Raw genomic sequence first — 57,671 nt, forward strand, 5'->3', positions numbered from 1 at the left:
AACCACCGCCTGATCGATAGACCATCAACTTTCCAGTATCCGGCATGAAATCATTCAATGGATCTTCAGTTGTCACCCGTGACTGGATGGCATAGCCGAATAGCGGAATGTTATCTTGTGCCGGAATGGCGGAAGGCCCTTCATGAAGATTTTGTCCATCCGCAATATGGATTTGAGCGTGGACTATATCAATCCCTGTCACCATTTCAGTAATCGTATGTTCCACTTGGATCCGCGGATTGACTTCAATGAAGTAGAACTTGCCGTCCGCGACGAGGAACTCGACAGTTCCCGCATTTATATAATCGACGTTCTTCATTAGTTTTACAGCAGCATCACAAATTTGATGGCGCAATTCATCTTTCAATGAAATCGAAGGTGCAATTTCAACCACTTTCTGATGACGGCGCTGGATGGAGCAATCACGTTCATACAGATGGATGACATTGCCGAACGCATCCCCCAAAATCTGGACTTCAATATGCTTCGGTTTGTTGATGAACTTCTCTACATACACCTCATCGGAACCGAATGCGGATTTAGCTTCTGATCTGGCTCGTTCGTAAGCTTCAAGCACTTCGTCCGCGGACTGAACAATCCGCATTCCCCGTCCCCCGCCGCCGAGCGAAGCTTTGATGATAATTGGATAACCATGTTCCGCTCCGAACGTCGAAACGTCTTCGACTGAAGTAACCGGACCGTCACTTCCTGGTATGACCGGGATTCCTGCTCTTATCGCCTGTTCCCGCGCCTTGACCTTATCCCCGAACATGTCCAGATGTTTAGAAGTCGGGCCAATAAAAATGATACCTTCCTCTTCCAAGCGACGGGCGAACTCCTCATTCTCCGCGAGGAAGCCGTACCCCGGATGCACTGCATTCGCTCCAGAATCCTTTGCAATCGCAATGATCCCCTCAATGTCGAGGTAAGCATCGATAGGTTTTTTCCCTTCTCCCACAAGGTAAGACTCGTCTGCCTTGTATCGATGGAATGAACCACTATCTTCCGTCGAATAGATGCCGACCGTTGGAATGTTCAATTCCGTACAAGCCCGGAATATCCGGATTGCAATTTCTCCCCGGTTGGCTACAAGAATCTTTTCAATCTTTTCCATCACAAGGCACTCCCTCTTCTCTTCATTTTTTCATATTTAGTGAATATTGAAACATTCATCAATATTCCTAAAGATAAAGATAACAGAATAATAGAAGTTCCGCCATAACTTATAAATGGCAGTGGAACCCCCGTGAGAGGAATTAGTCCTGTCAACCCTCCGAGGTTGACGAATGTCTGGATGCCAATCACACTGCCGACACCGGCAGCCAGCATGCGCGCATGTGGGTCTTTCGTCTGTAATGCAATATAGAGGGCTCTCAATACGATGAAGCCAAGGCCACCAATGACAATAAGCGTCCCGAACACACCGAGCTCTTCCGAAATAACGGCCATGATGACGTCCGTCTGCGGCTCAGGCAAATAACCAAGTTTTTGGACAGAATTCCCTAGACCTAGTCCTTTTACCCCACCCGTCCCAATTGCAATATATCCGTTTGCAATTTGATAACCCGAGCCTTGTAAATAATCAAAAGGATTTAAGAAAGACAGTAAACGACCTTTTCTGGAAGCGGTCATAACGAAATCCCATGCAAAATAGATGATCATGCCCACCGGAATCATTGCCATTACTACAATTCCGCTCAGTTTCATAAAGGTCTTTTTCTGTATTCCGCTTGCGGCTAATACGGAGAGTGCTCCGATAATGATGATAAAAGCCGTCCCGATATCCGTTTCGAACATGATCGAAACGATGGCCAGCACGAGTATCAAAATAGGTGGGCCAATCGATTTATTTATATTGTCAATCGTCCCTGCTTCATATTTTTTTGCGAAGACACTCGCAAAATAGACTATGATTATCAGCTTTGCCACCTCGGACGGTTGGATATTGCCTATAGGGGTCTTTATCCAGCTATTAGCTCCGACGTGATCTCCCGAACCGATAAAATGGACGGAGAATAGAAGGCAAAGGGTTCCGATCACAGAGAAGATCATCAATTTCTTTCGTTTATAATTTTTATAAGGAAAAAATGATGCCATGAAGAAAGCGGGTATCGCGATGGAAAGGTTCGTGAGCTGCTTTCGGTAATAGTGATCTGCAGCATAGTCATACCGATTTACGGCTGCCCCCATACTCGAGCTGTAAATCATGATCAACCCGAACATGCAGAGGATCAGATAGGTAAAAAACAGAGGAAAGTCAAAATGCTTCATTAAACGTTTTATATAGAGTTTCATAGCAAAACCTCTTCTTCAATCAATTAGGAAAAGCTCTTGTCCAGCGGTCGTACTTTAATTGTGTAGAAGTAGTGGAATCCCCCTAACATTAACGAGGTCCACTTCACCAAAGTTCCTCCACGCCGTTATAAAGACGGCTCACTACATTGCTTGCCATTGGATGAACGAAGTTAAACAAAAAACTCAAACTTTGGATGAGTTTGAGTCTTCAGCTTATTTTTTTGTATATAATTCATGGAGGACGTTCATTTCTTTTTCGAGCAGGGATAGGATTTCGTTCCCCTTATGTCGTTCAATAAGCCCAAGCTTCACCGCAAAATCGATTTCACGGGATAGTCCGTACATTTGAGTATCCAGGACTTCTTCGTATAAAGGGCACTGGGGCATTGTTAAATGGTCCATTTGCACCTTAATCAGTTGAGCTATCTTATCGGCATCGGCTTGAAGTTGCTTCAGAGCCTTTTCTTGGTATGTTTCTTGCAAATCAGTATCCATGAGGGTGCCCTCACCAACCTTTTTCTAATCGGTTATTATGAATAAATTGTATCTTTTGATACGTTAAAATGCAAGTGTTTCCCTTCCATATGAAGTTCATACTTTTACAAATGATTGTCCATTCTTCAAAAAAAGCTGTATACTGAAAAGGATTGGATATTGCGAAGTAGGAGGAAATGAATTTGGAATCTATCATTCCGATTAAAGGAAAGGTCCGGCATGTCATCACATTGGATCCGACAGTTTGGATATTTGATGATCGACGGATCGACCTGACAACGTATTTTACACAAGAACAGATTGAAATTGATGAAATGGAAGAATATAAAAAAGATATGGGCAAACACTGGTCCCGTGAAATTATGGAAGGAGCCACCTTCCCCCCTACCTTAAAAACCGAAAAAAAATACGAGAAGACAAAAATGCTGACGGGTACATTCGGGATTTTGCTATATCAATTTATCAAAATCGCCGAACCGACCGACGATGCCGAAACAATCGTGTTTGAACTCGCTAACGGGGAAGAGTATTCCATTCCTTTGGAAAAAGGGGATCAGCTCATCTTCCAATTCAGCGATGAAGGTAAACCGATCCGAGAGGAAGGACCAGTCCATCTTCTCTTCAAGGACGGCTCAAATCAAAACAATCCGATTCGAGGCATCCAGGCCATCCGAATCGATTGAAGGAGGGATCGCCATGCGCGTCAAATGTGTCATTTGCGATGAAATCGGTCAGCTTCCCGACGACCTTCCATTGGCCAAAAAACTGAGAAATCGTCCCATTCATACGTATATGTGTGAACGCTGCAACGAGCGGATCGCGGAAAAGACAATTGCCCGCATTGCCACAGGAAACTTTCATTTCCGACGCAGCACCCACCCGATTGAAAAGGATTTTTAATTGCTTAATCGCTGAACTGCCGTCATCCCGATCGGGTGGCGGCAGTTTTGTTTTATAGTTTATGGTGAAAGCGTGAGCGTGGCGTGGATATGAGCGGTTCTCACAAGTTATGAGCGCTGACACGGAAATATAAGCGGTTCCTACGAGTTATGGGCGCTGGAGCGGAGATATGAGCGGTTCCCACGAGTTATAGGCGCCGGAGCGGAGATATGAGCGATTCCCACGAGTTATAGGCGCCGGAGAGGAGATATGAGCGGTTTCCACGAGTTATGGGCGCCGGAGCGGAGATATGAGCAGTTCCCAAGAGGTATGAGCGCAGGCAAGGAAGTATGAGCAGTTCCCAAGAGGTATGAGCGGCAGCGCGGAAGTATGAGCAGTTCCCAAAGGTAGAAGGAAAAAGACTCCGTCACATTACGCGACGGAGTCTTCTTTATGTTCATTCAGCCTGCGGACTCGGTAAATAATTAAGATGAGCGCCGCGACGATCAATCCTTCGACAATCGGAAGGAAAAATGCAAGAAATGTTAAAACTAAACATCCGATGAACAAGAAAGTATAAATAATCAAATTCTGAAGTAATTTCAGCTTTTTGGCAAACCCAAGATGATAAACGATAGCCGACATGAGGAAGACAACGGCAAACAGAATATAGCCTGCAACCGTGTAGGAAGGCGCCATTTCATAAATAAAATGCGAAATTCCTGACATTCGGTTGAAGACGAACTCTGTTTCCTTGACCGAAGCACTCATTCAACACATCCCTTTCCAATTGCTGCTTATTCTCGAGCTTAGGCAGAGGCCATCCATAAAGATCCATGGAAGGCAACGCCTAAGACATATTAAGATTCAGCGTATTTTTTCTTTTTCTGGATCCGCTCGCGTTCATTTTTATCCAAGATTTTTTTACGTAGCCGGATGGAAGTCGGCGTAACCTCGCAATATTCATCATCATCCAAGTATTGCAACGCCTCTTCCAACGTCATGATTCGTGGTTTCTTCGTCGTGACGGTCTGATCTTTCGTAGCGGAGCGCACATTTGTTGCTTGCTTCGCTTTTGTCAAGTTGATTGTCAAATCATTGTCTCTTGTGTTTTCTCCGACAATCATCCCCGCGTAGATCTCAGTTCCCGCTTCCACAAACATCGTGCCGCGATCCTCTAACTGCATTATACCATAAGGTGTCGCGGTTCCGTTCTCCATAGATACGAGAACACCATGTCGGCGGCCGCCCACTTTTCCGGACGCCATCGGTTTATAAGAATCAAACGTATGATTCAATATACCGTAACCTCTAGTTAACGTAAGGAATTCCGTTGTATAGCCGATCAATCCCCGGGCCGGAACAAGGAAGATAAGTCGGACTTGTCCATTGCCGTTATTGATCATATCGAGCATTTCACCTTTTCGTTCCCCGATTGATTCGATAATAGATCCGGTATGTTCTTCCGGAATATCGATCTGCACCCGCTCGACTGGTTCACATTTTACCCCGTCGATTTCCCTGACGATAACAGTCGGCTTGGAAACTTGTAATTCATATCCTTCACGTCGCATGTTTTCAATCAAGATGGATAAATGTAGTTCTCCACGACCCGATACCGTCCACGCATCCGGGGAGTCTGTCGGTTCTACACGAAGTGAAACGTCGGTCTGTAATTGCTGCTCCAATCGCTCCTCGATTTTACGCGCCGTGACCCATTTTCCTTCTTTCCCTGCAAACGGGCTATTATTGACGAGAAACGTCATTTGCAGCGTCGGTTCGTCAATATGGAGGGAAGGTAAGGCTTCCAGATGATCGACTGGACAAATTGTTTCCCCAACGTCGATATCTTCCATTCCAGAGACTGCAACCAAATCACCTGCATAGGCTTCTTGGATTTCAATCCGCTTCAATCCTAGGAATCCAGACATTTTCGTAACACGGAAATTTTTCGTTGAACCATCCCGTTTTAAAACGGTAACTTGTTGCCCAACTTTCATCGTCCCTCGGAATATACGACCGATTCCGATACGACCGACATAATCGCTATAATCGAGAAGAGATACTTGGAATTGCAATGGTTCCTCCCGATTGTCGATCGGTGCCGGGATATGCTCAATAATGGCGTCATACAACACGCGGAGCGTATCTTCTTGTGAAGCTGGGTCCGGAGACAGGCTTGCCGTTCCGTTGAATCCAGAAGCATAGACGACCGGGAACTCCAGTTGCTCGTCATTTGCATCCAATTCAATGAACAATTCCAGAACCTCATCAACCACTTCTTCAGGTCGAGCAAATTCACGGTCGATCTTATTGACGACGACGATCGGTTTCAAGTTTTCTTCCAGGGCCTTCTTTAAGACGAAGCGAGTTTGCGGCATGCACCCTTCATACGAATCGACGACCAAAATGACGCCGTCCACCATTTTCAGAATCCGCTCCACCTCACCGCCAAAGTCTGCGTGGCCAGGCGTATCCAAAATATTGATTTTTTTATCTTTATATTCAATGGCTGTTGTTTTCGCCAAAATGGTTATTCCACGTTCGCGTTCAATATCATCCGAGTCCATTGCCCGGTCTTCCACATGCTCATTGGAGCGGAAAATACCGGATTGTTTCAAAAGTTGGTCAACCAGTGTTGTTTTTCCATGGTCAACGTGTGCGATAATTGCTATATTACGTAAATCAAACCGTTCGTTCGACATATTTTCACTCCATTATTCTTTTTTCAGTCGTATAACTGTGCTATTATAGCACATAGCAGATAGATACAAAACCATTTTATATCATATGGAGGGATTTTTTTGAAAGACATTAAATGGGTTTTTGTCTTTTACTCGCTTGCAGCCGTTGCATCGATGTGCGGCATCGGGGTAGCGGTCGCCATGCGAAGCCCACTCGTAGGCATCGCGGCCATCTTGGCATTGGTTTTTATTATGGGCAGCGGGTTTAAAACAAAGAAGCGCATGCGCGATCAAGGTTTATTATAATCAAAAGCGTAGGGCGGCCCGGAGTCTGGACGTAAACATCCCAGCTAAGCATGGGTAAATTTCGATAATTTCTTCACCTTAAATAAAACGGTTCACTGATCCCTAGCGACCAGTGAACCTTTTTTATTAGTATGCGCGTCTTACTTCAAATGTATGTAGTTTTTCATGATTTCTTCATGCAGGCCCGGTCTTGCGACGATGAAGGTATCCTGTGACAGCAAGTTCGGTGGTTCGCCTTTCATAGTTGTCGCGATTGCGCCCACTTCTTGCGCAATGACAATTCCTCCTGCGACGTCCCAAGGCGCCAATCGCATCGATAGATAAGCGTCAATCCTTTGGGTAGAGACATAAGCCAGTTCAATGGCAGCCGATCCGTAAGACCTTGTGCCTCGGCATTGTCGGATCATCCGGATGATTGGTTCATTGTCCATATATCGATTGGGCGCGACCCAGCTGGCATTGATGCCAATCACCGCTTCATGCAAAGGTGTGATTTCCAATTGCGGTAGCCTCTCATCATTAAAATAGGCACCTTCCCCTTTGGCTGCGTTATAAAAGTCATCCCGCATCACATCATAGATATAACCAAGCATCCCGACTCCATCAGCGTAAATCCCTAATGAAATGGCAAAATTACGTCGTTGGTGAATGAAATTCATCGTCCCGTCGATCGGGTCCAATATCCAGATGACTCCATCCAACGAAGTGACTTGATCCCCTGCTCCTTCTTCACCTAAAATACGGTGATCGGGAAAGTCCCGCTTAATGCGGTCAATGAAAAACTTCTCTACTTCCCGGTCAATATTGGTCACCAGGTCATTAGCATCCGATTTCGTATCAATGTCAATATGACTGAAAAATGAATTCCGGATTTTATGCCCCGCCTCTTTAATGATGGATTTCGCGTACCGGTCGATACTTCCCCAACTCATAACTCCGCCCCTCTCAACTAACTAACCTTTTCTTCATTATACCATAAGAACAAATGCGCAGGGTGCGTGCCTAGCCCGTAGTCTGGATAACAAAAAAGGCATCCCAGCACACTTTCTCCGTTTCCGAAGTTCGTGCACGGATGCCTTTTCGGGTCAGCCAACTTACATTAAGCGAAACCATTCAACATCTCCAGCTCCCGATGAATATCCGAAAGGCGCTGCTTACTCTTTCTTTTCTGCTTTTCATCATTCTGCTCGATCGCATCAAAAAGTGTGGCTAGCTCATAGTCAAGTTCCAAATTGAGCATTGATACATATTCCTTTTCGAATTCGGCTTTCCTGATTACATGAACGACTTGTTTCATAATGAACACCCTTTCTTTGCATTTATAAGAATTTCATTTGTTATCATTATGATATGCAGCGTTTTCGGTTTCGCTTAGTAGTAAGCCTTGTTATTCAAATTGTTCCCCAAATTCTGTTACGATAAACGTGAATATTGATTTGGAGGAATTGAAATGCCAAACTCCTTTTGGAATGAAAATGATTTCGATGTTTTTGTAATTGACGGGCTTGAAAAAAGGATGAAAGCTCTGCAAACCCGGATTCAGCCTAAATTCGAATTACTAGGAAGACAATTTGCAGACCACCTTTCTTCACACGGAACGGATGAATTTTTCCCTCACGTCGCAAGGCATGCGCGCCGGACCGTGAATCCCCCTACCGATAGCTGGGTTGCATTCGCTCCAGCCAAAAGGGGTTATAAAGCGTTACCTCATTTCCAGATTGGCCTTTGGAATACGCATCTATTCATCATTTTGGCGGTTATCTATGAAAATCCGGATAAAAAGGGCATCGGAGAACGTCTCATGCGGCAACTCGATGTCTTGACCACCCTGCCTTCGGATTATCTTGTTTCGGGAGATCATACAAAACCGGAAGCCTTGAAAATACATGAAGTCGGAAAAGAAGGGCTCGAAGCATTGTTGGAGCGTCTACAAATGGTGAAAAAAGCGGAATTCCTGGTCGGTCGGCATTTAGACCGGGACGCAGCAGTGAACATGACGGAATCCGAATTCCTGTCGTTTGCGGAAGAAACGATCGACCATCTCCTGCCTGTATATGATGTCATCATCGGCAGAATTTAAATTCAGCAAGGGTCGTCCGCAAGAGCGAACGACCTTTTTTATTAGGATGATACGGTATACAACTTGCAACGTTTTCGTCAAACTTCAAAACATTCATGCCCAACTTCTCAACGTCCCAAGACAACCTCGAAACGTTTCGACACCCTCTCCCTACCAATAAAAAAAGCGCAGCTTAGCGCTGCGCTCCCCTGATTACCTTGCCCGCTTCTGCATCTCTAGCCTCTTTGATCACCGGATAGCCAACATAACCGCTCGCCTCTTCGAATTGCTTCAGCAAGGTCTTCTCTTCCGCTTTAGAAGGGACAATCTCCTTGAAACGGCGATAGGCTTCTAAAAGCGCTTCCTTCTGCACACCGGATTCGTAAGCTTTTTCGATCGTTTCGTAAAATCCGATTACGGTGACGATTTCATCGGTTGTCCAATCTGTGCTAATCGGGTAATTGTAGTTCATTTCCCACCATCCTCCTCTTTTCCGCGCTGCTCCACGCCTTTAATTGTCAATGGGTCTACCAAAGTGTAGCCCTTTTCCCGCAACCCTAGGACAATTTCCTCCAAAGCATCAGCCGTCCATTCCCGGTCATGCATGAGAAGATTCGATCCATTTCGCAGCAGTTCCGTATTGACCATAATATGAGCAATTTTCTCCCGTGTCATATACTCTTTTTCAAAATCATATCCATACGACCAATTCATGACTAACATGCCGTCTTCTTCCGCAATCTTTTTGCTGAATTCGGTATTCGCCCCAAACGGAGCCCTGAAAAATTTCGGTCTTTCACCAACAATCTCTTCGACTGTATCGCTGACCGAAAGGATTTCTTGTCGCTGTTCTTCTTCCGATAATTTTTTCAAATTGGCGTGAGTCTGCGTATGATTGCCGATGACAAACCCCAGATCATGAATTTCTTTCAACACGGCTCTCTTTTCTTCTGTGTCAATGAAATGCCCATTGACAAAAAAGATAGCGGGCGCATTTAAACCCTTCAACGTCTTTGCCATATCCAAAGCCCGTTTATCGGGCGCGTCGTCAATAGTCAGCAGGACGACTTGCGGATCAGCGTCGACGATTGGTTCTAGTGAAAAGGTGTTAGGATTCATTCCATAAAGCGGTTCACCAATCGTTTCCTCTGCTATGTCTTCTTCTGCCTCCTCGGCGGGCTCGTCAGACGAAGTTTCCACCATTTTCACTTCTTCCGTCTTGACCGGCTCAGGTTCCGCTGGATTCCCTGCCGTCTCTTCATCCGAGCAGGCAGCGACCGCCAGTAGGAAAAAGGACAACATGGCAGTGAGTCCTTTCTTCAATCGATTCACCCCTTGTTCTTTTTTTCATAGTAACATGTTTTGCAAATCTACGGTGGATTCCCGTCGTAGAGGATCAACGATAAAAACCGCTTATCGGACAATGTAACATGTCCAATAAGCGGTTTTACAAAGCATTCTCTCTTATTTAGCAACCATATGAATCGGTCTACCAAGTGCGACTTCTGCCGCTTCCATGGAGATTTCACCTAATGTCGGGTGAGCATGGATCGTCATGGCAACGTCTTCTAGTGTCATGCCCGCTTCGATGGCGAGTCCAAGTTCAGCGATCATATCAGAAGCATTTTCTCCGACGATTTGTGCGCCGAGCAGTAGGCCGTCTTCTTTACGTGCAACCAGCTTGACAAAACCTTCCGTCGCGTCAAGAGCAAGCGCACGACCATTTGCCGCAAACGGGAATTTTCCAGCAATGACATCATAGCCTTCTTCTTTCGCTTGCGCTTCATTCAACCCGACTGTTGCCAACTCAGGATCAGTGAAGCAAACCGCTGGAATTGCCAAGTAATCAACTTCGGATTTTTCACCCGAGATCGCCTCTGCTGCAACTTTCGCTTCATATGAAGCTTTATGTGCAAGTTGAGGACCGGATACGATATCTCCGATTGCATAAATGTTCGAAACGCTTGTCCGGCATTGTTTATCCACTTCGACTAAGCCTCGCTCAGAAAGTTTGATGCCGACTCCTTCCAAGCCGATTTCGTCCGTGTTCGGACGGCGACCTACTGTCATTAGTACGTAATCAGCTTCAATTTTCTTCTCTTCGCCTTTTTCTTCGTATGTGACAGTTACGCCGTTGTCTGTTTCTTCTACGCCTTTGGCAGACGCTTTCACGACAACTTCGACACCTTTTTTCTTTAAGCCCTTTTTCACAATTTGCGTCATTTGTTTTTCGAAGCCTGCAAGGATATCATCTGCGCCTTCGATGATCGTCACTTCAGATCCCATATTCGCGTAAGCTGAACCGAGTTCAGTTCCGATATAGCCTCCGCCGATCACGACAAGCTTTTTAGGAAGCTCTGTCAAATTCAATGCACCAGTTGAATTGATAACACGTTTCGAGAATTTGAAATTAGGAATTTCCACCGGACGTGAACCTGTTGCAATGATTGCATTTTTGAATTTGTAAGTTTGCGCCGAATTGTCATCCATAACACGCGCCGTATTGCCATCGACAAAATATGCCTCACCTTTGACAATTTCGACTTTGTTTCCTTTTAGAAGCCCTTCGACTCCACCAGTCAACTTTTTCACAACACCGTCTTTGAATGCTTGAGCTTTCGAAAAGTCCAATTTTACATCTGTCGCCATGACTCCCATTGCATCGGAATCTATTGCATTTGCATAGCGATGGCCGACAGCGATCAAAGCTTTGGATGGAATACATCCTACGTTCAGACATACGCCTCCAAGGCTATCTTTCTCAACAATTGTCACTTTTTGTCCAAGTTGCGCTGCACGGATCGCCGCTACATATCCTCCTGGGCCGGATCCTACGACGAGCGTGTCTACTTCGATTGGAAAATCCCCTACTACCATGTTCTTACGCCTCCATTAATAAAAGTTCTGGATTACCGAGTAATTTCTTTAGGTGATTAAGCGCATTTTGCCCTGTTGCACCATCGATAACCCGATGATCGAACACTAAAGATAATGCTAACATAGGTGCTGCTACAATTTCACCATTTTTCACTATCGGTTTCTCAGAAATTCGTCCAATTCCTAAAATCGCTACTTCTGGATGATTGATGATCGGTGTAAACCATTGACCACCCGCCGATCCGATATTCGTAATCGAGCAAGATGCACCTTTCATTTCATTCGGAGCCAATTTGCCTTCACGTGCTTTTCCTGCAAGATGATTGATTTCATTCGAAATGGCAAATACCGATTTGCGGTCAGCATGTTTGATGACTGGAACGAGCAATCCACGCTCTGTGTCAGCCGCAATTCCTATATTGTAATAATGCTTTTGGATGATTTCCTGTGTCGCGTCATCCAATGATGTGTTCAATTCCGGGAATTCACGCAATGTAGAAACTAGCGCTTTGACGACATATGGCAAGTACGTCAATTTGATGCCCTTCTCCGCTGCAATTTCTTTGAACTTTTTGCGGTGCGCCACGAGTTCTGACACGTCCACTTCATCCAATAAAGTGACATGTGGAGCAGTATGTTTGGAATTAACCATCGCCTTCGCGATCGCTTTCCGGATGCCCGACATTTTCTCTCGAGTTTCCGGGAAATCCCCTTCCAGTTGAACAGGTGCAGCTTGTTTTTCAGCTGCCGGCGTTTCCGCCTGACCACTTTCTTCCGAAGCGGCAGGAGCAGTTTCTTGTACTTGGTCGCCACTTAGGAAGGCTTCGATGTCTTCTTTCAAGACACGACCATTTTTTCCAGAACCTGCGACTTGTCGAATATCGACGTCTTGCTCTCTAGCAAATTTCCGGACAGATGGCATCGCAATGATCCGGCGATCCGGGTCGACATCAGCTTGTGCAATGGCGCCTGCACCAGTAGCTGCCGCCGGTTTATCATCCTGAGGTGCCTCTTCTTTTTCGATCGGTTGGCCAGACTCGGCAGTGGACTGGACCTGCGCCTCGGTCTTCTTGTCCGCTTCAGGTTCCGCCTCACTTGGGGTACTTTCGTGTCCCGGTGCGTCAATACGGATCAATACATCTCCTACGACAGCGACTTGACCTTCTTTTACTACGATTTCTTCAACTGTCCCTGTCACTGGAGACGGAATCTCAACTACAGCTTTGTCATTCTGCACTTCAAGAAGCGTATCATCTTCATTGACCGTATCACCTTTTGCAACGAACCATTTTACGATTTCACCTTCGTGGATTCCTTCCCCGATATCTGGTAAGCGAAATTCAAATGCCACGTAATTCACCCTTTCCTTTTGACGTTCATTTCAATTAGAACGTCAATACTTTTTTAGCTGTTTCGGCAATATCTTTAGCGTTTGGAAGCCAAGTGTTTTCACCTTGGGCAAATGGATAGATCGTATCAGGAGCCGTGACGCGAAGGACTGGCGCCTCCAAGCTCAAAATTGCCCGTTCTGTAATTTCAGAAACGACGTTAGCCGCAATACCCGCCTGTTTTTGTGCCTCTTGCACGACAATCGCACGATTCGTTTTTTCAACCGATCCGATAATCGTTTCTATATCGAGTGGCTGCACAGTCCGCAGGTCGACCACTTCAACGGAATAGCCTTCTTTCTCCAACTCTTCCGCCGCTTTTAAGCTCTCATGAACCATTGCGCCGTACGTAATAATAGAAAGGTCGGAACCTTCCCGTTTCACATCAGCTTTGCCTAGCGGAATCGTGTACTCTTCTTCCGGCACTTCCTGTCTGAATGAGCGGTACAATTTCATATGCTCCAAGAAGACGACTGGGTCTTCATCCCGGATCGCTGAAATCAAAAGCCCTTTTGCATCATAAGGAGTCGATGGGATGACCACTTTCAATCCTGGCTGGGAAGCGACAAGGCCTTCCAAGCTGTCCGCGTGCATCTCAGGTGTTGCAACGCCTCCGCCAAATGGCGAGCGGATTGTTACTGGCGCATTAAATGTACCCGCGCTCCGGAAACTCATCCGCGCTAGTTGTCCGCTGACAGAATCCATTACTTCATATAAAAAGCCAAAGAACTGGATTTCCATAACCGGGCGAAAACCTGTAAGTGATAGGCCTATTGCCAGACCGCCGATTCCGGACTCCGCGAGCGGTGTATCGAAGACCCGCTCCTCTCCAAACTCTTTTTGCAACCCTTCCGTCGCGCGGAAGACTCCCCCATTGACGCCGACGTCTTCACCGAAGACGAGGACGTTTTCATCATTTTTCAGCTCCGTGCGCATTGCATCGGTAATCGCTTGAATCATCGTCATTTGTGCCATCGGTCAATTCGACTCCTTCTCTGTATAAATATCGAGCTGCTCCTGCAAGTTACTTGGAAGCTCGCCTCTGTACATAATTTTAATAAAATCGCTCGCTTTTTGTTTTGGAGCGGCATCGGCAGCTTTGATCGCTTCTTTAATCTCTTCCTTCGCACGCTCGATCACTTCGTTTTCTTGCTCTTCATTCCAAATACCTTTTCCTTCGAGGTACTTGCGGAAGCGGATCAACGGATCGCGTTTTGCCCATTCGTTATCCGTATCAGATGTACGGTAACGTGTCGGATCATCTCCAGCCATCGTATGTGGACCATATCGGTAACAAAGTGTCTCGATCAACGTCGGTCCTTCTCCGTTAATTGCACGCTCACGCGCATCACGCGTAACCGCATACACTGCAAGCGGGTCCATGCCGTCTACCAAGACACTTGGAATACCTGCCGCAATCCCTTTTTGGGCGAGCGTTTTCGCCGCAGTTTGCAGCTCCCGAGGAGTCGAAATTGCATACTGGTTGTTTTGGATAATGAAAATAGCCGGTGAACGGTACGCACCTGCGAAGTTAATGCCTTCGTAGAAATCGCCTTGGGACGTTCCGCCATCCCCTGTATAAGTCATTGCGACCGCTTTAGTGCCACGTTTCTGGAAGCCTAGTGCCACACCAGCCGCCTGAATATACTGAGCACCAATAATGATTTGTGGCGGGAATACATTGAGACCCTCCGGCAGAATACTACCTTGGAAGTGACCACGTGACCACAAGAAAGCCATATGTAACGGCAGGCCATGGAAAATCATTTGAGGCACATCTCGATAACCAGGCAAGATGAAGTCTTCTTTTTCAAGAGCAAAATGCGAAGCTAACTGGGATGCTTCCTGACCTGCTGTTGGTGCATAGAAACCGAGACGCCCCTGTCTATTCAATGAAATGGAGCGTTGGTCCAAAATACGGGTATAAACCATTCGAGTCATCAATTCAACTAACTCTTCATCGGATAAATTCGGATTGGCGCCCTCATTGACGATTTCGCCTTCTTCGTTCAAAATCTGTAGCATTTCAAACTTGTCTTCAATCGCGTGAAGTGTTTCCACCGGATCGAACTGCTTATTTTTTTTTGCAGCCATTTCGGCAACTCTCCTTTATAACTGTATTATGTTTTTCATCCAAAGATATTGATACAACTTATTCTTTTTCAGTATACTTAAAGTTAATCGATTGGTCAATCATTGTAATTACGGCACTTTAGCCAAATTGAAAGTTCTGAAAAGAGCATATATATAAAACTGTATTAATACAACTTGGCGTCTGTAGTATAATAGAATTGTTTTAAAAATATCATTATTCAACAAAAAAAGAGCAGGAAACATGTCCTTGCCCTTCTTTACCTTTATTGATCTTGTTGCAAACTTTTCTCCACTTTTTCCCTTAATTCATTGACATCGCGGGTTTTGTTATTAAAGGCTTCCACTTTTAATTGTACTTTTTCATTCAGTTCGTTAATGGATTGGACTTGCTCTTTTAATTTCCTGTAGTCTGTTTCCTCTTCAGTTAACATTTGATAAAGTTCCTTTTGAAGTGTGGCAAGTTCGGTGTATGATGGTAGAAATTCACCATGTTGCTCATAGCGTTCCTTCATCGCTTGCTGCAATTGTTTCAACTCTTCTTGCACAGAACCTTCCGCATTTTCGATGATAGCATTGAATTCTTCCATATAGGAACTCGCCTGACCCATGGCCTTTTTCTCGGTTTCTACTAATTCCATTCTCTCGGCTTGTTGCTCTTCGAGTTGCGTTGTTTTCGCTTCTAATTCTTCCCTTTGTTCACGTGACAATTTCATCGTTTCAATGAATAGTTGCTGTTCCGCCATTTCGATCTCGGTCAATTCAGCCTGTGCATTTCGATACTCCTGCTCGGCATCATTCATTTTCGAAAGGGTTTCAGATAGCATCTTCTCGACAGAGGAATCAAAACTGCATCCTGTTAACAAAATCATGCTGCCTATCAACAATCCCAGAACCGATTTCTTCATCTTCATCACCCCGATTTCTAACACTATAGTACGCACTTTTCAGAAAATCAAGCACACGCTTATTCCTTTCACCGTTTTTCCAATTCGATTATACTATGAGTACGAAACGAACTGAAAGGAAGAGTAGCAATGATAGGAATGAAAGATATTATACGGGAGGGGCATCCCTCCCTTCGGAAACGGGCAGAGGAAGTGGAATTCCCGCTTTCTGAGGCCGATCGGAAATTAAGCGAGGAATTGATGGAATATGTCATGAATAGCCAAAATCCAGAGAAAAGTGAAAAATACGGCCTACGCCCCGGCATCGGATTAGCTGCGCCACAGGTCGATCAATTAAAAAGAATGTTCGCCCTTCATATTATGGAGGAAGAACAGGACCCAATAAGCTTTGTTGCCATCAATCCGAGAATTATCAGCCATTCAGTTGAAAAAACGTATTTGGTGACAGGAGAAGGTTGCTTATCGGTGGACCGGGATGTCGAAGGATTCGTTCCTAGATACGCAAGAATTACGGTAAAGGCATTCGACCCGGAGGGCAAGGAATATAAATTGCGGCTAAAAGGGCTTCCCGCTATTGCCTTCCAACATGAATTGGATCATTTAAATGGCATCATGTTCTATGATCATATTGATCCAAAAAATCCCTACCGGGAAATCCCAGGAGCGATTCCATTGGATCGAGCTTAAATTCCTTCATAACCTTGACAAAAAATTAAAAAAATGATATAATTCCGCCAAGGAGTGATGAGGCCATGTACAAGCGCCTGAAACGTAAACTGTTGAAGCGGCTAAATGGCATCCTCGGCAAAAAAACAATTGCATAACTAAATTTGAGCCCACCCCGCGTACGGGTGGGCTTTTCTTTATTTTAGGGAATTGACATGGTAAGATAAAGAGAATGATTTGGAAACGAACGTGAAAAGGAGAGCAAATGATGATTTACAAAGTGTTTTATCAAGAAAACATGCTCCAAGTACCAGTCCGTGAAAATACGAAGAGCCTTTACATCGAAGCGGAATCGGAACGACAAGTCCGCGAAAATTTAAAAGATCGGGGATATAATATCGAATATATACAAGCCCTCGAAGGATCACACCTCGAGTACGAACAAAAATCCCCCGAATTTCAGATTGAGCAGGTCTAATGTATGAAATTTATCAAGAATAATGAAACGGCTGTTTTCGCATTGGGCGGACTGGGCGAAATCGGCAAAAACACCTATGCAGTTCAGTTCCAAGATGAAATTATTTTGATCGATGCGGGGATCAAATTCCCGGAGGACGATCTACTTGGAATTGATTACGTCATTCCGGATTATACGTATTTGGAACGCAATGTAGATAAAATTAAAGGGTTGTTTATCACCCATGGCCATGAGGATCATATCGGAGGGATCCCATACCTCCTACGGAAGGTGAATGTCCCGGTCTACGGCGGGAAGCTTGCCCTTGGGCTGCTTCGCAACAAACTCGAAGAACATGGACTGATGAGAACGACGAAGATGATTCCGATCGATGAGGAGGATATCATCAAATTCCGGAAGACTTCAGTGTCATTTTTCCGGACAACCCATAGTATTCCGGATGCCTTCGGGGTCGTAGTCAAGACACCTTCCGGCAATATCGTCCACACCGGGGACTTCAAATTCGACTTCACACCAGTCGGCGAACCGGCCAACTTATCAAAAATGGCGAAAATCGGCAGCGAAGGTGTGCTTTGTCTGTTGTCAGATAGTACAAACGCTGAGATTCCGAATTTCACCATGTCGGAACGGAAAGTCGGAGATAGTCTTAATGACATTTTCCGAAATGTCGAAGGACGGATCATTTTCGCTACCTTCGCATCTAACATTCATCGACTGCAACAAGTCATTGAGGCAGCGGAGAAATTCGGCCGTAAAATTGCGGTGTTCGGAAGAAGTATGGATAATGCCATTACGATTGGCCGTGAATTGGGCTATATTAATGCACCAAAGGAGCTCTTTGTGGATACCCAGTCATTAAACCGGCTGCCCGCAAATGAAGTGATGATCCTTTGTACGGGAAGCCAAGGGGAACCGATGGCGGCTCTGTCCCGTATCGCCAACGGCACGCATCGCCAAGTGCAGATCCACCCTGGAGATACGGTGATCTTCTCCTCTTCCCCAATTCCCGGAAATACCCTAAGCGTCAACAAGACGATCAATGCCCTGTTCCGTGCAGGAGCCGAAGTGTTACATGGTTCTTTGAACAATATCCACACATCCGGCCACGGCTCACAGGAAGAGCAGAAATTGATGCTCCGATTGATCAAACCGAAATTCTTCATGCCGATTCACGGAGAGTATCGGATGTTGAAGATGCACACGGAACTTGCGGTATCTTGTGATGTACAACGAGAAAATACATTTATCATGAGCAATGGTGACGTCCTTGCCCTCACGGCGGACGAAGCGCGCGTTGCCGGCCGGATTCCTTCCGGTGATGTCTATATTGACGGCAGTGGTATCGGTGATATTGGAAATGTTGTATTGAGGGACCGTAAAATCTTGTCAGAAGATGGGCTCGTTATCGTTGTGGCAACGGTGGATAAAAAGCGAAATCGGGTCGTATCAGGGCCGGATATCATTTCCCGAGGATTTGTCTATATGCGTGAATCCGGTACAATGATCAACGAAGCGCAACAAGTCCTCTCCAAACAACTGCAGAAAAAACTGTCAGATTCACCTGCAGATATCGCAGCACTCAAGGGCGAAATCAATGATGTGATCGGCCCGTATCTTTATGAAAAAACGAAGCGGAGACCTATGGTGCTTCCGGTCATTATGGAAGTGTAAGCTTCCTTATAAATAGTTGAAAACCCGTTACGCGAAATGGCGCAACGGGTTTTTTATTTAATATAAAGCTTTCCGCTCAAATCGGTGAATGTCAGCATCTGATCCAATGACAATTAAAATATCATCCAGTTGTATTTTTTCAATGGCTTGCGGAGATACGAGAATATGATTGCCTCGTTTGATGGCGACAATGTTGACGCCGAATTTGGCACGAATATCGAGCTCGATGAGAGAGTATCCCGTAATCTTTTCATTTGCCCTAATTTCCGCGATCGAGTATTCATCGGATAACTCCAAGTAATCAATGATGTTATTCGATACCATATTATTCGCAATCCGGATTCCCATATCACGTTCGGGATGGACGACATGGTCGGCTCCGATTTTCCGGAGCACTTTCTCATGGTAATCATTTTGAGCTTTCACTGTTATTTTAGGAACCCCGATTTCCTTTAGCATCAACGTCGTCAAAATACTCGACTGGATATTCTCCCCGATAGCGACAATGACATGTTCAAAATTGCGGATGCCCAATGATTTGAGAACAGACTCATCAGTCGTATCCGCCGCTACAGCCTGCGTTGCAATCGACGCAAATTCATCCACCCGTTCAGGAGACTTATCAATCGCCATCACATCGGCCCCTAAATTGATCAATTCCCGCACGATACTGCCACCGAAGCGCCCCAAGCCGATGACGACAAATTCTTTTTTCATGACATGATTCCTCCCGTACGAATTTACGATGCGAACAGTGTAGCACATCCATTTCAAGCACTCAAGGGTAAGTTGATGATAGTACTTCTAGGCTTGGACAATGGAACGGCGCAAAGTTGAATAAGAGCAAAAAAGCCCTGTCGTGTAAAACGTTCTACACAACAGGCGCGGATTCAGTCTAGTCAGGTTTCACCCAATATGCGGTTTACACGTTTCTTCAACATTCTTATACTGCTTCCACCTGCTTGGAAATGGCGAAGTAGGCCTTCTTTGTCGAATACATAATACGCCGGCACATATTGATTATCAAAAACGTCTGTCAGTTTCTCTTTATTGTCGACGAAAATCGGTTGTGTGATATCCTGTTCGGCTGCCGCTTCCTTGATTTTTTCAAGATCCAAATCATCTGTGGATCGTGGCATATGAACAGCCACTACATTCAATTCGTCTTTGTACCGATCCCTGAAGTTATTGACGTCAGGCATTGCTTCCTTGCAGAGACGACAGCTAACAGACCAAAAATGGATCAATGTCGGCTTTTCACCGATCAGATCCGCTTTTGTCCTTTTACCATTCAACCAAGCAGTGGCACCTTCCAACTCCGGCATCTGTTCGTGTAATTTCATAATCCGCATCCTCCTGTTAAAAAATCCCCACTGCTTAAAATATGCGTGGGGATTTGAGTTGGTTTCCTTACCTCAACCTATGTATATGCAGATTAAAGGGTTTTTTGACCAAGTCTCCAGTTTGCGGGGCATTACAAAAGACACCCTACTTACACTGAGAAGGTTTATTGGGCCTCGCCAAGCAGTATTCGCAGTTCGGATCGGCACATGACGGTTCACGCCACTCATCGCATGTCGGGCAAAACACGGAATCATGCTCATCATTGTAATCTAGCGTTTCCAAACAAACCATGCAAAGATTGGGTAATTCTGACCATTTATGGATCTTGCCTTTATAGGCGAGGAAAATTCCTTCTATTTCTTTTTTGTCAGCCACTGATTGTTCAATCAAATCCCAGCTAAGACCTAGATCTTCCATTGTCCATTTACGCTCGTCAGGATCAAGGAAAAACACTCTTTTCTTTCCCAATCTCAGTCCCCCTTTTTCGAATCATTGTACCATGTATCGATAAAATATCCTATATGGAAAGGTTGATTCAAGTGGAAATAAAAGCTGACCTTTCTTCAAGATGGCCAGAAGAAAGTGGCGATTATTATAATAACCGTACCACATGCCTTACAAACGGTTTCCAAGAGGGGATCGGTTTTTAATATCAATGGCAAGTTACCCCCACTTGGTTTTTATTCCCATAAAATTTTTATTCAAAATGAGTTGATTTCCGAATGATAATTGTATAGGTTATAGTAAACTTGAAGTTCATTATAACTAAACTTCATTGAATCAGGGAGGTATGTGTATGGAAATTGGAAGGAAAATTAAATGTCTCCGATTGAGAAAAGGGCTGACCCAGGAAGAGCTAGGAGAACGGACCGATTTAACGAAGGGTTTCATCTCGCAATTGGAACGGGACTTGAATTCACCTTCCATCGAAACTCTATTCTCCTTGCTAGAGGTGTTAGGAACGACACCGAAAGAGTTCTTTGATGAGCCGAAAAAGAATATGAAAATTGTCTATACAAAAGATGATCAAACCGTCTACCGCGATGAACATATGCACTATAGCATCCGGTGGCTCATCCCTCGCTCGAACGAACAGGAGATGGAGCCGATCCATCTTACGTTTGATGAACAAGGGCAATTTAAAAAGTTTGAACCATCACTCGCTGAAACATTTATTTACGTACTGAAGGGCAAAGTGAAACTTGTGCTCGGCGAGACGGAGTATACAGCTGTACAAGGGGATGCGCTCTATTTTGACGCTTCACAGCCCCACCAACTTTCTAACGCAGCGAATGGATCTAGCGAATTGATCCTCGTTGCGACCGAATCCTATCTATAAAGGAGGAACCTCCCCCATGACGACTGAACCGATCATTCGCTTTGACAATGTAAAAAAACAATATAGCCAAGACACTACGGTATTAAATGGCGTTTCGTTTGAAATGGAGCGTGGGAAATTTTATACGCTGCTTGGCCCTTCCGGCTGTGGAAAAACAACCATATTGCGACTTATTGCAGGCTTCATCGAACCGACGGAAGGAACGATCTATTTCAATGGAAGGAAGATCAACGGCATTCCGGCGAATGAACGGCAAGTGAATACCGTGTTCCAGGACTATGCCCTGTTTCCCCATCTGAACGTCTACGAGAACGTGGCATTCGGCCTGCGGATCAAAAAAGTGAAAAAAGACGAGATTGACCGTCGCGTCAAGGAAGCTTTAAAGTTTGTTAACCTGGAAGGCTATGAAAGCCGGGACATCTCGGAAATGTCCGGCGGGCAACGGCAGCGTGTAGCCATCGCCCGAGCAATCATCAATGATCCCGAAGTGATTTTGCTGGATGAACCGCTATCCGCACTTGATTTAAAATTGCGCTCCGAAATGCAGTATGAGCTTCGGGAACTCCAGCAGCGCCTCGGTAAGACATTCGTGTTCGTGACTCATGACCAAGAAGAAGCTCTCGCAATGTCCGATGAAATTTTCGTCTTGAATGCGGGAGAAATTGTCCAATCCGGCACACCGCTCGATATTTACGACGAACCGATCAACCGATTCGTAGCAGACTTCATCGGCGAATCCAATATTGTTCCGGGCATCATGATCGAAGACTATTCCGTGCAATTCACCGGGAAAGTGTTCGAATGTGTCGACCAAGGGCTGAACCCGAATGAGAAAGTTGATATTGTCATCCGTCCGGAAGACTTGGAAATGACCGATGTAGAGAGAGGAAAGTTGGTTGTAACGGTAGACACTCAATTATTCCGTGGTGTCCACTACGAGTTGTCGACATATGATGAGGATGGCAATGAATGGCTTGTCCATTCAACAAAGAAGGCGGAAGTCGGTGGCAAAATCGGACTGGATTTTGCCCCGGAAGATATTCACGTCATGCGTTTGAATGAAACAGAAGAGGATTTTGATGCGCGATTGGAATCCTATGGAGTGGCAGCAAATGAAGAATAGAGCGTTCCACCCATTGTACTCGATTCCTTATGCAGCATGGATTCTTTTGTTTGTGATCGCTCCGATCGCCTTAATCGTCTATTATTCCTTTTTCGACTTGTCGGGCGATTTTACATTGGTCAATTATAAAAACTTTTTCTCTGCGGTTTATTTGAAATTAACGATCAGCTCGTTTTGGTATGCGTTCCTTATTACCTTCTTTTCTTTGCTGTTTGCCTATCCTACGGCTTATTTTCTGACGAAGACGAAGCATAAGCATCTTTGGTTGTTGCTGATCATCATTCCGTCGTGGATCAACTTATTATTAAAAACGTACGCTTTCATCGGGTTGTTCGGTCTTTATGGGCCGCTGAATGCACTGATGGAAGTGACAGGGGTCGGAAGACAGCAGCTGCTTTTCACCGACTTCAGTTTTGTCTTCGTATCCGTCTATATTTTCATCCCGTTCATGATTTTGCCGATCTTCAATGCGTTGGATAAATTGAATCCCGCCTTGATTGACGCATCCCGGGATTTGGGGGCGGACGCGTGGACGACATTCCGACGGGTCATTTGGCCGCTGACGATCAACGGCGTAAAATCAGGCGTTCAAATCGTTTTTATCCCGGCTCTGTCACTGTTCATGATCACCCGGCTCATTGCGGGAAATAAAGTCATTACATTAGGAACAGCCATCGAGCAGCAATTCCTCGTCACTCAGAACTGGGGTATGGGTTCTACCATCGCAGTATTTTTGATACTATTCATGTTCATCGTCATGTTATTTACAAGCGGCAGCGAAAGGGGGACGACAGTCAATGGGAAAATTAAGTAATCTTCCAAAACTCTATTTGGCAGCCGTCTTCCTTATCTTATACGCGCCCATTTTCTATTTGATCTTTTACTCGTTCAATTCCGGGGGCGGCATGTCCCATTTCGAGTCGTTCACATGGGAACATTACGGAGCGGTCTTTGAAGACACCCGGCTCATTGTTATTTTGCTGAACACGATTATTGTTGCCCTGCTTTCCGCCCTCGTCTCCACGGCAATCGGTGTGCTCGGTGCATTGGCAATCGTCTTCATGCGCAATCAAGCGATGCGGAATGCTGTGCTGTCGTTGAACAATATTTTAATTGTCAGCCCGGATGTCATTATTGGAGCATCTTTCCTGATATTATTTACCATTGTGGGGGTCAAGCTCGGGTTTGCATCAGTTCTCATCTCCCATATCGCATTCAGCATTCCGATTGTCGTCATCATGGTGTTGCCGAAGCTACAGGAAATGAGTACTTCCCTAATCGATGCGGCCCGGGACTTGGGTGCGTCACGGAGGGATATTCTGATGAGAGTCATCATTCCTTACATCAAGCCGGGCATCTTCGCCGGGTTCTTTCTGGCCCTGACCTATTCGCTCGATGATTTTGCCGTCACGTTTTTCGTCACCGGCAATGGGTTCTCGACCTTATCGGTAGAAATCTATTCCATGGCACGAGCCGGAATCACATTGACCATCAATGCGCTATCCGGGCTGATTTTCATTATCACAGTCGCGTTAGTGCTTGGCTACTACGCGCTTAGCAACAAAGCGAAAACGGATTTGACGGGGGTGAGGAGATGAAAGACATCATGCGGGCGGCGCTCACGATTTTGATCATTTCCGCCCTCCTGCTGTTCATCAACTCAAAATTAAATGACAGCGGCGGCCGATCGGGCAAAGATGTCATCACGGTCTATAACTGGGGCGAATATATCGATCCGGATCTTTTGAAACAGTTCGAGGACGAGACGGGCATCAAAGTCATCTACGAAACGTTCGATTCGAATGAAGCGATGATGGGAAAAATCGAGCAGGGCGGGACTTCTTATGATATTTCCATGCCTTCCGAATATATGGTCGAAATGATGACGGAAAAAGATTTACTCCTCCCTCTCGACCATCAGTTGCTGCCGAATATCCAGCATATCGACCCTTACTTCCTGAACTTGCCATTCGATCCGGACAATCGGTACTCCCTCCCCTACTTTTGGGGGACGGTCGGTATCGCCTTCAATCCAACATTGCTCCAGGGGCAAACATTTGAGAGCTGGGATGATTTATGGGATCCTTCCCTCAAGCAGGAAGTCGTTCTTGTGGATAGTGCGCGGGAAACGATTGGAATGGCTTTGAATTCGTTCGGTTATTCCTTAAACTCCACCGACCTTGGGGAATTGCGGAAAGCGACCGACAAACTGAAGCGGCTCAGCCCCAATGTGAAAGCGGTCATCGGGGACGAAGTGACCCAATTGATGGTGAACGGAGAAGCTGCCGTGGCACTCACTTGGTCCGGCCAAGCGGCGGACATGATGTATGAAAATGAAGAGATCGATTACAGCGTTCCTGAAGAAGGATCGAATCTGTGGTTCGACAATATCGTCATCCCGCGGACGGCTAAAAACATCGAAGGAGCCCATGCGTTCATCAACTTCATATTAGATCCGGAAGTGGCTGCCCAGAATGCCGATTATGTCGGCTATTCCACTCCGAATTTATCAGCATTGGACCTGATGGATCCCGAAGTGACGGGTGATGAACGGTTTTATCCGGATGAAGAAACGCGGGAGCACCTGGAAGTGTATAAAAACTTGGGATTGGAAATGCTCGGTGTGTATAATGAGCTCTTCCTGGAATTCAAGATGGATATGAGATGACGAAATGACCTCCGTGTGAAGATCGGAGGTCATTTTTAAGCACAAATTCTTTATGTAGACGAAGCCTTTGAGAGGAAAGTGTTGGAAGTCCAAAAAGGAATTCGGTTGATAGATGTGGTAGTATATTTGAATGATAGATAACTGAATGAGAAAGTTGGGGTATTCATGGCAGCACGTTCCAATCAATTCGCTTTATATGTTCTCATGTTCAATATGTTCATTGCCATGTCAGGCATCGGCCTCATCATTCCCATCATGCCCCAATACTTGGGGACATTTGGCGTCGCAGGGGGAGCTCTCGGCTTTCTGATTGCCCTCTTTTCTCTAGCACAATTTGTATTTTCTCCGTATGCAGGAGAATTATCGGATCGTCATGGTAGAAAGACGATTATTTTGATTGGCTTGGTGATCTTCGGACTGTCCCAACTTACTTTCGGGCTGTCCACACAATTATGGATGTTATATGTTTCCCGCTTCTTCACCGGTTTAGGGGCCGCTTTCCTCATCCCACCGACAATGGCATTCGTTGCAGATATTACTTCATTGGAGAATAGAGGAAAAGGGATGGGTCTTCTCGGCGCCTCGATGTCGTTAGGATTCATGGTCGGGCCGGGAATTGGTGGATTCCTTTCAAAGGTCAGCCTCGTCTTCCCGTTCTATTTTGCAACCGCTTCGGCTTTAATTGTAGCTCTGCTCTCATTGTTCATCCTGCCTAATCCGAAGCCTGCCATTACAGGGGAAAACGCATTGAAGAAAAAGGAGAATATATTCCAACAACTGAAACGGTCGACGACGACTCCTTACTTTGTCATCCTGATTGTCATGTTCGTCTTTTCGTTTGGTCTCGCCAATTTCCAAGCGACCATTTCACTATTTGTAGATCATAAATTTGGCTATACTCCCGTTCAGATTGCTATCTTAATTACAGTTGGCGGATTTGTCGGCGTCATTGTCCAGACATTCGTCATCAACAGGCTGTTTAAACGGTTCGGGGAAATGCCCGTCATCCTGGTCAACTTGGTCATCGCGGCATTTTCTCTAGTAGGTATCATATTCGTCAATCTATTCTGGACCGTTTTACTCGTCTCGACCATTTTCTCGACAGCGACCTCACTACTCCGTCCTGCGGTCAACACGCTCATTTCCAAACTGGCCGGGGAGGAACAAGGATATGCGGCCGGAATGATGAACGCTTATATGAGCCTCGGAAATATGATCGGGCCCGCCCTTGCCGGAATCATCTTCGACGTGAATATCAGCTATCCCTACATACTCGGGATGGTCATTCTGCTCTTCTGCTTCGCGCTTGCTTCGTTGTGGGCCAAACGGAATGGCGGACTGCTCGCCGAAGTCAGAACCAGATAAAATGAACCTGCCCTTGCGCAATTTAATGCAAGGGCAGGTTTTTGTATTAGGTGAGGGGGTTATGAGCGTTCATAAAGAATTGTGAGCGTACCTCACGACTTATAAGCGATAGACGGGAAATATGAGCGGAACGCGCGACCTATAAGCGCTTGGAAGGAATTATGAGCGGCCAGCACGATTTATGAGCGCTTGATCGAATAATTGAGCGCACAGCGAAAATCTGGCGCTCTCCAGCAAAGCAGTAATTTGAAAACCGGCATCAGAAATGAGGCCACCTTTCCGATGCCGGCTTTATTTAGGTTGTTCTAGAAAAGCGCCAGAAACGGTGAGGCGCCTGCCAGTACAGTCCTTATTTTTGACCTTTATTCAACGCTTCTTCTTAGCCTTCAACAATTCGGCAATGCTATCTTGTTCCGTCGGCAACTCTTCCACGATCGGTTTCAACACGCGTTTTGACGAGAACCCTTTCAACAATCCGAACCGCCGCACGGTGATGTCGATGAAAAACAACAACAAGGCGGAAAGGATCAGCCATTCCATTATTGGGGTCCGTTCCCCGCTTTTATATGGATGATTCCGGAATGCCCTAGCCGGGTCTTCCAGCAGTTCTCCATCCGTCCGATCGGCAATCTTCTCCAACAACCTTTCATTCGGCTTCGAAAATGTATATTCCTCGGAATACGGGACGGATACGCCCGCTTCGAATAAACCGCCTTGATCATCTGAGACGCCAAAGAAGACAAGTCCCGGATCGGCGTCCACTGTCACTCTCATTTTCCCAGGTGCTAACGGCTCAGCAGTGAATGGAATTTCACGACCACTTTCATCGACAACAGCGATATCCAAGAAGGCCGCCTTGCGGGAACTATCCGTCACCGTATACGTCCCGCCCCCTTCATGTGCAATGATATAGGGGACTTCTCTGTAAGACGGCAACAGCCGAGCCACAGCCGTATTCCAAAACTCCGGATAGTTCGCCCATCTCGCCATATCTCCCGACCATTTCCCAGTGGCATCCGAGGTGAAGGCAATCGTCCGGCCCAAACCGTACATCCACTCCGCGAGGATCGGATCTTGTTTATGGCTCTCCCCCACAATCGTAGCCGTTTGTTTCGGGGTCGTTGCAATATACGCATTCATTTGCGGTATGCCTTCTGCAAAAAGCGAGGACCATAGAGGGATGCCAGCTACGGTCATGTAGAACGGTTCATCTTCGATATAGGTCCGGGTCATCATGGAAGTTTCCCTTGTCAAAATGGCCGGGACCGTCGATTCGTCAATGACATCGTAGAAGCGTCCGCCGCCACCTTCCGCGAGCTCTTCCAGCAAGGTCTGATCCGCATCCGCCCCGATGGCGACCGTCGACAGGGTGATCTGCTGATTTCTGCCTTCCTCAATGACTTCCTCGTAATCCGGTGGCATCGGGGACTGGCCATCAGTGAGCAATATAATATGCTTTCGTTGCAGGGTGCTTCCCGCCAGGTCTTCATATGCTTTCAGCAATCCCGGGAAAATATTCGTCCCTCCATTGGCAGGAACCGATAAGATTTTTTCGATTGCCTCGTCTTTATTTCCAACTGGACCAATAGGGATGACTTCCCATACTTGATCATCAAAGGCGATGAAGCCGAACGTGTCGTCATCACGCAGCAGTTCAACGGAACGAGCAGCTGCTTCCCTAGCCAAAATGATTTTCCCACCCGACATGCTTCCGGAACGGTCCATCACGATGACGAGACCAAGGGATGGGATCTGTTCCTTTCCTTTCAATTCCATTTCGACGGGCAATAGCCGTTCAATCGGCGATTTAAAGTAACCGCCCAAACCGAAGCTCTCATCCCCGCCGACCATCATGAAGCCGATACCAAAATTTTTGACGGCCTGTTCAATGACGTTCATCTTGTTTTCGCCGACCTGGTGTCCCGGGACGTTATCGAAAATGATTGCCCCATATCCAATGTAGCCCGATAACGATTCTGGCAGTTCTGCAGCATCGATCACATTCACATCAATTGAGCGGGAATCGAGAAGTTTGGGGATGGCAGATGGGTTGCGCCCCGTTTGGACAATAAGCACTCTTGGCGATCGTTCCAGCATTGTGATGGCGAGCATCCGATTGTTCTCCAAAATGGCATCTTCCGGCACGACCAATTTTGCTTCGTATTTCAACAGACCGTCTCCTGTGGCTGCATGGCGGAATGAAAAGCGGTTGTTCCCCGGCTCCAACTTCACCGGTTCCCGGATAATTTCCGCATCGTTTTGTGTAATGATCAATTCCCCCATTGTCCGGGTGGACGATTCCACTTCGACATGCAGTAATTGCTGTTCCCCTTCATAAGCCGTTGCAGGCGTATCAAAAACAGCAATCGAGGCGTCCGCCGTTTCTTCCCGTTCAAGAAGAACTGTATCAATTTGCACCCGTCCTCCTGTATACTTCGGCAAAAGCTGTTCGACCGAACCAGCCGTTTCCAATCCATCCGTCAATAAAACGATCCGGGTTGCGACTTTATCCTTGGCGATGGCTGCCGCAAGGTCAATCGCTTTCGCAATGTCGGTTGAATCCCCATCCGGTAATTCCTGCATTTCTGGAAGGGCAATATCAGAATTCGTCAGTTTCACATCCGTTCGGAACGAGCCGGCAAATGAATACAAACCAATGAATTGGTTAGCTTTCCGCTCCTTTAGACTTTCTGCAATCCAGTCATCCGCTTTTTCTGCTGCTCCTCCAACCGAAACGGAGCGGTCTACGACGAATAAAATCTGCTCCTCATTGGCACGAGATGTTATATACGGTGATGTGAGCGCAAAGATCAGAGCTATGACGGCAAGGGAACGGAGCACGAAAAGGATCGTTCCCTTGCCCATCATGCGCTGTCCCGACACCCTCCAAGTGAACACCATATACATCGCTGCCGGAATAAGCAGTAGCAGCCAATACGGCTCTTCAATTCGGATATCCACGGCGTCTCTGCACCTCCCATTCCGCAAGCAACAGGACGAGAATGGGCAAGATCAAGAACCAGCCGATTCCACTGTGCCCCTCTTCTTCTGTTTCATTCTCCGCCTTCCTGCCTACACGAAAGGACGACCCGGAGCGAACCTCTTTTTCAGATTGCTCCAATTGGACCGAGAACAACCTCTCGCTTCTGCCATCAATCGCCTTGTAAAGATCGGGCACGGAAGGCGCGACAAACTGGGCTCCCTCCGCCACACTCGTTATATATTCATCCTGCAAAGTGAATAGCTCCATCTCATCTCCACCGGACAGCACCGCTTTCCGTTCTTTCGGGGTAAAGACCCCTAGCGAATCGACATCGGCGCCAAGCATTTCGGTCGTACTCCAGATAAATAAAGGAAACGATGGATGCAAGGGCCAATCCGTCATTTCGATGTCAGACAAGATGACAATATCCCCTCGTTTGGACTGCTGGATGAACGGCTTGTCCCCTACGGTTGCAAGGGTAGTAAAATTTCGGAAAGGTGGATACAATTCCGCAACATAGACTTCGCTGAGTTCAGATAGTGCAAAAAGAGGATGATCTTCCGTCTTGATGGTTCCCGATGCCGGTACCGGCGATGCGTCATTGCGCCCAATGAGCAGGAATGGCTTTGAACCCTTTTTGAGGAATGAAGCATCGTTCGTCACCACAATGGCACTATCCTGTGCGGCTGCCATTTCCTGTGCTCCCCCCGATGTGACTGCCAAATTCACCGCCTCAAATGCCTTCTTCACCAACTCATGCAATTGGACATCGACTACGGCTTCTGAAAGTTCATTCCCTAGAAGAATGGTTGCGGCATTATCCGCCGCGTATTCATCATCCATGTCCAATTCAGCTAGCAATGCCTGGCGTGGAGGTAATTCTTTAAAGGACACAAGCTGTTCCTTATTACCTTCGATTGAAATTTTCTGCTCCGCCAACACGTCATCTGTCAGTGGATCCTTGATTTTCACCATTCCTTCAACAATGACCCCGGATTGGTTGCCGATTTTCACGATAGCTTCATTGCCATCCGATGTGCGGACCGCTCCGAAATTAAGGATGGAAAGATTCTTGATCGGCTCGTTCGAACTGTGGATATTCCAGGAAATCGCTTCATCCGCCTCTGTGAATTGATTGCGATCCAATGCATCCGTGAAGATATGGACGTCAGCTGGTTCCGACAGGAGAAACGACTTCACAAACTCAATGGCGTGGTCCATATGCTCATGTTCATAAGCCACTTCCAGTTTATCGATTGCAGACCGGACAAGTTCTCCATCCGTTTCCTCCCTTAACAGAAGGGACGGTTCCTTGCCGGTCGTGATGATCGAGATGGGCTGGCCTGTCCGCTCTACGGCAAGCTCCTCCATAAGCGTTTTATGGCGATTCCAGAGCGATTGTCCATCCGGTTCGGCAAGCATTGTTGCGGAGGTGTCTACGACAAAGACCGTATGGCCATCGAGTGATCCTTCTTTTTTTACAAAAGGATCCAGAAGGACCACTACCAATAAAACTAGGGCAGCCATCTGTAAATAGAAAAGGGCGTTCCGCTGCAAATTCTTCAGGTAAGGCGAGACCTTCATTTCCCGCATCGATTCTTCCCAGAACAATGTCGACGAAATGGTTTTCGTTTCGTATCGCTTTCGGAAAAAGTAATAGAGAAGGACGGCAAGAGGAAAGATTGCCGCCCAACTATTGATTAACTTATCAAACCCCATCTGGCCGCCCCCTTTCTACCGTACCCAGCCGGCATGCCTCATTTTCTTCGTGACGGTTTCCATGACGCCATCCGTAACATTCGCTCGCAATAGTCGGATCCCGAATTTTCCGGCAAGCGACGCCAGCTTCGCCTCATGGGATGTCTTTTCATTCAAATAGCCGTCCACTGCCCGCTTCGTCATCGTCACTTCTACGCCACCCCCGCTCTCCACATCAACCAAGCGGACATCCCCTTCGTAATTTGGGCTTTGCTCTACAGCGGACTGGATCGTGATCAGGCGGACATCGCCGCAAATACCGGGCAGTCGCCGGAAAAGATGCTCCCACTTGTCCGTCTGTTCCAACCCATCCGTAATGATGAATAAAACCGTCACCGCTTTCGGAATGGAAGCGAGAGCCTTATCTGTGAAATCACCTGTTGAAACTGTCGCTTCCATCGACGAGATGAATTTTGTCATGGCAGCTCGATGGACAGACCCTTTTCTACGGAAGAAGATTCTCTTGTCTTCCGAATAAGTCGAAAATGAAACGGTGTCCCCGCTCTTCAACGCAATATGACTGAGCGCAATTGCCAATTGCCGGGCAAGGCCCCATTTCCCGTCCACTCCCATCGACTTCGTCGGGTCGAGCAGAATATGTACCCGCATCTCCTGTTCGTCCAGGAACTGCTTGATGAACGGCTTCTCCATTCGCGCGTAGACATTCCAATCAATATGGCGCAGATCATCTCCGGGGTGGTATTCCCGAAAATCGGAGAAATCAAGGGAAGATCCCGTCTTCCGGGAACGATGAGTGCCTTTGTGATGCCCGAGCCGTCTAGAGCGCGAAACGATGGCCAACGAACTAAGCCGCTTGGCAAGTTGATCAGGAAACAGATCTTGCGCCATTACACGGCACTTCCTTGCTTTACTTCATCTAAGAGCTGATCAATGAGTAGATCGACGTCGATTCCTTCTGCTTCCCCTTCATAATTGATGAGAATGCGGTGGCGAAGCGCAGGTTTGGCGACCGTTTTAATATCGGCAATGGAAACGTGGTAGCGGCCAGCCATGAGAGCACGCGCTTTTGACAACCGAATAATCGATTGCAAACCCCGCGGACCGCTTCCGTACTGGACATACCGCGTCCATTCGTCCGCTATGCCGCTGTCGCCTTGAGTAGCTGTCACCAAATCGACGGCATAGTCGATCATCTCATCGGCAATGACAACCTCTTTCACCATCGCTTGCGCTTGGACAATAGTTCCAGTGTCCATCACTTTCGAAATAGCCACTTTGTTGGAGCCGGTCGTGCGTTTCATGATCTCCTTCAATTCCACCTTGGAAGGATAGGGGAGAAGAACCTTACAGATGAATCGGTCCATCTGCGCTTCCGGCAATGGGTACGTCCCTTCCATTTCAATCGGATTTTGTGTCGCTAGCACGAAGAAGGGCTTCGCCATCTTGCGTGTGACTCCGAGAACGGTGACCGTTTTTTCACCCATCGCCTCCAGCAAGGCACTTTGCGTTTTTGGCGTGGCCCGGTTAATTTCATCGGCGAGGACCATTTGACTGAAAATCGGACCTTCCTTGAAAACGAACCGCTGTCCGCCTTGTTCATCCCGTTCCAGAATACTTGTCCCGGTAATATCGGCCGGCATCAAATCCGGCGTGAATTGGATTCGGGAAAAGGAAAGGTCCAGCACTTCGGATATTGTCCGGATCAACATCGTCTTACCGAGCCCCGGCAAGCCTTCCAACAGCGCATGTCCGTCAGATAGGATGGCATAGAGGGAAAACTCGACCGCTTCCTCTTGCCCGACGATGAACTTCCCGATTTCTTCTTTCACTCTTCCTAAATTACCACTCATTTCTTCAAACTGTTCCGGTGTAAACGGCATATGAACCACACCTTTCGCTATTTCTATTCAATGGAGGAAAAATAATCGGATAACATATGTTGCAGATCGGAGGGGAGCTGCAATTTATCCGCGCTTTGCAAATAGGATTCCTTATACTCTCCGACTACTTCCTGATAAGGTCGAATTGATCCTTTCTCTACCGGGCCTTCCGTAGTCCGTTCTTCAATGAAATCACCTTTTCCGTGTTCGCCTTTGACAATTGAGGGCTCAGTTTTCTCCCCGACCCGTCCGAATGGAATCGATAGCAGCGTCCGTCCGCCAGAACCTACTCCTGCCCCCGGACCTTGCCCGCTTCCCATGCCCGAACCACCGGAACCTGTTCCTTGCCCAGCTCCCTGGCCTTGCCCTTGATTAGAACCGGAACCTTGTCCCTGGCCCGAACCTTGACCTTGGCTATTGCCTTGCCCCTGACCGGAACCTTGGTTGGTGCCCTGCCCAGAACCCGCATTCTGCCCGGATTGACCTGTGCCCTCGCCTTGGTCAGTTCCGTTACCCTCACTGGAACTCTCCTCGCCAGATTGTCCTTCAGTAGATCCCGATTCACCTGTTGGACTTTGGTCTCCCGCACTTCCCGTTGAAGAATTGCCAGAAGTTGATTTTCCACTGGCCAGCGAAGGCAGACTCGGTGCTTTTCCGATTTTATTCAACGCGGACTGAGCCCTCCCAACATTCCTGGCGAGTTCATCGGCTAATTTGGAGAGGGATTCCAGTTGTTTCAACTCTTTCTCAGACAGCGAATCGTCGGAGTTACCCGTAGATTCAGCCGCCGTCTTTTTCTCCGCCAATCCTTGTTCCTTCAACTTCAATTCTTTCTGCTTTTTCACCACTTCCCGGAGCGCTTCTTCGGACGTTTTCAACTCCTGCAGCTTGTCTACAAGGGAGTCCAACTCCTTTTTCGCTTCGGGGACCGGTTCCTTTGTTGCCAGCTCTTTCACTTCTCTTTTTAGCTCTTCAATGATTTCCTTTTCTTTGACGCCGGATTGCGCTTCGCGTTGTGCCTCTGATGGAAATAAAATCAGGGCGATCAGGAGAATGGATGCAATCCCGAAACTGGAGAGCATTCTTACATTCCAGTACTGCTTCTTCCTCTTTTTGAACAGCTCGAAAGCGCTCGCCACTTTTGTTTCGGCGGAACGGACGAGTGCAGATGCCAAATGAGTATCCGCTTCGTTCACCGTAAGAGCAGTCAGCAACAGATTATCCGGCAAATGGGCGTCCAACTCCCGGATGGCGTCCATTCTTTTGACGCGCTTATAAAACATCAGAAGGAATGAGCCGATTAGCACAGACCCGGCGGCAATGGCTGCAATCCGCACATAATGAGGCAGAACGAACAAGCGGCTCACTGCCATGATGAGCAAGGCCGTCGCGGAGGCTGCGAATAAGCCGGCCTGCAACTGATGGACGGATTTCTCGAGCCGCAAACGCCGCAATGCCGAATTTACATATTGGATCAATGTCTCCATCCGTCCAACACCCCCTTACTTGGAACGTTTCATATTGACACGTAAATTTGTGATTGCAATGATCAAAGAAAGGACAGTCAGTGTAACGTAGAAAGCCAAATAACCGACCCATACCGGAAGCTTCACTTGCGTCATTTCTGAAAGGCTCTCCGAAATTCCCGGTGATAAGAGGGAAGCGACAAGAACTCCCGGGTTAATGGAAGCTAGCATATGACCGACATAGGATGGTGGTGGCAGCCCTGTTCCCGTGTAATTCATGCGGGTCACCTGCATAACGAGCAGAAACAGGAATCCCGTGACAATCGCCAAGAACAGCATGACGCCATACGTTGCAATCATCGACACGATCGTCCGTCTGATTAAAGTCGAAAACATGACACCCACACTACCGATCGCGAGCAAAGTGACGAACAGAAACAGGAAGACCAAGGCGAAACGTCCGGGCGAGATGCCGCCGAACAAGAATACCAAACTGTAAATCGGCAATCCTGCTACAATCAGCAAAAGAAGGAATGCGATAGACGACAGCAGTTTTCCAGAAATGATCTGGAATGAACTTTGGGAAGTTGTCAATAAAATTGGCAGCGTCTGTTTTTCTCTTTCCGAGCTGACCGTTCCCGCAGTCAATCCCGGGGTGATGAACAGAACAAGTGCCAATTGAATGAAGGACAACAACGCAAATAATATGAAACTTTCATCCGGCCGGAAATACGATGTTTTCGACACGCTCATCGTCGTGAAAATAAAGCCGAAGACAAAAATGCACATCGCGATCAAATAAAACAGGACACCAGTAAAGCTTTTGGGTGATCTGAACCGGAGCTTCAACTCTTTGAAGAGAACCGGGTTTGAAAAACTCGCTTTCATGTTCAGTCAGCCCCTTTCGTAATTTCCATAAACACGTCTTCCAAATTGGTTACATGCTCCGTAAATGAAAGAATAGGAATTTGCCGGCCAACCGCCCGAGTCAGCAAGGCGACCTGCTCTTCCTCATTTCCTTTAAATGCAAATACGATATGATCCTTGTCGTTTTCCCATTCGATATTGGAGACGAAAGGCTCTTCTTCCAAAAAGGAAACCAAGCGCTCACGCGGGCCAAGGTAACGGACCGTGATCACCTTTTCCCCTTGCAGTTTCGCCTGGATTTCAGCGACGGAGCCATGTGCAATCAGGCGTCCATTATCAATCACGCCAATTTCATCGCACATTTCAGCCAACTCAGGCAAGATATGGGACGATATCAAAATCGTCTTCCCCATCCTTTTCAACGTCTTCAAAATATCGCGCATCTCGACACGGGCACGCGGATCAAGACCTGATGCCGGCTCATCCAAGATGAGTACTTTCGGATCGTGTATTAAACTGCGGGCTAGACAAAGCCGCTGCTTCATCCCACGGGACAATTCATCTACATACGAATGGCGTTTATGGGACAGGTCCACTAATTCCAGAAGCTGCGGGATCAGCTTTTCCCTTTCAGGCATTGGAATACCATAGCTCGCACCGTAAAAATCGAGGTACTCCTCCGCCTTCAATTGATCATAGACGCCAAAGAAGTCAGGCATATAGCCAATCATCTTCCGAACCTCAGCCGGATTCTCCCGGACACTCACCCCATTGATGAGAGCATCTCCGGACGTCGCTTGCAGGAGAGTCGCGAGAATAAGGAATGTCGTTGATTTCCCTGCGCCATTCGCTCCGACAAAACCGAAAACCGTTCCTTCCTTGAGCGATAATTCCAGATTGTCGAGCGCTTTGAACTGCCCGTATTTTTTCGTTAAACCATGGATTTCGATCATTTCGCCACCTCGCCATTCAACGTTAGCACTGGAGCTTTTCCTTCGTTTCCATGCCGGCTGTCTTTAAAGGTCATCCGGACAGTGATTTTCCCATCAGGTGATATATAATCTTGGACATTTTGATGTACCGTTATGGAAGATACGAAACCGGCATCCTCAAATTCGCCCGTTTTGGTATTGAGTAAGTTAGCATCGTATAGAGATTTCTGGATTTTGGATAGTGTCAACCCAGTCCATTCGATTTCATCTGTCCGCAATTGTTCCGGCAGTTGCCATGTTTGAATATAAATGGCCTCATCGAAATAATATTGATCGGGCACATATCCGACTGGATGGGCTTCAAATTGATGTTCTTGCGAGCGAAGCATCATGGACATCATGTCAGAATCGACCTCGAACGAATCGCCAAAAATGGTCTGGACCGTGATCGGCTGCATGAGCATCGTCATCGAAGATACCGACGGAGTCCTCTGTTCCAATTGTACCGGTATGATTTGCGTATCGGCGTAACCGATAAGGAACGGTTTTTCCTCCGGTTTCATATATTCCCCCGCGAAATGAGTCAGGCCGTCTTTCCGCATTTGATGCAAATCGTCCCTATTTTGCTGACCCGGTCCCATATACGGATTATACAAAGAGCGCTTCGGCACCAAAGTCGAGCTTTTTAAAGTTTCATTCACTTGAAGAGTCTCCCCAGGCCCTAGTTCCCCAAGCGGGATGAGCTTGTTCCCTGACCAAATGGAGATATCCGTCAAAGGAAAAGGGAATCCGTTCGTCACCGTTCCAGTCATGTTTTTATCTTCAACAGTTAATTGGGCTTCGAATTCACCTTGTGTTTCAACATCCGCCGTCCCGTACAGCGTGGCAACGTTCCAGTAGCCGACATTGCGCAGATAAAGGGTGGAGCCCGAAGAATCCTTTTCAAGAATGGCATGTTTATGGACAGAAGGAAGATTGGAAGTGAACCTGTCTCTCGGCAATTCTGCATACATGTTCGTTCCGGATGGTGAGGTAAATGTAAAATCTCCCGACTTGTTGGATAGAATCGACTCCGCATAATAGCCGGTCAATTCTCCATCGGGTTCAACATGTAATACGGCACTATGTTGGATTTGCGCACTTCCGATCCGATCTTTTGCTCCAAATGTGAAGATACCAACGGAAGTCAGCAAGGCAATCCCCGGAATAATCCACCACGCATGCTCCCGCTTATCCTTCTTTTTCAAAACGAAATAAAGGACAGGAATAATTAAAATGATATATATCACAATAATGCCGAATAACAAAGGCGCGGAAACTTTAAATGATGGAAACAGGCCATTGGCGCTTCCAATGGTATGAACAATGGCATCGGAAGGATTTTCGAAATTCCAATTCCTCATGGATTGGTTTTTCTCTCCTGCCGCAAATAATTGATTCCAAACAGCTGTCATTCCAGCCATATCTGCCAATGGAGCGTCACCGACTGAAAATGCAGTTTGTATGACATGCCCCTGTCCTATTTTCGAGTAGGCGACCAGAACTTTTCCATCCTCTTCCAAAATAGGCATAGCCCCAGGATTCAAAATCGTTTCGAACGTTGAAACCGTTCCGTTCAATTCATTCGTGTCCGCCCAGGAACTGATCGGTGCAACATCCGTTTCCGATTTCCCCTTCAATCTCATCGGAAGAGTATCGTTGAAAATGCCTGCCTCCGCTGCCAGGTTATCCGACCCGCCGATAATCAAAGTGCCCCCCGAACGGATCCATTGCACAACGGCCTCCTGCTTCTTGTTGGACAGATCGGATAGCGGGTATTCATCAACGACTATAAAGTCGACGCTCCCCCATGCCGCAGCATCTTCAGGAAACTTCTCAGCCCCTAATTTTGAAATTGTAAACTGTCCGCCCGTCCAATTGGCTAATTGAGCTTTCTTCATCGCTGCCAAACGGTCGATATTATCCGTTAATGGCAAAATGATCCTCGTTTCTTCCCCCACTAAAGAAGTGGTGATGAACTGTGCCCCTTTATGCAGAATTTCTTTTCCCTTCTTCCAGCCCCCTTCATATAAGAAAATGGACTTGGCCCTGCCTTGTCCGGCAAAATTACCCCAGTCATTCACTGCTGGAATAACAATCGTTGTTGAATATGTTTCCCCCGCATCGAGATGGAGCGGAATGGCTACACCGTTACCGGTCTGGTGATTAAACGGGACATCAATGACCAAATCACCTTGAAAAGGGGAGGTTCCGCTATTCTCTACTGTTATGGAAAGCGGCGCTCCTTTTCCATACTTCGCCTTGCCCTCGAAGCCGACAACCGCCTTCACTTCCATCGAGGGAGCAGCCATCGCCATCATAGAAGGCAATGACAGTAATCCTCCTATGAATACCGCCAAGCACACCGCTACTCGTTTCCACATTATAAACCCCTCCGTTACGAAACATTACGCCTTGACGTAACATTAACTAGGTGAAAATCCTTTTTCTTCATAAATTAGTACGTTATCGGGGCGATAAAGTTCCTAGCTCTCTTAATATTCATAATCCCTTTGCATTTTTTCCGCATGCTTTTGGACGATTTGGGAAAACGCCTCCACTTGCTTCAAGGAAAACGTCGACTCATAGCCGATCATCCATGTATCACGAGTCAATTCAAATTCTTCTTCATTATTGAGTAATGGCACTTTATTCACCACTTCGTCACCGGTCAAGGTAATGGATGGCAAAATGGCATACCCGATCCCGTTCAATGCAAGCTGCTTGCATGTTTCGATTTGGTCGACGGTGATCTGACGTACCGGATATTGATTGAAATGATGTTGCCACCAGCGACGGATTTCCATATGATAGTTCGAATCGCTTTTGAATTGGATAAAAGGACGGTCCGTATCTTTCAACTCATCCAGGGACTTTATTTCCCGATCCACCAGATAGAGACGATCGCGGAACAAATAGGTCTTCCGGCTTTTCCAATCGACTTGACCGCGTACGATTCCGACATGGGCCTCCCCTTCGTAGAGAGCCTTGACAATTTCCGAACTCCAGCCGGTCATCAGGGAAATTTTAGCGTCGGGGTATTGTTTCACATAATCCTTGAGCACTTGAGGAAGCCACGCTTGGCAGACGATGGAAGCGCAAGCGATTTTTAGCGTTCCATGCACTTTATCAGCCATGGAAGCGATCAGTTCGACAGTTTCCTCTCGCTTGCCGATCGCTTCCTTAGCATATTGGATGACCAATTCCCCTGCTGGCGTCGGTTCCAGACCTTTTTGGGAACGAATGAAAAGCAACGTCCCCCACTCCTTCTCAATGGATTGCAGCCGTTGGGACAATGCGGGCTGCGATAAAAACAGGCGTTCCGCCGCTTTCCGCATATTTCCCTCCTCTGCGAGCGCTTTAATGATTTCCAATTCAGTTGTCGTCATGCTGTAACCCCTTTCCGCGCGGTATTCCAAAAATCAGCAGTAGGCTCAAGACGGCAAATAAGGCCACCCCTATGTAAACCCACTGCAAGGATATGTCGAGTGTCGCTTGCAATGAAAGGACATCGCTCGTCGGAATCGCTTTCCTGCTGTCTTCGGTCAATAACAAATTAATATCATTTACATCGAAATCCGTCTGTTGCTTCTTAAATTGGTAGAGGAGCGAACTGTTTAAAATAGCTCCGAAAATGGCGGCACCGACAGTATTTCCCAAATTGCGCATGAACATATTTGCAGCAGTTGCTGAGCCCCGCTGTTCCCGGACAACAGACCCTTGGATTGTGACAATGAAAGAGGTGCTTGTCAGTCCCATTCCAATGCCGACAAAAAAACTGGAACAGGCAGCCCACCATGGACTTGAATCCGCATTCATCAAGACAAATAAAACCGTCCCCAAAACGAGGGACAAGCCCCCGACGAACGAAACACGAAAGGTCCCGAAACGGATGAGAAGATGGCCTGCGACAGACGAAGCGATCGGCCATCCGATGGACATGGCAGTCAATGTAAAGCCTGCGATAATCGCCGGTTGTTCCATAACTCCCGTGACAAACGTCGGCAAATAAGAGGAAATCCCAATTAAGATGACGCCTGTCGTCAAGGACACCAGATTGGCGTATAAAATAACCGGGTTTTTCCAGATCGAAAATGGCATCATCGGCTCTTCTGCTGAGCGTTCCACGCGGACAAAGATGGCAAATAACATGACCGCAATCCCGATCAGGGCAAAACTATAGATCGATTGTCGGCTGAAGGAATTTCCACCCTCCACGAGCCAGAACAAAATGGCGGATAGCCCTAGCGTTAATAGGATAGCCCCTTTGTAATCCACAGAGACCTTTTTTTCTCGCACCGGTTCATGGAGGAATAAATAAATCCCCAAAATGGCAAGCAGACCAAGCGGCACATTAACCCAAAAAACAAACTTCCAATTCAGATACTGCACAAGCATTCCGCCAATGACCGGGCCCGAAACAGCGGAAATTCCCCAGACGCTTGATAAATACCCTTGGATTTTCGCCCGTTCCTCTGTCGTATAAATATCCCCAACGATAGTCGTTGCAATGGGCATGACTGCCCCCGCGCCGAACCCTTGAAGAAGACGAAAGCCGATCAATTGCTCCATCGTACCGGCAAATCCACAAAGGATCGAGCCGATTAAAAAAATTGCCATCCCAATAAAGAAAATAGGCTTCCGACCGAATAAATCGGCCAGTTTCCCATAAATGAGCACTGTGACGGTACTCATTAGCAAATAAGCGGAAAAAATCCAACTATATCTTGAAAAACCGCCCAAATCAGCCGCAATTGAAGGCATCGCCGTCGTTACAATCGTCGCTTCCACCGCACCGACAAACATGGCCAACATGACCGAAACCAGAACGAATGGCCGATTCGTCCGTTTATTATGTACTGCCATCTCGATCGCTCCTTCCGAACAGAATTCAGTTACACTATGATGAGAATCCTCCTGACACTAAGAACCTTATCCTTAGTTAGAGAAAAATATAAAAAAGAAAAAGGCTCCCTCCCCGGAGCCCTTCCTCTTATGTTGTCCACTATTGTTCTCACCTGTGAGTGAGCCGGGACTCCCTTCTGGATAATGATAACGATTGAGCGTCCCCCAACGTAAACGTTATCATCACTGATGAGAATTTGTGCATTTCCGCCATTCCATACGATTCTTCCAAACAATTATTGTGGAACAGAATAGATATATTTTTTAAACTTTTTCAGCATAACGCGTCGTGTCAATATTCCTGCAAAAGTACCGTCCTCTTCCGTCACACATAAAAAAGTATGATTGATCAGAAGGTCTAGACCCTTTTGGAATCGATCGGTCGTTAGAATCGAAGGTATGTCGGTTTGCATAATTTCGTCGACTTTTAATTCGGACAATCGTTCATATTCGATGCGTTCCAGTCCTAAGATAGAGTCGGTGATCATGCCAATGCCAAGCAGTCCTTTCAGATGATATTTCGCATCCAGAACAGGGATGGCTGAATATCCTGTTTTTGTCAGGACAAGAAGGGCGTGTTCTGCATTATTTCCGACCTGGACATGTGCAACTTTCTCAGATGAAATGATATAGTCCGAAACGGGCATAAAAAGAAAATCCCTGTTGTTTACAGAAATCATGTAAATCGGCTCCTTCTCTAGCTGTGCTAAGCTTACTCAAACTTCATTTCTATCATACCACAAGTAGAGCCGCCAAACCTTCTTTTCAAACAAAAACCTCTTCTAATTTGAAGAGGTTCTGCCATCTAAAAAGAAGAGGTGAATGCATAATAGAAAATGACAATACCGATGAAAATGGTCACAACCAAAATGACCCAGATGATCGGATTCAAACCGAATGGATGCTCCTCGATCGCTTCCGGAATCGAACTGTCATGTCCTTTCACAACAGGATCGACACTCTGCCACTTGCGAACCGCTCGGATCGTAATCATCGTTATGATCAAAACGACAATTGCCATAGGAATAGACCAAATGTCCATACGACATCCTCCTTTACGGAAAGGATGCACCTATTTCAAAAAAATAACCGTGCAAAATTGTGCCATATGTTAAAACGGAAATTGATTGAGCCATTGTCCTCCGTCCAAAGTTACGATTTCCCCATTCATATAAGCTGCTTTATCGGACATAATAAAAGAAGCCAATTCGGCAATCTCTTCGGGCTGCCCGAGTCTTCCAAGTGGAACGGAGGCAAGTGTCCGCTTCGCCGCTTCTTCCGACTCCCATAGCTTTTCGGCTCCTCCCGTCCGGTCAATCGGGCCCGGGGCAATGCCGTTCACACGGATTCCATAGCGATGTCCCCATTCGACTGCCAACGTCCGGGTCATGGACATGACGCCCGCTTTGGCAGCTGCGGAATGGATGACACCGGCTCCCGCTCCCCAAGCATACGTAACCAACATATTTAGTATGGCGCCTTTTTGCTGTTTCTCGATCCAATACTTTCCAACGGCACTCGTGCAATAGAACGTGCCATTCAACACGATATCAATGACGGTTTTCCATCCATTCGGGCTTAAATCCTCTGCGCGAACAATGAAATTTCCAGCGGCATTATTCACCAAACCATCAATTCGTCCGAACTTTTCATCCGCAAAAGCGACCATGGCCTGGACAGATTCAATATCCCGCACATCCATTTGAAAAACATGCGCCCGTTCCCCGATTTCTTGTTGCGCCGCTTTTAGTCTATCCAAATCCCTGCCTGTAATGATAACTTGGCATCCGTCATCTGCAAATTTTTTCGCCATATATTTCCCCATTCCATTCGAACCGCCCGTCACAATCATTACTTTTTCATCCGACATACAAATTCCCCCTTTTTACTTATGAATGAATACTCATTCATCATTGTATCATGTAAGTAATTGTTTGACGAGAGGAAACAAGATGTATTTTTCAATCTCTTCAAAATCTTCCTATTTTAATAGTGAGTATAAGCAGCCAAATTGCGGTACAAGAAGTATGAGCGCTGTATAAGAATTATTGAGTGATCCACTGAAGTTTGAACACAAAGAATAAAAAAACGAATGACCTCAATTGCAAGTCATTCGTTTCTTTTATTTTGTTGGGGAAAAGTATTTTTCCACAATCACTTCCGCCGGCACCGCCTTGCTATAGAGGAAACCCTGTGCTTTATAACAATTTGCCTCCAACAGGATTTGGGCTTGTAATTCCTTTTCGACACCTTCCGCAATAACATCCATGCCGAGATTATGGGCTAGATTTATAATTGTTCGCGCAATAGCGGCATTCTTGACATCCGTTTCAATATCTTTAATGAAAGATCGGTCAATCTTAATAATGTCAATCGGGTATTGTTTCAAATAACTGAGGGACGAATAGCCGGTGCCGAAATCATCCACTGCGATGGTCACACCAATTTTCTTTAATTCTTGGAGCGTAGTGATCGTCTCATCCATGTCAGTCAAAGAACTCTCGGTGATCTCTACTTCCAATGAAGAAGGAGCAATACCGTGATGGATGATTTTTTCTTTCACTTTATCTATAAACGTTTCCATCCGGAACTGCTGCGGTGAAATATTAACTGCTATTCGCACAAAGCGGAATTTCTTATTTTGCCATTCTTTCAATTGGTCGCAGACTTTATCCAACACCCAATCGCCAATCTCGTGAATCAATCCCGATTCCTCCAAGATTGGGATGAACTGCCCCGGCGACACAAAACCGAATTTCCGATTATTCCATCGTAGCAATGCTTCAAAACTGCTGATTTGGCCCGTTCGCAAGTCGACTTGCGGTTGGTAATGGATTGAAAGTTCGTCTAATTCAATCGCTCTGCGCAAATGAGATTCCATTAGTGCTTCATCCGGGAATGAAGAATTCATTCGATCCTGGTAAAATCGATAATGGGAACGGCCTCGCTTCTTGACAAACCGTAACGCTTGCTCCGATTTCCTCAATATATCTTCAAGTGTCTTTCCATCTTCCGGGTAAACGGAAATGCCCAAAGACGCCGAGATAAAGTATTCCTGATGATTGTAATAGAACGGTTTTGCAAAATCACCCAAAATCAGCTGAGCCAGTTTTTCGGTTTTAGGTGTGGTATGGTTTGGCAAAGTCATTAGGAATTCATCACCGCCTTTGCGGTATAACTTTGCGCCAACCGGGCAAATCTTCTTCAATCGGTCAGCCACGATCTTCAAGATTTCATCTGCTCCGTTATGCCCCAACGATTCATTGATCAATTTGAACCGATCTAGTCCAAGATGGAGAAACGCTAAACTTTCTCCCGTCTTTTGCGAATAGATGGTATCCTCGACAAAATGTGATTTCATCGCATTCCCATTCCAAAGGCCTGTCAATTGGTCATGATTAGAGAGGAAAAACAGTTTTTCGTTATTTTCATGATGCAAGGACGTATCTCGCACAATCAGATGGATTTCAGTCACATAGCCATCCATTAATATCGGGATTGCTTTAACATATGTCGGTATGAAATGACCGTTCTTATGAAAAAATGAAACATCTTCAAAATCAACGGTTTCCCCATCCAAAACCCGGGCGATCACCTGTTTGAATTCACTCACTTTTTCTTCTTCAAATAAGTTTACTATAGATCGTCCTGACAATTCTTTCATTCGATATCCGTAAACATCAAAGACCGCCTGATTGGCATAAAGAATCGTATGATCTCGTCCAATTGTGTAAATCGGATCTAAATTCCGGTCAATAAATGACATATATTTATTTTCCAGCTCGGTTTGACGTTCTCGTTCCGATGCAATATCCTGTCGTTCATTCATTTCTAAATAAATCACTTCTTTGCCGCATTCCAATGTTACAACTTGGAAAAAGAGCTCGAATAACGTCGATACTCCTTCGCACTCCCACTCGATTTCCGCTTTATTATGACCTTGAGCAAGTAATTTTCGTAGTTTCAATTTGATCGGCTTCCAGAGTACCCCAAAAAATTCAGATGCAGAAACAGCACCTGCCGTGTTTACAAAGTATTGTTGAGCTAATTGATTACCGTATAGTACTTCAAACTCATTCCGATCATTCTCTCCAATTAACGTCACCATGTGGAAAGGGCTATCGAATAAGGTGGATGATAGTATTTTGTCATAAGTATGCTTAACATCAATATATCCCATGGGCGCCTCCGTCCTACCATACAAATTCAATACAGAATATCAGGAAATTCTCCCTATTTAATTCTAGTATACTATCATCTATAACGTAAATATAGCAGTTTCTTAACTTTTCCTGTCGAAAGATTTACACTTGTTCGCCTTTTTGTTACAATAGACTGAGGTTTAGACGAATAGTATAATTAAGGACGCCTTGGCGTCAAACAGATTTATATTCATCACCACCAATAGAAGTGGGAGGATGCCTCTGAATAAAGATAAAGGGAGGATTCATTTGAAGCGTAACCAATCTGTTCGGCAATTGGCAATTGCCATTTATGTTGTCAATCGACATGCAAAAACGGCTCCCGATAATCGCCAACTCTATGCGCTTAAAAAGAAAGCGCTCGAAAAATTGATCAGCGAGGGATTCGCCGAAAAGATCGGTCTGCATTTTGTCGATAACCCAAAACAAAGCAAGCAACATTCCACGGTACTCGTCCAGTGCCAAGATTTCCTCTTCCACACTGTCCCTGAAAAAGAAGACTTCCTATCTCTGCCTCATCTAGGCCAACAAGACCGGAATACCCGCAATCCGCAAGAGCGAATGAGCTTAAACCAGGCGCGTGAGCTCTTGACCAACTTCCTCGGCTTGCAACCAGAGAGGGAACAAAAGTTAAAACGTCCCATCCCAAAACGAAATGTTCGCCCTGTGAATCAGACAAAGGGCTTCCGTTCTTCCTATTTAGACGGCAACTAAAAATGTCGATCCGCCCTCTTACAGGCGAATCGACATTTTCATTGTCCTTCATATCGCTTATATAGCACTTGAGTTCCTTTTTCTCCATATCCTTGCTTAATTAATTCACTATACATTTCTCTAGCCATTTGAAGTCCCGGTAAATCCAAATTGAGCAACTCGGCTTCTTGTAATGCAATATCCATATCTTTCAAAAAATGTTTGACATAAAACCCTGGGGCGAAGTCTTCTTCAAGCATACGGGGAGCAAGATTGGTCAATGACCAAGAACCGGCTGCCCCAGAAGTGATGGAAGTCAATACAACTCCCGGGTCGAGTCCTGCCTTTTGCGCATAGGCAATCGCTTCACAAACGCCGATCATATTCGTTGCAATGGCAATCTGATTGGCCATTTTTGTATGCTGGCCCGCGCCAGGCCCTCCTTGATAAATAATCTGTTCTCCAAAGACGGATAGAATCGGCAATATGTTTTCAAACACTTGCTTATCCCCTCCGCACATTATGGATAAAGTACCGTTCCGGGCTCCGATATCTCCACCCGAGACCGGTGCATCGATCGAGGATATGCCCTTCTCCTCTGCAGCCGTTGCAATCTGTTTGGCCAATGAAGGGCTTGACGTGGTCATGTCAACCACTATCTGTCCCTTGCGGCCGGATGATAAGATTCCTTCTTCCCCAAAATAGATTTCTTCAACGTCCTTCGGCATGCCAACCATCGTAAAGATGAAATCCGAATCCACAACAGCTGCTCCGACCGAGTCCGCCCATGTGGCCCCTTCCTTCACTAAGGGCTCAGCCTTGCTTTTTGTTCGGGTAAACATCACGACTTCGTACCCGGCTTGCAGCAAATGTCTCACAATGCTGGCCCCCATGACACCTGCGCCAATAAAAGCAATCCGTTTCTTCATCTTCTTTCTCCCCCTTCCCAAATATATACTTCTATCGTAACAAAATAACTGTCATTTACCACCATGAGCCAATATACGACAAAAAAGAGGACGGATCCTCAAAGAGGAGTCCGTCCACAAAAGGGGGAAATGAGAATGTTGCTGTGTTCAATTATAATGTCCCCGTTTTTTTCGCTTTCTAAACATTTTTTGCAACATTTTTTTTAGAAATCAGTTTTTTCTCGCTTTATCCATTTAATCCACTGCGTTATATCAAGCGTTTTAACAGGTAGCTCTATCTATTTACAATTTGTTTCTTTTTGGTTGATGGATTTATTAATCAATTCATCTAACCTCCGACTTAGCTCAATCGTCTCACTGGATGTCCTCCCCAGCCGCTCAACAGATTCAATCAACTTACTCCTAACCTGCTCAATTTCTTCATCTAAACTGCAATTCAAGCTTAATTCCTCCGACCTTTCTAAATAATGACTGATTTCCTAATTATACACCTACCCTAGAAGCGTTACAAAGAAACATTTCGTGAATATATCGAAAATTAAAAAGTCCTCAATAACTTGTTATAAAGAAAACCCTTTACCTTCACTCTAATTTAAGGCAAACTAGAGAAGTAAACTCGAAACCGCCTATGGTGGATGTAAAGGAGATGCGATCTATGAATATTGCGGAAGTGGGAAATATTATAGAATTTAAAGATGGGTTGCAAGGTATTGTGGAAAAGGTGAATGAGAACTCGGTCATTGTGGACCTCACATATATGGAAAATTTTGATGAGCTCGAAATGGAAGAGAAAACGGTCGTCAACCATAAGCGTTATAAAATCATTCACGGAAATGAGAAATGAAACTTTCATGTCAACCTATCGTCCAATTGTGTAAGGAGGGAATTTCTATGAAAAGTAAATGGAAATTACTTTCCGTTTCACTTGCAACAGCTCTTCTTCTAGCAGCATGTGGAACGGAGGCCGGCAACGAAAATCCGGCCGGAGAAAAGGAAGAACCTGCTGGAGTGGTGGAAGAAACCAATAATGGCGCACCTGCAGAAGAAACGGTGACGGATGAGAGTGAACCTGCTGAAAGCGGACAAGAGACTGCAGAGGAACCATCCGATGAGCAAGCAAACGGGTTGACCGATGCTGTCCGGACGGAGAGCGATGAACAGGATTTTGCCATCTCGGTCCTGCCAGGCTATAGTTTAACAAGCGAAGAGCCTGGGAAAGACAGTTTGATGGTTGATGATGATAGTGCGATCTTCATGCGAATTGAAACAATGTCCGCTTCCGAGGTAACTGTCGATGAATTTCTTGAAAACACGAGAGAACTTGTCAGCGCTGCAACAGACGTACAAACTCCAGAGGAAGTAACGGATGAGGTTAAACTGCCGCAAGGCGATGGAATTAAAGATGCTGTAGCCTATTCAGCCCAAACAGATTCTGTGACAGTGACGAGCACAGTTTTTGAGCGAGATGGCCAATTGATCCGGCTCACGGTATTCGACTCCCCGGATGAAAAACATTTCGAAAACTTCTTAAGAATGGGAGAAACCATTCAAAAGAAATAAACATAATCGAAAAGGCGGCATGGATACCTCTATCCATGCCGCTTTTTGGCGCAAAAGCCGTGCTGCTAAACGCTGCGCAAATTAGCGCAAAAATGTGCTGCCAAACGCTGCGCTTTTTGGCGCAAAAGCCGTTCTTCGTGACGGCTTTCTCTACGATAAATTTTTAACGGATAGTCCAAGCTTCCGTAGAACGTGGATGGCGGTTTCTTGTTCATCCGTCGAAAGCCCTGACATGATCGACATAATATTCTCCGCATGTTCGGGAAAAATCGATTCGATTAAGTCCACTCCACTTTTTGTAATAGACATATAGGTAATACGTTTATCTTCTTTACAAAATATGCGTTCCAGTAAACCCTTTTTCTCCAATTTATCTACTACGTACGTCATGGACCCACTGCGCAATAAGATTTTCTGTCCAATTTTCTGGATTGGCTGCCTACCTCGGTGATGCAATAATTCGAGCACCGCAAATTCCGTCGGATTCAATCCATGTTTTTCGATCGTTTTATTTGCCTCTTCAGACACGACTTTACTTGCTCTCGACAGTACAACGTAGAGCTTTAAGGCGCGTTCTATTTCAGTTGTCATTGTTCGTACCACCTTTTTCCGTTCAAAGAGATTCGTCCCAATTATAACGGCTTGCTGCGCCCCCTGTCAAAAAGCTTAGCAAAAAGGTGGTACAATTGAATTAAGAAACAACTTTGTGGGCACGAGCCACTTCAATCGGCATTTTTTCATGGGCGGAAGGAAGGTATAGTGAAATGGTAGTTCCGGAATTGATCTCACTCTGGACCGTAATTTCACCACCGTGGCTTTCCACGGTTTTTAAGACGAACGGCAGGCCAAGGCCGGTCCCTTCTGGCTTCGATGAAACAAATGGCATAAACATCTGCTTGATCTGTTTCATGCTCATTCCTTCTCCCGTATCTGTTATCGATAAGACAACCCGATTCTTCTCGTCAAGGTCTATGCTGACCGTCACGATTCCTCGGTTTGAAATGGCCTCAAACGCATTTTTCAACAAATTGAGGATTGCCTGTTTGAGCTTAGCCGCATCACCGATGACGAGGGAGTCAGTCAAGGATGTCTCTTTTTGAATGATGGTGATCCCTTCCATGAGCGCTTTCGGCTGTACGACCTGAATCATGTCATTGACCAGGACTTCCAGCGAAAAGATGGTTTGTTTGCTAGTTGCCGGCTTGGATAATAATAGCATTTCGCTTAAAATCGATTCCATCCTTTCAATCTCGCCATCGATGACCGATAAATACTTCAAGGAATCTTCCGGTGTCGCAATGCGTAATAACTGAATGAATCCCTTCAAAGCCGTCATCGGATTTCGGATTTCATGTGCAATACTGGCGGCAAGTTCCCCGACTGTCGAAAGGGAGTCGGAATGTGCCAATTTCTCTTCCAGATGAATTAACTCCGTCTGGTCATAGATTCTAATTAAAAATTGTTCTGTATCCAAATTATAAAAAGAGGTAATATGATAATGGCGGGCATCACCTTGTGATCGTTCGAATCGTTTCCACATTTCAGCGCATCCATACGTTCTTACTTTTTGTATATAATGCCGGATGGATTCCGGTTGCTCTGAAAATAGCAAAAATAGGACATCCATCGGCCTTCCAGTAAAATAATCCTTCGGCAAATTGACGAATTCCATAGTTTTATCATTCACTTGAAGGATTGTGCCCTCGTTATCCGCAATGATCATGAAGCACTTGGCATGTCGGAAAGCATGTAAATATGATTTTTCGGATAGATCATGTTTATCAGGCACTTCACAAATCATAATCGCCTGCTGTTTATCTAAGATAGGCATGAACTTTACTTTCACCGTTGTATGATCGCCATTTTTCAACTTCATACTCATGTCGGTTTCTAAGGGAGCGCTTTGAGTGGTTTGAGAATCAAATGAAGTCCACTGCATCTCATTTGGTTCGGCGAGAATTGTTGTCAACATTTTTCCCTGCTCGCTGTCAAACTGTTCGCGAAATGCGTCGTTTACATGTAAAAAAAGACCATCCATATCTAGAATAGCACTCGGGCTGAGCGAATTGTCAATTAAGAATGAGAGATGTGTATCAACGTTTTCCTTATTATCTTTCAAGCGTATTCCTCCTAACCTTTAAAAGAAAGTATGAAAAATGCCGTTGAATTATGCGGAAAAGTTAAATTTGTCCAATCTTCGCTAGTTCAAATTATTCCATATATTCAGTCTGATTGATATAGCTTATTAGTCCTATATTTCATTTGTTACATCAATCAGCTTACTATTAATATAAAGAGGAGTTTACAATGAATATTGTTTTAACAACATTAAATGCAAAATATATCCACACGAACCTAGCCATCCGCTATTTGAAATCCTATGCTGCGCCGGAATTCGACCCAACTATTGTGGAATATACCATCAAAGACCCGACGATGAGCATCGTGTCGGATTTATATTTAAAACAACCGGATATTGTCGGATTCAGTTTATATATATGGAATATTGAAGAATCCATCCGCGTGATCCAAATGCTGAAAAAAGTGAAGCCCGATGTGTTGATTATCGCGGGCGGACCCGAAGTTACCTATGACTATGATTACTGGTTGGAACGCGTCCCGGAAATCGATGCCATTGTCATCGGTGAAGGGGAACGGACGTTCAAACAGCTATTGGTAGCCTATGCGGAACAGCGCGACTGGTCCTCTGTCCAAGGATTGGCCTACCGGGACGGCGGGCAATTGAAATTCACGGCTCCCGGTCCGAAGCTTGATTTACGAGAGCTGCCTTCTCCGTTCCGGTTCGAGGAGGATATTGCCGATTTGTCGAAAAGGGTGACTTACATTGAAACGAGCCGGGGATGTCCTTTTTCGTGCCAATTCTGCCTCTCCTCGATTGAAGTCGGTGTTCGCTATTTCAATCGGGAAGCCATAAAAGAAGATATCCGTTATTTAATGGCGAACGGCGCGAAAAACATCAAGTTTGTCGACCGGACATTTAATATTAGCAGGAGCTACGCCATGGAAATGTTCCAATTTTTAATAGACGAGCATCAGCCGGGAACGGTATTCCAGTTTGAAATTACCGGCGATATCATGCGTCCCGAAGTGATCGATTTTCTAAACAACAATGCGCCGACCGGGTTATTCCGATTTGAAATCGGCGTCCAATCGACAAATGATCTGACAAACGAACTTGTCAAACGCCGCCAAAATTTCGAAAAGCTATCGCGTACGGTGACTATGGTCAAGCAAGGCGGAAAAATCGCCCAGCATCTCGACTTAATCGCCGGGCTTCCTGAAGAGGATTATGACTCATTCAGGCAAACTTTCAACGATGTCTTTGCCATGCGCCCTGAAGAGCTACAACTGGGATTCTTAAAATTGTTGCGCGGGACAGGCCTTCGGATCCAAGCGGAAGAATATGGATATAAGTATATTGACGTAGCACCCTATGAAATCGTTTCAAATAATGTGTTGTCTTTTGATGATATTTTGCGCATCAAACATACGGAAGATGTCTTGGAGAAATATTGGAATGACAACCGGACTCCGAGGACAATTGAATATCTCGTAACGTCTGTATTTGAAACTCCTTTCGACTTCTTTCAGCAATTCGGCACCTTTTGGGACAACCGCGGTTGGTCCCGTATTGGCCACCAACTTGCGGATCTTTTCACACGACTGAACGAATTTCTATTACATGAAACCGAAGCCGACATAGATATCGCGCGCAGTCTGATGAAACTCGATTACTTGGCACACCATACGTTTCAACCACGGAAAATCTGGTGGGAGAATGATATGCTCGCTGAGGACTTGGTACGAATCGAGTCCAATATTTTAGAAAATAAAACTCCTTTGAACCTGGAGAATATCCCGTTCCAACTACATGCAAGGAATGTTCGGAAATCTACATTTATCACTCCAATCCATGTAGATCCGGCAAAAGCAGAGGTAGGCCAATTCGAAAAAGTGGAAGGTCATCTCATCACTTTATTCAAGCACAACGAAACGCCGGAATTCTTTTACTTGGAAAAAGAAAAGCTGTCCCATTAAGTTCTGGGACAGCTTTTTTCTAGTGGATCACCCAATGATGACGCGCTCTTTTGGATAGTGATAATGCATGACTTTCGTCTTCCCGCCCAATGTATAGAGGAAGGAAATGAGCCCGACTCGTCCGATGAACATGAGGATCATGATAATCCCCTTCCCGATTGGAGACAGGTCCGATGTGATGCCAAGCGACATGCCGCATGTTCCAAAGGCGGAAGTAATCTCAAAAAGCAATGTAACTGCCGGAATGCCTGGTTCCGTAATCAAGAGGATCAGAAGAGCTGCCATCACCATTGCGCCTGCCAGAAGAATGACGGCGTAGGAACGGAATACATCAATCAGCTTAATTTGACGATTAAATATATTGATGACTTGATTGCCACGTGCAAAATTGATAATAAATAATACTGCGATAGCAAAGGTGGTCGTTCGAATTCCACCGCCTACCGAACTCGGTGACGCCCCTATGAACATCAAGGAACTGATGAAAATATCAGTCGCCTCACTAAACTGCGTTATATCGTATGTCGTTAAACCCGCCGAGCGAGATGAAACCGAGTGAAACAGCGAAGCGAATAATTTTTCATGCCAGGCCATCCCTTTGAAAGAATGGACAGATTCTAAGATGAAAATCATCAGCGTTCCCCAAAGCAATAAAATTCCAAACGTTGTTGTGGTGATTTTCGTAAATAGAGAAAATCGAAAATTGGGAACTCTCGCGGAAAAATAACTTTTCACTTCGATTAACACAGGAAACCCGATGGCTCCTAGAATAATCAAAATCATCGTCACTGTCTGTATGAAATAGTCATTGAAGTATGGCAATAACGAGGCATCCGTTATATCGAATCCTGCATTTGTCGTTGCGGAAACGGCCATGAACATCCCATTCAACAAAGCATCACCGAGAGTTTCGTAAAATGGACGGATGTAAATCGTCAACAGCAAGCCACCAATCAGTTCAATCAAAAAGATGATTTTTACGATTTCACGAATTAGATGGACGACCCCCGCCAAGCTATACTGGTTGTGATCGACCATGATCAATTGTCGCTCCCGCAATCCAATCCTTTTTTTGACAAGCAACCAAAAGAACGTACCGATCGACATGATGCCGATCCCTCCGAGTTGCAGCACAAGCATCAACATACAAATTCCGAAAACGGAATACGTGCCTGCGATGCTAATCGGCGTCAAACCTGTCACGCTGACCGCGCTGACTGCAGTAAAAAGACTATCCAGAAAACTGACTTCCACGCCAGGTAGATACACGCCCGGTAAATTCAGCAAGAGAAATGAAAAGGCGATGGCGAGAAAGTAATAAAATACGATGATTTGTGCGGGTGTGAATCTTCTAAGGTTTTCCCGTGACAATTTCATGACTATCCATTCCTTTCAATAAGAACGGTTTCCGTCTACTCATTTTAGTGAATAAAACGGAAAAAGAAAAGAAATCCTTTTCTTTTATTAAAAAAAATAAATAACCGGCCATGCGCATGTGACGATTTGGCCGGTTTACGAACTGTTTTATGCTTGTTTACGATGTTTCCGAACACCTACTAAATAACCGTTCAACGCAATACCGACTAAGACGATCCAGAAGGTTGTTTTCCAAAGTGTAGAGTGCGGAAAGTCCGCATCGATAATGCCCAATCCAGGATGTGCGAGAGTCAAGACAGCCAATTTTACACCGACCCATCCAACGATAAGGAATGCGGCCGTTTCCAATGCCGGATATTTATCCAAGATGACGATAAATTGACGTGCGGCGAACCGGATGAGAATCAATCCGACAATTCCACCGATCAACATAACGATGAACTGACCGCCGTTAATACCCCCGATATGGAAATCACCTAGTTCAGGCAAAGTCACAGCAAGAGCAACAGCCGCCAACATCGAATCGAGGGCAAATGCAATATCCGCCAGCTCCACCTTTAAAACAGTCATCCAGAATCCCGATTGGCGACGCGGCTTTTTCGTCGGATCCTCAGAATCCCCTTTCCGCTGATCAATGATGTTTTTAATGGAAATGAAAAGCAAATAGGCAGCCCCAAGTGCTTGAATTTGCCAAATGTTTACCAAGAATGTAATCATAAAGAGTGCGGCGAACCGGAAAACAAAGGCTCCCAACAATCCGTAAAATAAAGCTTTCCGTTGTTGAGGGCGCGGTAAATGTTTGACCATGACCGCCATTACAACTGCATTGTCTGCTGCCAACAAACCTTCAAGTGCAATAAGTACGAGTAAAACCCATGCGTACTCGAGTAGAATCGCTTCCACATTAAATTCCTCCAATTTTTACATATTAAAAAGACCCTCACCTAATAAAAGGCAAAGGTCTCGCTAAGTCAGAATAAAATGTATATATCCAGCTATCATAACCGATGGCAGATGCCATGTATTGACGACTATGAAATAGGGGGTTTCCCTATAGCTACTCCCCTTTGACAGATTGTCAAAGTTATTAAGTTGTCGGGTGCTTTTGAATTATTATACCACGCCGACCCGAAAAGTAAACGCAGATCACCCTATTTTAATATGGAAACCTTGATTGTGCTTATGTTTATTATAGAAGCTGACCATGGCAGGAATCGATTGGATGAAATCAACACACTGGATGCCACTTCCTTCTAATAACCGTTCTGCATTCGTCGTATCGAAGACAGCATTCCAAGTCAAATAGTCCAGTGTTTCGACTTCTACACCGAGCCTGCGTTGAAGGCGGATGGATGTTAGACTTTTTTCTGCAAGCGGGCGAGGAAACCTACCTCTCGGTCGTTTCCCCGTCAACTCGATCACCATTGCACGATACACCTCTTCAATCGGGTGGGGGGATGGATCGGTCAAATGGACGGTTGTCCTGGCCGCTCCCCTAAGACGCGATAGATAGATGGAAGCATCGATAATATAATCGATCGGCACAACATTGATGCGCGCCTCCGTCCTCCCGACATAGGGAATGACCGGTAGCCAGCGCAACCGATCGATCATGTTCATGAAAAAATAAGGACCATCGAATTTGATCGTCTCGCCTGTTCGGGAGTGGCCCCGGACAATTCCCGGCCGGATAATTGTGACAGGGACCAACGGCTTCAATGCTTCAACGAGAACTTCCGCCTCAAACTTCGTCTCTTCATAATGATTTTTGAATGCATCCGGACGAATCAACTCCGTTTCCAACAGTACACCTTCCCGTTTCCCTGCTACATACGCCGTACTGAAATACATGTAGCGGACAATGGACGGATGTCCCAAAACGAATTCATTCACCAGCCTTGTCCCTTCCACATTGACACGCCAGGCGCTTTCCACATCCACAGCCAAGTCGTAAATGGCCGCCAAATGCCAGACGACAAGCGGTTGCTTTTTTAATGCAGCTTTAGCCATAGCATCCAACCCTAGATCCGGTTGCGTAATATCCCCGATAAATAGGTCAAACGGGATTTCGACCTCCAACTCTTCCATGATAGCGTCAATCTGCTTTTCTGCCCGCTCCACCTGCTCCGGTTGGACTACTGCATAAACCGCCTCGACCTCCTGTTGGCGAATCAGCCCTTTGATCAATTGTGTCGCAATAAATCCGGGAAACCCCGTAAAAAAATGAGTCCGCATGCCATCGCCCCTTTTTCCAAAGTATAACATTTCACACATGCCCACGGAAGAATATTCAGTCAATTAGGCATTCAGGTCTTATTATATGAAGGTAAAAGGAATCTCATGAAAAAGGAAAAAGCCGAGCGAATAGTCTGCTCGGCTTTTGGCTTGGGCTCACTCTCGGAACGAGCCTTTCCTGCACTGGATTCAAAATACTCCGCTCAATTACTGGCGGAAGTGTACATAATTCTGGAGAAACGATCATAAGTCTTCGCAAGCGATCATAACTCCGGAGAACCGATTATTAGTCTCCACGGGCGATCATTACTTCGGAGAAACGATGATAAAGTCTCCGCAAGCGATCATAACTTCAAAGAACCGCTCATGAGTCTCCTCAAGCGATCATAATTTCCGAGGAACCGCTCATTAGTCTCCGCAAGCGATCATAACTCCGAAGAACCGTCCATAAGCCTCCACAGGCGATCATAACTTCGAGGAACCGCTCGTAACTCTCCTCAGGCGATTATAACTTCAATGAACTGCCCATACCGACAGAGCCTCACGCTGTTCCTGTCGATTCATCCGCCTCAAGCGGTTCGGCTCGTTTTCTCGTTTGCCTGTCAAACAAACTGTAGATAATCGGCACAATGTAAAGGGTTAAGAATGTGGAGCTGACGAGGCCTCCGATGACGGCGATCCCCATCGGTTGGTTCATTTCCGTCCCTTCCCCGAGACCGAGCGCCAGTGGCAACAGGCCAAGAATGGTCGTCATCGCCGTCATGAGAATTGGGCGTACCCGGTCGCGGACAGAGGCGATGATTGCGTCGAATGAAGTGAGCCCCGCTTCTTTCCGCTGATTGATATAGTCGACGAGCACGATCCCGTTGTTCACGACAATCCCGACGAGGACCAAAATCCCGATAACCGCCGTCACACTGATCGGCGTATTAGTTGCAAATAGACCGATCGACACGCCGATAATCATGAGTGGTACAGAGAACATGATGACAAATGGATACTTGAATGATTCAAACTGGGCCGCCATGACGATGTAGACGAGCACTACTGCCAGGGCAATCGCCATCAGCATGTCATTGATGGCACTCTCGAACAGCTCCCGGTCCCCGCCGAAGGTCATCTCAATCTCATCCGGCAACTGGAGTGCATCCATTTTATCCTGTACTTGCTTAGTCATTCCGCCCAGAGT

General features: G+C 46.0%; 56 protein-coding genes (2 of these 56 cut by a window edge). 17 read left to right on the forward strand and 39 right to left on the reverse strand.

Annotated elements, in window-relative coordinates; translation table 11 throughout:
• The 3 genes from pyc to AB1K83_RS02005 all read right to left on the reverse strand — a co-directional run.
• Nucleotides 1-1,114 carry the start of a pyruvate carboxylase gene (gene pyc / locus AB1K83_RS01995; protein WP_413056470.1) on the reverse strand. It extends 2,327 nt beyond the left edge of the window, so only the first 1,114 of its 3,441 coding nucleotides appear in the window; the start codon lies at nucleotides 1,112-1,114; its stop codon lies beyond the left edge, outside the window.
• The gene (locus AB1K83_RS02000) at nucleotides 1,114-2,295 is read right to left on the reverse strand and encodes an FtsW/RodA/SpoVE family cell cycle protein (RefSeq protein WP_413056471.1); all 1,182 of its coding nucleotides are present in this window, start codon (nucleotides 2,293-2,295) and stop codon (nucleotides 1,114-1,116) included. The genes pyc and AB1K83_RS02000 overlap by 1 nt, the downstream gene beginning before the upstream one ends.
• 213 nt (nucleotides 2,296-2,508) lie before the next feature.
• Nucleotides 2,509-2,790, reverse strand: coding sequence for a DUF1507 family protein (locus AB1K83_RS02005; protein WP_413056472.1), 282 nt, complete (start codon nucleotides 2,788-2,790; stop codon nucleotides 2,509-2,511).
• Between the two features lie 182 nt (nucleotides 2,791-2,972).
• Here AB1K83_RS02005 and AB1K83_RS02010 point away from each other — a divergent pair, with 182 nt between their 5' ends.
• A complete protein-coding gene (locus AB1K83_RS02010; RefSeq protein WP_413056473.1) occupies nucleotides 2,973-3,473 on the forward strand; it encodes a peptidyl-prolyl cis-trans isomerase in 501 nt (166 codons plus the stop codon).
• Between the two features lie 13 nt (nucleotides 3,474-3,486).
• Complete coding sequence (locus tag AB1K83_RS02015; protein ID WP_413056474.1) at nucleotides 3,487-3,690, forward strand: YlaI family protein; 204 nt, start codon at nucleotides 3,487-3,489, stop codon at nucleotides 3,688-3,690.
• A 411-nt stretch (nucleotides 3,691-4,101) separates the two neighbouring features.
• Here AB1K83_RS02015 and AB1K83_RS02020 read toward each other — a convergent pair whose 3' ends face one another.
• Together AB1K83_RS02020 and typA are read right to left on the reverse strand one after the other, a co-directional pair.
• Nucleotides 4,102-4,440, reverse strand: coding sequence for a YlaH-like family protein (locus AB1K83_RS02020; RefSeq protein WP_413056475.1), 339 nt, complete (start codon nucleotides 4,438-4,440; stop codon nucleotides 4,102-4,104).
• A gap of 89 nt (nucleotides 4,441-4,529) precedes the next feature.
• Nucleotides 4,530-6,374, reverse strand: a complete 1,845-nt coding sequence (gene typA, locus AB1K83_RS02025; protein WP_413056476.1) for a translational GTPase TypA — start codon at nucleotides 6,372-6,374, stop codon at nucleotides 4,530-4,532.
• Nucleotides 6,375-6,473: 99 nt separating this feature from the next.
• On the opposite strand from typA, the gene AB1K83_RS02030 reads away from it, so the two are divergent.
• On the forward strand, nucleotides 6,474-6,659 hold the full coding sequence (locus AB1K83_RS02030) for a YlaF family protein (protein ID WP_413056477.1): 186 nt from the start codon (nucleotides 6,474-6,476) through the stop codon (nucleotides 6,657-6,659).
• Nucleotides 6,660-6,799: 140 nt separating this feature from the next.
• Here AB1K83_RS02030 and AB1K83_RS02035 read toward each other — a convergent pair whose 3' ends face one another.
• Nucleotides 6,800-7,591 (reverse strand): inositol monophosphatase family protein, encoded by a 792-nt coding sequence (locus AB1K83_RS02035; protein ID WP_413056478.1) that lies wholly within the window; start codon nucleotides 7,589-7,591, stop codon nucleotides 6,800-6,802.
• 167 nt (nucleotides 7,592-7,758) lie between these two features.
• The gene (locus AB1K83_RS02040) at nucleotides 7,759-7,956 is read right to left on the reverse strand and encodes a hypothetical protein (RefSeq protein ID WP_413056479.1); all 198 of its coding nucleotides are present in this window, start codon (nucleotides 7,954-7,956) and stop codon (nucleotides 7,759-7,761) included.
• Nucleotides 7,957-8,109: 153 nt separating this feature from the next.
• Here AB1K83_RS02040 and AB1K83_RS02045 point away from each other — a divergent pair, with 153 nt between their 5' ends.
• Nucleotides 8,110-8,739, forward strand: a complete 630-nt coding sequence (locus AB1K83_RS02045; protein ID WP_413056480.1) for a YktB family protein — start codon at nucleotides 8,110-8,112, stop codon at nucleotides 8,737-8,739.
• Nucleotides 8,740-8,911: 172 nt separating this feature from the next.
• Here the strand turns inward: AB1K83_RS02045 and AB1K83_RS02050 are convergent, their stop codons facing one another.
• The 7 genes from AB1K83_RS02050 to AB1K83_RS02080 form a co-directional block, all read right to left on the reverse strand.
• Nucleotides 8,912-9,190 (reverse strand): UPF0223 family protein, encoded by a 279-nt coding sequence (locus AB1K83_RS02050; protein WP_413056481.1) that lies wholly within the window; start codon nucleotides 9,188-9,190, stop codon nucleotides 8,912-8,914.
• The gene (locus AB1K83_RS02055; RefSeq protein ID WP_413056482.1) at nucleotides 9,187-10,041 is read right to left on the reverse strand and encodes a polysaccharide deacetylase family protein; all 855 of its coding nucleotides are present in this window, start codon (nucleotides 10,039-10,041) and stop codon (nucleotides 9,187-9,189) included. The genes AB1K83_RS02050 and AB1K83_RS02055 overlap by 4 nt, the downstream gene beginning before the upstream one ends.
• A gap of 141 nt (nucleotides 10,042-10,182) precedes the next feature.
• A complete protein-coding gene (gene lpdA / locus AB1K83_RS02060) occupies nucleotides 10,183-11,595 on the reverse strand; it encodes a dihydrolipoyl dehydrogenase (RefSeq protein ID WP_413056483.1) in 1,413 nt (470 codons plus the stop codon).
• A gap of 4 nt (nucleotides 11,596-11,599) precedes the next feature.
• Entirely contained in the window at nucleotides 11,600-12,946 is a 1,347-nt protein-coding gene (locus tag AB1K83_RS02065) for a dihydrolipoamide acetyltransferase family protein (protein WP_413056484.1), read from the reverse strand.
• Between the two features lie 34 nt (nucleotides 12,947-12,980).
• The gene (locus AB1K83_RS02070) at nucleotides 12,981-13,958 is read right to left on the reverse strand and encodes an alpha-ketoacid dehydrogenase subunit beta (RefSeq protein WP_413056485.1); all 978 of its coding nucleotides are present in this window, start codon (nucleotides 13,956-13,958) and stop codon (nucleotides 12,981-12,983) included.
• A gap of 3 nt (nucleotides 13,959-13,961) precedes the next feature.
• A complete protein-coding gene (pdhA, locus tag AB1K83_RS02075) occupies nucleotides 13,962-15,077 on the reverse strand; it encodes a pyruvate dehydrogenase (acetyl-transferring) E1 component subunit alpha (protein ID WP_413056486.1) in 1,116 nt (371 codons plus the stop codon).
• Nucleotides 15,078-15,340: 263 nt separating this feature from the next.
• Nucleotides 15,341-15,982 (reverse strand): YkyA family protein, encoded by a 642-nt coding sequence (locus tag AB1K83_RS02080; RefSeq protein WP_413056487.1) that lies wholly within the window; start codon nucleotides 15,980-15,982, stop codon nucleotides 15,341-15,343.
• A 129-nt stretch (nucleotides 15,983-16,111) separates the two neighbouring features.
• Here AB1K83_RS02080 and def point away from each other — a divergent pair, with 129 nt between their 5' ends.
• The 3 genes from def to rnjA all read left to right on the forward strand — a co-directional run bounded on the left by def (nucleotide 16,112) and on the right by rnjA (nucleotide 18,797).
• Nucleotides 16,112-16,669, forward strand: coding sequence for a peptide deformylase (def, locus tag AB1K83_RS02085; protein WP_413056488.1), 558 nt, complete (start codon nucleotides 16,112-16,114; stop codon nucleotides 16,667-16,669).
• A 247-nt stretch (nucleotides 16,670-16,916) separates the two neighbouring features.
• On the forward strand, nucleotides 16,917-17,126 hold the full coding sequence (locus AB1K83_RS02090) for a DNA-dependent RNA polymerase subunit epsilon (protein WP_413056607.1): 210 nt from the start codon (nucleotides 16,917-16,919) through the stop codon (nucleotides 17,124-17,126).
• A 3-nt stretch (nucleotides 17,127-17,129) separates the two neighbouring features.
• A complete protein-coding gene (gene rnjA, locus AB1K83_RS02095) occupies nucleotides 17,130-18,797 on the forward strand; it encodes a ribonuclease J1 (protein WP_413056489.1) in 1,668 nt (555 codons plus the stop codon).
• Between the two features lie 57 nt (nucleotides 18,798-18,854).
• Here the strand turns inward: rnjA and AB1K83_RS02100 are convergent, their stop codons facing one another.
• The 3 genes from AB1K83_RS02100 to AB1K83_RS02110 all read right to left on the reverse strand — a co-directional run bounded on the left by AB1K83_RS02100 (nucleotide 18,855) and on the right by AB1K83_RS02110 (nucleotide 20,609).
• The gene (locus AB1K83_RS02100) at nucleotides 18,855-19,514 is read right to left on the reverse strand and encodes a potassium channel family protein (RefSeq protein ID WP_413056490.1); all 660 of its coding nucleotides are present in this window, start codon (nucleotides 19,512-19,514) and stop codon (nucleotides 18,855-18,857) included.
• A 182-nt stretch (nucleotides 19,515-19,696) separates the two neighbouring features.
• Nucleotides 19,697-20,140, reverse strand: a complete 444-nt coding sequence (locus AB1K83_RS02105; protein ID WP_413056491.1) for a TlpA family protein disulfide reductase — start codon at nucleotides 20,138-20,140, stop codon at nucleotides 19,697-19,699.
• Nucleotides 20,141-20,285: 145 nt separating this feature from the next.
• Entirely contained in the window at nucleotides 20,286-20,609 is a 324-nt protein-coding gene (locus AB1K83_RS02110) for a hypothetical protein (protein WP_413056492.1), read from the reverse strand.
• Nucleotides 20,610-20,937: 328 nt separating this feature from the next.
• Here AB1K83_RS02110 and AB1K83_RS02115 point away from each other — a divergent pair, with 328 nt between their 5' ends.
• The 6 genes from AB1K83_RS02115 (at nucleotide 20,938) to AB1K83_RS02140 (ending at nucleotide 26,636) form a co-directional block, all read left to right on the forward strand.
• Nucleotides 20,938-21,480, forward strand: coding sequence for a helix-turn-helix domain-containing protein (locus AB1K83_RS02115; protein ID WP_413056493.1), 543 nt, complete (start codon nucleotides 20,938-20,940; stop codon nucleotides 21,478-21,480).
• Nucleotides 21,481-21,496: 16 nt separating this feature from the next.
• On the forward strand, nucleotides 21,497-22,603 hold the full coding sequence (locus AB1K83_RS02120; protein ID WP_413056494.1) for an ABC transporter ATP-binding protein: 1,107 nt from the start codon (nucleotides 21,497-21,499) through the stop codon (nucleotides 22,601-22,603).
• The gene (locus tag AB1K83_RS02125) at nucleotides 22,593-23,417 is read left to right on the forward strand and encodes an ABC transporter permease (protein ID WP_413056495.1); all 825 of its coding nucleotides are present in this window, start codon (nucleotides 22,593-22,595) and stop codon (nucleotides 23,415-23,417) included. The genes AB1K83_RS02120 and AB1K83_RS02125 overlap by 11 nt, the downstream gene beginning before the upstream one ends.
• Nucleotides 23,401-24,201 (forward strand): ABC transporter permease, encoded by an 801-nt coding sequence (locus AB1K83_RS02130; RefSeq protein ID WP_413056496.1) that lies wholly within the window; start codon nucleotides 23,401-23,403, stop codon nucleotides 24,199-24,201. The genes AB1K83_RS02125 and AB1K83_RS02130 overlap by 17 nt, the downstream gene beginning before the upstream one ends.
• A complete protein-coding gene (locus AB1K83_RS02135) occupies nucleotides 24,198-25,271 on the forward strand; it encodes an ABC transporter substrate-binding protein (RefSeq protein ID WP_413056497.1) in 1,074 nt (357 codons plus the stop codon). The genes AB1K83_RS02130 and AB1K83_RS02135 overlap by 4 nt, the downstream gene beginning before the upstream one ends.
• Nucleotides 25,272-25,436: 165 nt before the next feature.
• The gene (locus AB1K83_RS02140) at nucleotides 25,437-26,636 is read left to right on the forward strand and encodes an MFS transporter (RefSeq protein ID WP_413056498.1); all 1,200 of its coding nucleotides are present in this window, start codon (nucleotides 25,437-25,439) and stop codon (nucleotides 26,634-26,636) included.
• 366 nt (nucleotides 26,637-27,002) lie between these two features.
• Here the strand turns inward: AB1K83_RS02140 and AB1K83_RS02145 are convergent, their stop codons facing one another.
• The 14 genes from AB1K83_RS02145 to AB1K83_RS02210 form a co-directional block, all read right to left on the reverse strand.
• A complete protein-coding gene (locus tag AB1K83_RS02145) occupies nucleotides 27,003-29,597 on the reverse strand; it encodes a VWA domain-containing protein (RefSeq protein ID WP_413056499.1) in 2,595 nt (864 codons plus the stop codon).
• Nucleotides 29,581-31,338, reverse strand: coding sequence for a vWA domain-containing protein (locus tag AB1K83_RS02150; RefSeq protein WP_413056500.1), 1,758 nt, complete (start codon nucleotides 31,336-31,338; stop codon nucleotides 29,581-29,583). The genes AB1K83_RS02145 and AB1K83_RS02150 overlap by 17 nt, the downstream gene beginning before the upstream one ends.
• A gap of 15 nt (nucleotides 31,339-31,353) precedes the next feature.
• On the reverse strand, nucleotides 31,354-32,226 hold the full coding sequence (locus tag AB1K83_RS02155; RefSeq protein WP_413056501.1) for a DUF58 domain-containing protein: 873 nt from the start codon (nucleotides 32,224-32,226) through the stop codon (nucleotides 31,354-31,356).
• A complete protein-coding gene (locus tag AB1K83_RS02160) occupies nucleotides 32,226-33,218 on the reverse strand; it encodes an AAA family ATPase (protein ID WP_413056502.1) in 993 nt (330 codons plus the stop codon). Before AB1K83_RS02160 ends, AB1K83_RS02155 begins: the two co-directional genes overlap by 1 nt.
• Before the next feature lie 23 nt (nucleotides 33,219-33,241).
• Nucleotides 33,242-34,705, reverse strand: a complete 1,464-nt coding sequence (locus AB1K83_RS02165; RefSeq protein WP_413056503.1) for a hypothetical protein — start codon at nucleotides 34,703-34,705, stop codon at nucleotides 33,242-33,244.
• Nucleotides 34,706-34,720: 15 nt separating this feature from the next.
• The gene (locus AB1K83_RS02170; RefSeq protein ID WP_413056504.1) at nucleotides 34,721-35,572 is read right to left on the reverse strand and encodes an ABC transporter permease; all 852 of its coding nucleotides are present in this window, start codon (nucleotides 35,570-35,572) and stop codon (nucleotides 34,721-34,723) included.
• Between the two features lie 2 nt (nucleotides 35,573-35,574).
• The gene (locus AB1K83_RS02175) at nucleotides 35,575-36,504 is read right to left on the reverse strand and encodes an ATP-binding cassette domain-containing protein (RefSeq protein ID WP_413056505.1); all 930 of its coding nucleotides are present in this window, start codon (nucleotides 36,502-36,504) and stop codon (nucleotides 35,575-35,577) included.
• Nucleotides 36,501-38,906, reverse strand: a complete 2,406-nt coding sequence (locus tag AB1K83_RS02180; protein ID WP_413056506.1) for a hypothetical protein — start codon at nucleotides 38,904-38,906, stop codon at nucleotides 36,501-36,503. Before AB1K83_RS02180 ends, AB1K83_RS02175 begins: the two co-directional genes overlap by 4 nt.
• Nucleotides 38,907-39,017: 111 nt before the next feature.
• Nucleotides 39,018-39,911: a LysR family transcriptional regulator gene (locus AB1K83_RS02185; RefSeq protein WP_413056507.1), complete on the reverse strand. Its 894-nt coding sequence runs from the start codon at nucleotides 39,909-39,911 to the stop codon at nucleotides 39,018-39,020.
• Nucleotides 39,898-41,388 carry an MDR family MFS transporter gene (locus tag AB1K83_RS02190; RefSeq protein WP_413056508.1) on the reverse strand — a complete coding sequence of 497 codons (1,491 nt, stop codon included), beginning with the start codon at nucleotides 41,386-41,388 and terminating at the stop codon, nucleotides 39,898-39,900. The genes AB1K83_RS02185 and AB1K83_RS02190 overlap by 14 nt, the downstream gene beginning before the upstream one ends.
• Nucleotides 41,389-41,663: 275 nt before the next feature.
• On the reverse strand, nucleotides 41,664-42,107 hold the full coding sequence (gene cbpB / locus AB1K83_RS02195) for a cyclic-di-AMP-binding protein CbpB (protein WP_413056509.1): 444 nt from the start codon (nucleotides 42,105-42,107) through the stop codon (nucleotides 41,664-41,666).
• A 125-nt stretch (nucleotides 42,108-42,232) separates the two neighbouring features.
• Nucleotides 42,233-42,469 (reverse strand): hypothetical protein, encoded by a 237-nt coding sequence (locus AB1K83_RS02200; RefSeq protein ID WP_413056510.1) that lies wholly within the window; start codon nucleotides 42,467-42,469, stop codon nucleotides 42,233-42,235.
• A 69-nt stretch (nucleotides 42,470-42,538) separates the two neighbouring features.
• Complete coding sequence (fadH, locus tag AB1K83_RS02205) at nucleotides 42,539-43,297, reverse strand: 2,4-dienoyl-CoA reductase (protein WP_413056511.1); 759 nt, start codon at nucleotides 43,295-43,297, stop codon at nucleotides 42,539-42,541.
• Nucleotides 43,298-43,549: 252 nt separating this feature from the next.
• On the reverse strand, nucleotides 43,550-45,607 hold the full coding sequence (locus AB1K83_RS02210) for a putative bifunctional diguanylate cyclase/phosphodiesterase (RefSeq protein ID WP_413056512.1): 2,058 nt from the start codon (nucleotides 45,605-45,607) through the stop codon (nucleotides 43,550-43,552).
• A gap of 271 nt (nucleotides 45,608-45,878) precedes the next feature.
• Here AB1K83_RS02210 and AB1K83_RS02215 point away from each other — a divergent pair, with 271 nt between their 5' ends.
• On the forward strand, nucleotides 45,879-46,343 hold the full coding sequence (locus tag AB1K83_RS02215) for a YkyB family protein (protein WP_413056513.1): 465 nt from the start codon (nucleotides 45,879-45,881) through the stop codon (nucleotides 46,341-46,343).
• Between the two features lie 38 nt (nucleotides 46,344-46,381).
• Here the strand turns inward: AB1K83_RS02215 and AB1K83_RS02220 are convergent, their stop codons facing one another.
• Both AB1K83_RS02220 and AB1K83_RS02225 read right to left on the reverse strand, forming a co-directional pair.
• Nucleotides 46,382-47,251 (reverse strand): NAD(P)-dependent oxidoreductase, encoded by an 870-nt coding sequence (locus AB1K83_RS02220; RefSeq protein ID WP_413056514.1) that lies wholly within the window; start codon nucleotides 47,249-47,251, stop codon nucleotides 46,382-46,384.
• A 278-nt stretch (nucleotides 47,252-47,529) separates the two neighbouring features.
• Entirely contained in the window at nucleotides 47,530-47,691 is a 162-nt protein-coding gene (locus tag AB1K83_RS02225) for an aspartyl-phosphate phosphatase Spo0E family protein (protein ID WP_413056515.1), read from the reverse strand.
• A 215-nt stretch (nucleotides 47,692-47,906) separates the two neighbouring features.
• Here AB1K83_RS02225 and AB1K83_RS02230 point away from each other — a divergent pair, with 215 nt between their 5' ends.
• Nucleotides 47,907-48,095: a YkvS family protein gene (locus AB1K83_RS02230; RefSeq protein ID WP_413056516.1), complete on the forward strand. Its 189-nt coding sequence runs from the start codon at nucleotides 47,907-47,909 to the stop codon at nucleotides 48,093-48,095.
• A gap of 47 nt (nucleotides 48,096-48,142) precedes the next feature.
• On the forward strand, nucleotides 48,143-48,811 hold the full coding sequence (locus AB1K83_RS02235; RefSeq protein WP_413056517.1) for a hypothetical protein: 669 nt from the start codon (nucleotides 48,143-48,145) through the stop codon (nucleotides 48,809-48,811).
• A 150-nt stretch (nucleotides 48,812-48,961) separates the two neighbouring features.
• On the opposite strand, the gene AB1K83_RS02240 is transcribed toward AB1K83_RS02235, so the two are convergent.
• Entirely contained in the window at nucleotides 48,962-49,402 is a 441-nt protein-coding gene (locus tag AB1K83_RS02240) for a MarR family winged helix-turn-helix transcriptional regulator (protein ID WP_413056518.1), read from the reverse strand.
• A gap of 100 nt (nucleotides 49,403-49,502) precedes the next feature.
• Entirely contained in the window at nucleotides 49,503-50,930 is a 1,428-nt protein-coding gene (locus AB1K83_RS02245; protein WP_413056519.1) for an ATP-binding protein, read from the reverse strand.
• Between the two features lie 188 nt (nucleotides 50,931-51,118).
• Here AB1K83_RS02245 and AB1K83_RS02250 point away from each other — a divergent pair, with 188 nt between their 5' ends.
• On the forward strand, nucleotides 51,119-52,870 hold the full coding sequence (locus AB1K83_RS02250) for a B12-binding domain-containing radical SAM protein (protein WP_413056520.1): 1,752 nt from the start codon (nucleotides 51,119-51,121) through the stop codon (nucleotides 52,868-52,870).
• A 27-nt stretch (nucleotides 52,871-52,897) separates the two neighbouring features.
• Here the strand turns inward: AB1K83_RS02250 and AB1K83_RS02255 are convergent, their stop codons facing one another.
• From AB1K83_RS02255 to AB1K83_RS02270, 4 genes are all read right to left on the reverse strand, one after another.
• Nucleotides 52,898-54,247, reverse strand: coding sequence for a TrkH family potassium uptake protein (locus AB1K83_RS02255; protein WP_413056521.1), 1,350 nt, complete (start codon nucleotides 54,245-54,247; stop codon nucleotides 52,898-52,900).
• A 147-nt stretch (nucleotides 54,248-54,394) separates the two neighbouring features.
• A complete protein-coding gene (locus AB1K83_RS02260; RefSeq protein WP_413056522.1) occupies nucleotides 54,395-55,150 on the reverse strand; it encodes a TerC family protein in 756 nt (251 codons plus the stop codon).
• A gap of 243 nt (nucleotides 55,151-55,393) precedes the next feature.
• Nucleotides 55,394-56,482 (reverse strand): SDR family oxidoreductase, encoded by a 1,089-nt coding sequence (locus AB1K83_RS02265; protein WP_413056523.1) that lies wholly within the window; start codon nucleotides 56,480-56,482, stop codon nucleotides 55,394-55,396.
• Between the two features lie 541 nt (nucleotides 56,483-57,023).
• Nucleotides 57,024-57,671, reverse strand: the 3' end of a protein-coding gene (locus tag AB1K83_RS02270; RefSeq protein WP_413056524.1) for an efflux RND transporter permease subunit. It continues 2,445 nt past the right edge of the window; 648 of the gene's 3,093 nt are visible here — the last part of the coding sequence; the start codon falls outside the window, past its right edge; its stop codon occupies nucleotides 57,024-57,026.

This window comes from Sporosarcina sp. 179-K 3D1 HS (genome assembly GCF_047228905.1).
Lineage (GTDB): Bacteria > Bacillota > Bacilli > Bacillales_A > Planococcaceae > Sporosarcina.

Excerpts from the sequence above, each read along its gene's own strand:
- AB1K83_RS02000 (WP_413056471.1), bottom strand. The coding sequence starts at position 2,295 with ATGAAACTCTATATAAAACGTTTAATGAAGCATTTTGACTTTCCTCTG.
- AB1K83_RS02005 (WP_413056472.1), bottom strand. The coding sequence starts at position 2,790 with ATGGATACTGATTTGCAAGAAACATACCAAGAAAAGGCTCTGAAGCAA.
- AB1K83_RS02015 (WP_413056474.1), top strand. The coding sequence starts at position 3,487 with ATGCGCGTCAAATGTGTCATTTGCGATGAAATCGGTCAGCTTCCCGAC.
- AB1K83_RS02020 (WP_413056475.1), bottom strand. The coding sequence starts at position 4,440 with ATGAGTGCTTCGGTCAAGGAAACAGAGTTCGTCTTCAACCGAATGTCA.
- typA (WP_413056476.1), bottom strand. The coding sequence starts at position 6,374 with ATGTCGAACGAACGGTTTGATTTACGTAATATAGCAATTATCGCACAC.
- AB1K83_RS02035 (WP_413056478.1), bottom strand. The coding sequence starts at position 7,591 with ATGAGTTGGGGAAGTATCGACCGGTACGCGAAATCCATCATTAAAGAG.
- AB1K83_RS02040 (WP_413056479.1), bottom strand. The coding sequence starts at position 7,956 with ATGAAACAAGTCGTTCATGTAATCAGGAAAGCCGAATTCGAAAAGGAA.
- AB1K83_RS02045 (WP_413056480.1), top strand. The coding sequence starts at position 8,110 with ATGCCAAACTCCTTTTGGAATGAAAATGATTTCGATGTTTTTGTAATT.
- AB1K83_RS02050 (WP_413056481.1), bottom strand. The coding sequence starts at position 9,190 with ATGAACTACAATTACCCGATTAGCACAGATTGGACAACCGATGAAATC.
- lpdA (WP_413056483.1), bottom strand. The coding sequence starts at position 11,595 with ATGGTAGTAGGGGATTTTCCAATCGAAGTAGACACGCTCGTCGTAGGA.
- AB1K83_RS02070 (WP_413056485.1), bottom strand. The coding sequence starts at position 13,958 with ATGGCACAAATGACGATGATTCAAGCGATTACCGATGCAATGCGCACG.
- pdhA (WP_413056486.1), bottom strand. The coding sequence starts at position 15,077 with ATGGCTGCAAAAAAAAATAAGCAGTTCGATCCGGTGGAAACACTTCAC.
- AB1K83_RS02080 (WP_413056487.1), bottom strand. The coding sequence starts at position 15,982 with ATGAAGAAATCGGTTCTGGGATTGTTGATAGGCAGCATGATTTTGTTA.
- def (WP_413056488.1), top strand. The coding sequence starts at position 16,112 with ATGATAGGAATGAAAGATATTATACGGGAGGGGCATCCCTCCCTTCGG.
- AB1K83_RS02090 (WP_413056607.1), top strand. The coding sequence starts at position 16,917 with ATGATTTACAAAGTGTTTTATCAAGAAAACATGCTCCAAGTACCAGTC.
- rnjA (WP_413056489.1), top strand. The coding sequence starts at position 17,130 with ATGAAATTTATCAAGAATAATGAAACGGCTGTTTTCGCATTGGGCGGA.
- AB1K83_RS02100 (WP_413056490.1), bottom strand. The coding sequence starts at position 19,514 with ATGAAAAAAGAATTTGTCGTCATCGGCTTGGGGCGCTTCGGTGGCAGT.
- AB1K83_RS02105 (WP_413056491.1), bottom strand. The coding sequence starts at position 20,140 with ATGAAATTACACGAACAGATGCCGGAGTTGGAAGGTGCCACTGCTTGG.
- AB1K83_RS02115 (WP_413056493.1), top strand. The coding sequence starts at position 20,938 with ATGGAAATTGGAAGGAAAATTAAATGTCTCCGATTGAGAAAAGGGCTG.
- AB1K83_RS02120 (WP_413056494.1), top strand. The coding sequence starts at position 21,497 with ATGACGACTGAACCGATCATTCGCTTTGACAATGTAAAAAAACAATAT.
- AB1K83_RS02125 (WP_413056495.1), top strand. The coding sequence starts at position 22,593 with ATGAAGAATAGAGCGTTCCACCCATTGTACTCGATTCCTTATGCAGCA.
- AB1K83_RS02130 (WP_413056496.1), top strand. The coding sequence starts at position 23,401 with ATGGGAAAATTAAGTAATCTTCCAAAACTCTATTTGGCAGCCGTCTTC.
- AB1K83_RS02135 (WP_413056497.1), top strand. The coding sequence starts at position 24,198 with ATGAAAGACATCATGCGGGCGGCGCTCACGATTTTGATCATTTCCGCC.
- AB1K83_RS02140 (WP_413056498.1), top strand. The coding sequence starts at position 25,437 with ATGGCAGCACGTTCCAATCAATTCGCTTTATATGTTCTCATGTTCAAT.
- AB1K83_RS02150 (WP_413056500.1), bottom strand. The coding sequence starts at position 31,338 with ATGGGGTTTGATAAGTTAATCAATAGTTGGGCGGCAATCTTTCCTCTT.
- AB1K83_RS02155 (WP_413056501.1), bottom strand. The coding sequence starts at position 32,226 with ATGGCGCAAGATCTGTTTCCTGATCAACTTGCCAAGCGGCTTAGTTCG.
- AB1K83_RS02160 (WP_413056502.1), bottom strand. The coding sequence starts at position 33,218 with ATGCCGTTTACACCGGAACAGTTTGAAGAAATGAGTGGTAATTTAGGA.
- AB1K83_RS02165 (WP_413056503.1), bottom strand. The coding sequence starts at position 34,705 with ATGGAGACATTGATCCAATATGTAAATTCGGCATTGCGGCGTTTGCGG.
- AB1K83_RS02170 (WP_413056504.1), bottom strand. The coding sequence starts at position 35,572 with ATGAAAGCGAGTTTTTCAAACCCGGTTCTCTTCAAAGAGTTGAAGCTC.
- AB1K83_RS02175 (WP_413056505.1), bottom strand. The coding sequence starts at position 36,504 with ATGATCGAAATCCATGGTTTAACGAAAAAATACGGGCAGTTCAAAGCG.
- AB1K83_RS02180 (WP_413056506.1), bottom strand. The coding sequence starts at position 38,906 with ATGTGGAAACGAGTAGCGGTGTGCTTGGCGGTATTCATAGGAGGATTA.
- AB1K83_RS02185 (WP_413056507.1), bottom strand. The coding sequence starts at position 39,911 with ATGACGACAACTGAATTGGAAATCATTAAAGCGCTCGCAGAGGAGGGA.
- AB1K83_RS02190 (WP_413056508.1), bottom strand. The coding sequence starts at position 41,388 with ATGGCAGTACATAATAAACGGACGAATCGGCCATTCGTTCTGGTTTCG.
- cbpB (WP_413056509.1), bottom strand. The coding sequence starts at position 42,107 with ATGATTTCTGTAAACAACAGGGATTTTCTTTTTATGCCCGTTTCGGAC.
- AB1K83_RS02200 (WP_413056510.1), bottom strand. The coding sequence starts at position 42,469 with ATGGACATTTGGTCTATTCCTATGGCAATTGTCGTTTTGATCATAACG.
- fadH (WP_413056511.1), bottom strand. The coding sequence starts at position 43,297 with ATGTCGGATGAAAAAGTAATGATTGTGACGGGCGGTTCGAATGGAATG.
- AB1K83_RS02210 (WP_413056512.1), bottom strand. The coding sequence starts at position 45,607 with ATGGGATATATTGATGTTAAGCATACTTATGACAAAATACTATCATCC.
- AB1K83_RS02220 (WP_413056514.1), bottom strand. The coding sequence starts at position 47,251 with ATGAAGAAACGGATTGCTTTTATTGGCGCAGGTGTCATGGGGGCCAGC.
- AB1K83_RS02230 (WP_413056516.1), top strand. The coding sequence starts at position 47,907 with ATGAATATTGCGGAAGTGGGAAATATTATAGAATTTAAAGATGGGTTG.
- AB1K83_RS02235 (WP_413056517.1), top strand. The coding sequence starts at position 48,143 with ATGAAAAGTAAATGGAAATTACTTTCCGTTTCACTTGCAACAGCTCTT.
- AB1K83_RS02240 (WP_413056518.1), bottom strand. The coding sequence starts at position 49,402 with ATGACAACTGAAATAGAACGCGCCTTAAAGCTCTACGTTGTACTGTCG.
- AB1K83_RS02250 (WP_413056520.1), top strand. The coding sequence starts at position 51,119 with ATGAATATTGTTTTAACAACATTAAATGCAAAATATATCCACACGAAC.
- AB1K83_RS02255 (WP_413056521.1), bottom strand. The coding sequence starts at position 54,247 with ATGAAATTGTCACGGGAAAACCTTAGAAGATTCACACCCGCACAAATC.
- AB1K83_RS02265 (WP_413056523.1), bottom strand. The coding sequence starts at position 56,482 with ATGCGGACTCATTTTTTTACGGGGTTTCCCGGATTTATTGCGACACAA.